Annotated in this window: 49 protein-coding genes and 1 pseudogene (2 of these 50 cut by a window edge); 26 read left to right on the forward strand and 24 right to left on the reverse strand. The window is 74.3% G+C overall.

Features of this window, described 5'->3' with window-relative positions:
* On the reverse strand, positions 1–617 hold the 5' portion of the coding sequence (locus tag ACH4N1_RS19770; protein ID WP_398098658.1) for a LysE family transporter. The gene continues 7 nt to the left of window position 1, outside the view; the window shows 617 of its 624 coding nt (coding positions 1–617); the start codon lies at positions 615–617; the stop codon falls past the left edge of the window.
* Positions 614–739, reverse strand: coding sequence for a hypothetical protein (locus ACH4N1_RS19775; RefSeq protein WP_398098784.1), 126 nt, complete (start codon positions 737–739; stop codon positions 614–616). Before ACH4N1_RS19775 ends, ACH4N1_RS19770 begins: the two co-directional genes overlap by 4 nt.
* Between ACH4N1_RS19775 and ACH4N1_RS19780 the strand changes: the two genes are divergently transcribed.
* From ACH4N1_RS19780 to ACH4N1_RS19795, 4 genes and pseudogenes are all read left to right on the forward strand, one after another.
* Entirely contained in the window at positions 738–1,358 is a 621-nt protein-coding gene (locus ACH4N1_RS19780) for a DUF1348 family protein (protein ID WP_398098779.1), read from the forward strand. The two genes, ACH4N1_RS19775 and ACH4N1_RS19780, sit on opposite strands and share 2 nt — an antisense overlap.
* Positions 1,355–1,870 carry a flavoprotein gene (locus ACH4N1_RS19785; RefSeq protein WP_398098659.1) on the forward strand — a complete coding sequence of 172 codons (516 nt, stop codon included), beginning with the start codon at positions 1,355–1,357 and terminating at the stop codon, positions 1,868–1,870. The genes ACH4N1_RS19780 and ACH4N1_RS19785 overlap by 4 nt, the downstream gene beginning before the upstream one ends.
* A gap of 22 nt (positions 1,871–1,892) precedes the next feature.
* Positions 1,893–2,074, forward strand: a pseudogene (locus tag ACH4N1_RS19790) (aldo/keto reductase); the annotation flags it as partial.
* 493 nt (positions 2,075–2,567) lie between these two features.
* On the forward strand, positions 2,568–4,577 hold the full coding sequence (locus ACH4N1_RS19795; protein ID WP_398098661.1) for a ricin-type beta-trefoil lectin domain protein: 2,010 nt from the start codon (positions 2,568–2,570) through the stop codon (positions 4,575–4,577).
* Positions 4,578–4,637: 60 nt separating this feature from the next.
* Here ACH4N1_RS19795 and ACH4N1_RS19800 read toward each other — a convergent pair whose 3' ends face one another.
* Positions 4,638–5,285: a DUF4232 domain-containing protein gene (locus ACH4N1_RS19800; RefSeq protein ID WP_398098780.1), complete on the reverse strand. Its 648-nt coding sequence runs from the start codon at positions 5,283–5,285 to the stop codon at positions 4,638–4,640.
* Positions 5,286–5,530: 245 nt separating this feature from the next.
* Positions 5,531–7,897 (reverse strand): SpoIIE family protein phosphatase, encoded by a 2,367-nt coding sequence (locus ACH4N1_RS19805; RefSeq protein ID WP_398098662.1) that lies wholly within the window; start codon positions 7,895–7,897, stop codon positions 5,531–5,533.
* A gap of 418 nt (positions 7,898–8,315) precedes the next feature.
* On the opposite strand from ACH4N1_RS19805, the gene ACH4N1_RS19810 reads away from it, so the two are divergent.
* From ACH4N1_RS19810 to ACH4N1_RS19825, 4 genes are all read left to right on the forward strand, one after another.
* On the forward strand, positions 8,316–10,556 hold the full coding sequence (locus tag ACH4N1_RS19810; RefSeq protein WP_398098664.1) for a glycoside hydrolase family 9 protein: 2,241 nt from the start codon (positions 8,316–8,318) through the stop codon (positions 10,554–10,556).
* Between the two features lie 194 nt (positions 10,557–10,750).
* Positions 10,751–10,996, forward strand: coding sequence for a hypothetical protein (locus ACH4N1_RS19815; RefSeq protein ID WP_363088026.1), 246 nt, complete (start codon positions 10,751–10,753; stop codon positions 10,994–10,996).
* Positions 10,997–10,999: 3 nt separating this feature from the next.
* A complete protein-coding gene (locus ACH4N1_RS19820) occupies positions 11,000–11,377 on the forward strand; it encodes a toxin Doc (RefSeq protein ID WP_398098666.1) in 378 nt (125 codons plus the stop codon).
* A 483-nt stretch (positions 11,378–11,860) separates the two neighbouring features.
* On the forward strand, positions 11,861–13,507 hold the full coding sequence (locus tag ACH4N1_RS19825; protein ID WP_398098668.1) for an RICIN domain-containing protein: 1,647 nt from the start codon (positions 11,861–11,863) through the stop codon (positions 13,505–13,507).
* 39 nt (positions 13,508–13,546) lie between these two features.
* On the opposite strand, the gene ACH4N1_RS19830 is transcribed toward ACH4N1_RS19825, so the two are convergent.
* Positions 13,547–14,716, reverse strand: a complete 1,170-nt coding sequence (locus ACH4N1_RS19830) for a lactate 2-monooxygenase (RefSeq protein WP_398098670.1) — start codon at positions 14,714–14,716, stop codon at positions 13,547–13,549.
* 404 nt (positions 14,717–15,120) lie between these two features.
* Between ACH4N1_RS19830 and ACH4N1_RS19835 the strand changes: the two genes are divergently transcribed.
* Positions 15,121–15,552, forward strand: coding sequence for a protease inhibitor (locus tag ACH4N1_RS19835; protein ID WP_398098672.1), 432 nt, complete (start codon positions 15,121–15,123; stop codon positions 15,550–15,552).
* A gap of 184 nt (positions 15,553–15,736) precedes the next feature.
* Here ACH4N1_RS19835 and ACH4N1_RS19840 read toward each other — a convergent pair whose 3' ends face one another.
* The 9 genes from ACH4N1_RS19840 to ACH4N1_RS19880 form a co-directional block, all read right to left on the reverse strand.
* Entirely contained in the window at positions 15,737–15,934 is a 198-nt protein-coding gene (locus tag ACH4N1_RS19840; RefSeq protein WP_363088029.1) for a CDGSH iron-sulfur domain-containing protein, read from the reverse strand.
* On the reverse strand, positions 15,915–16,544 hold the full coding sequence (locus tag ACH4N1_RS19845) for a HemK2/MTQ2 family protein methyltransferase (RefSeq protein ID WP_398098673.1): 630 nt from the start codon (positions 16,542–16,544) through the stop codon (positions 15,915–15,917). Before ACH4N1_RS19845 ends, ACH4N1_RS19840 begins: the two co-directional genes overlap by 20 nt.
* A 45-nt stretch (positions 16,545–16,589) precedes the next feature.
* On the reverse strand, positions 16,590–17,597 hold the full coding sequence (locus ACH4N1_RS19850; protein ID WP_398098675.1) for an iron-containing redox enzyme family protein: 1,008 nt from the start codon (positions 17,595–17,597) through the stop codon (positions 16,590–16,592).
* A 568-nt stretch (positions 17,598–18,165) separates the two neighbouring features.
* On the reverse strand, positions 18,166–18,393 hold the full coding sequence (locus tag ACH4N1_RS19855) for a hypothetical protein (RefSeq protein ID WP_398098677.1): 228 nt from the start codon (positions 18,391–18,393) through the stop codon (positions 18,166–18,168).
* Between the two features lie 63 nt (positions 18,394–18,456).
* Entirely contained in the window at positions 18,457–19,494 is a 1,038-nt protein-coding gene (locus tag ACH4N1_RS19860) for a Ppx/GppA family phosphatase (protein WP_398098679.1), read from the reverse strand.
* A 115-nt stretch (positions 19,495–19,609) separates the two neighbouring features.
* Positions 19,610–22,462, reverse strand: coding sequence for an NHLP bacteriocin export ABC transporter permease/ATPase subunit (locus tag ACH4N1_RS19865; protein WP_398098681.1), 2,853 nt, complete (start codon positions 22,460–22,462; stop codon positions 19,610–19,612).
* Position 22,463: 1 nt separating this feature from the next.
* Positions 22,464–24,683, reverse strand: a complete 2,220-nt coding sequence (locus tag ACH4N1_RS19870; protein ID WP_398098682.1) for an NHLP family bacteriocin export ABC transporter peptidase/permease/ATPase subunit — start codon at positions 24,681–24,683, stop codon at positions 22,464–22,466.
* On the reverse strand, positions 24,680–25,486 hold the full coding sequence (locus ACH4N1_RS19875; protein ID WP_398098683.1) for an HlyD family efflux transporter periplasmic adaptor subunit: 807 nt from the start codon (positions 25,484–25,486) through the stop codon (positions 24,680–24,682). The genes ACH4N1_RS19870 and ACH4N1_RS19875 overlap by 4 nt, the downstream gene beginning before the upstream one ends.
* A 384-nt stretch (positions 25,487–25,870) precedes the next feature.
* Positions 25,871–26,086, reverse strand: a complete 216-nt coding sequence (locus ACH4N1_RS19880) for a type A2 lantipeptide (RefSeq protein WP_398098685.1) — start codon at positions 26,084–26,086, stop codon at positions 25,871–25,873.
* Positions 26,087–26,766: 680 nt separating this feature from the next.
* On the opposite strand from ACH4N1_RS19880, the gene ACH4N1_RS19885 reads away from it, so the two are divergent.
* Positions 26,767–28,146: a S1 family peptidase gene (locus ACH4N1_RS19885; protein WP_398098686.1), complete on the forward strand. Its 1,380-nt coding sequence runs from the start codon at positions 26,767–26,769 to the stop codon at positions 28,144–28,146.
* A 181-nt stretch (positions 28,147–28,327) separates the two neighbouring features.
* On the opposite strand, the gene ACH4N1_RS19890 is transcribed toward ACH4N1_RS19885, so the two are convergent.
* A complete protein-coding gene (locus ACH4N1_RS19890) occupies positions 28,328–30,478 on the reverse strand; it encodes a SpoIIE family protein phosphatase (protein WP_398098782.1) in 2,151 nt (716 codons plus the stop codon).
* A gap of 290 nt (positions 30,479–30,768) precedes the next feature.
* On the opposite strand from ACH4N1_RS19890, the gene ACH4N1_RS19895 reads away from it, so the two are divergent.
* The 5 genes from ACH4N1_RS19895 to ACH4N1_RS19915 all read left to right on the forward strand — a co-directional run bounded on the left by ACH4N1_RS19895 (position 30,769) and on the right by ACH4N1_RS19915 (position 36,454).
* A complete protein-coding gene (locus tag ACH4N1_RS19895; RefSeq protein WP_398098688.1) occupies positions 30,769–33,216 on the forward strand; it encodes a SpoIIE family protein phosphatase in 2,448 nt (815 codons plus the stop codon).
* A 74-nt stretch (positions 33,217–33,290) separates the two neighbouring features.
* Complete coding sequence (locus tag ACH4N1_RS19900; RefSeq protein WP_398098690.1) at positions 33,291–33,662, forward strand: DUF6479 family protein; 372 nt, start codon at positions 33,291–33,293, stop codon at positions 33,660–33,662.
* 28 nt (positions 33,663–33,690) lie between these two features.
* Complete coding sequence (locus ACH4N1_RS19905; RefSeq protein ID WP_398098691.1) at positions 33,691–33,876, forward strand: hypothetical protein; 186 nt, start codon at positions 33,691–33,693, stop codon at positions 33,874–33,876.
* Between the two features lie 38 nt (positions 33,877–33,914).
* A complete protein-coding gene (locus ACH4N1_RS19910; protein WP_398098693.1) occupies positions 33,915–34,415 on the forward strand; it encodes a metallophosphoesterase family protein in 501 nt (166 codons plus the stop codon).
* Between the two features lie 167 nt (positions 34,416–34,582).
* Positions 34,583–36,454 carry a cellulase family glycosylhydrolase gene (locus ACH4N1_RS19915; protein WP_398098695.1) on the forward strand — a complete coding sequence of 624 codons (1,872 nt, stop codon included), beginning with the start codon at positions 34,583–34,585 and terminating at the stop codon, positions 36,452–36,454.
* Positions 36,455–36,511: 57 nt separating this feature from the next.
* Here ACH4N1_RS19915 and ACH4N1_RS19920 read toward each other — a convergent pair whose 3' ends face one another.
* Positions 36,512–37,768: a YncE family protein gene (locus ACH4N1_RS19920; protein ID WP_398098696.1), complete on the reverse strand. Its 1,257-nt coding sequence runs from the start codon at positions 37,766–37,768 to the stop codon at positions 36,512–36,514.
* Between the two features lie 171 nt (positions 37,769–37,939).
* Here ACH4N1_RS19920 and ACH4N1_RS19925 point away from each other — a divergent pair, with 171 nt between their 5' ends.
* Complete coding sequence (locus ACH4N1_RS19925) at positions 37,940–38,629, forward strand: TetR/AcrR family transcriptional regulator (RefSeq protein ID WP_398098697.1); 690 nt, start codon at positions 37,940–37,942, stop codon at positions 38,627–38,629.
* A gap of 105 nt (positions 38,630–38,734) precedes the next feature.
* Here the strand turns inward: ACH4N1_RS19925 and ACH4N1_RS19930 are convergent, their stop codons facing one another.
* The gene (locus ACH4N1_RS19930) at positions 38,735–39,100 is read right to left on the reverse strand and encodes a nuclear transport factor 2 family protein (RefSeq protein WP_398098698.1); all 366 of its coding nucleotides are present in this window, start codon (positions 39,098–39,100) and stop codon (positions 38,735–38,737) included.
* 171 nt (positions 39,101–39,271) lie between these two features.
* Here ACH4N1_RS19930 and ACH4N1_RS19935 point away from each other — a divergent pair, with 171 nt between their 5' ends.
* Positions 39,272–39,571: a hypothetical protein gene (locus tag ACH4N1_RS19935; protein ID WP_398098700.1), complete on the forward strand. Its 300-nt coding sequence runs from the start codon at positions 39,272–39,274 to the stop codon at positions 39,569–39,571.
* Positions 39,572–39,637: 66 nt separating this feature from the next.
* Here the strand turns inward: ACH4N1_RS19935 and ACH4N1_RS19940 are convergent, their stop codons facing one another.
* Positions 39,638–41,392: an ABC transporter ATP-binding protein gene (locus ACH4N1_RS19940; RefSeq protein ID WP_398098701.1), complete on the reverse strand. Its 1,755-nt coding sequence runs from the start codon at positions 41,390–41,392 to the stop codon at positions 39,638–39,640.
* 171 nt (positions 41,393–41,563) lie between these two features.
* Between ACH4N1_RS19940 and ACH4N1_RS19945 the strand changes: the two genes are divergently transcribed.
* The 5 genes from ACH4N1_RS19945 (at position 41,564) to ACH4N1_RS19965 (ending at position 45,771) form a co-directional block, all read left to right on the forward strand.
* A complete protein-coding gene (locus ACH4N1_RS19945; protein ID WP_398098702.1) occupies positions 41,564–42,652 on the forward strand; it encodes an S-(hydroxymethyl)mycothiol dehydrogenase in 1,089 nt (362 codons plus the stop codon).
* A complete protein-coding gene (locus tag ACH4N1_RS19950) occupies positions 42,652–43,281 on the forward strand; it encodes an MBL fold metallo-hydrolase (protein WP_398098705.1) in 630 nt (209 codons plus the stop codon). Before ACH4N1_RS19945 ends, ACH4N1_RS19950 begins: the two co-directional genes overlap by 1 nt.
* A gap of 134 nt (positions 43,282–43,415) precedes the next feature.
* A complete protein-coding gene (locus ACH4N1_RS19955) occupies positions 43,416–44,330 on the forward strand; it encodes an SDR family oxidoreductase (RefSeq protein ID WP_398098706.1) in 915 nt (304 codons plus the stop codon).
* Positions 44,331–44,763: 433 nt separating this feature from the next.
* Positions 44,764–45,459, forward strand: coding sequence for a L,D-transpeptidase family protein (locus ACH4N1_RS19960; RefSeq protein WP_382788449.1), 696 nt, complete (start codon positions 44,764–44,766; stop codon positions 45,457–45,459).
* 129 nt (positions 45,460–45,588) lie between these two features.
* The gene (locus ACH4N1_RS19965; RefSeq protein ID WP_366056482.1) at positions 45,589–45,771 is read left to right on the forward strand and encodes a hypothetical protein; all 183 of its coding nucleotides are present in this window, start codon (positions 45,589–45,591) and stop codon (positions 45,769–45,771) included.
* A gap of 136 nt (positions 45,772–45,907) precedes the next feature.
* On the opposite strand, the gene ACH4N1_RS19970 is transcribed toward ACH4N1_RS19965, so the two are convergent.
* Both ACH4N1_RS19970 and ACH4N1_RS19975 read right to left on the reverse strand, forming a co-directional pair.
* The gene (locus tag ACH4N1_RS19970) at positions 45,908–47,308 is read right to left on the reverse strand and encodes a S1 family peptidase (protein WP_398098708.1); all 1,401 of its coding nucleotides are present in this window, start codon (positions 47,306–47,308) and stop codon (positions 45,908–45,910) included.
* A 118-nt stretch (positions 47,309–47,426) separates the two neighbouring features.
* Positions 47,427–48,257 (reverse strand): SAM-dependent methyltransferase, encoded by an 831-nt coding sequence (locus tag ACH4N1_RS19975; RefSeq protein ID WP_398098709.1) that lies wholly within the window; start codon positions 48,255–48,257, stop codon positions 47,427–47,429.
* Between the two features lie 141 nt (positions 48,258–48,398).
* Here ACH4N1_RS19975 and ACH4N1_RS19980 point away from each other — a divergent pair, with 141 nt between their 5' ends.
* Entirely contained in the window at positions 48,399–49,577 is a 1,179-nt protein-coding gene (locus ACH4N1_RS19980; protein ID WP_398098710.1) for a MalY/PatB family protein, read from the forward strand.
* Positions 49,578–49,606: 29 nt separating this feature from the next.
* Positions 49,607–49,993: a PPOX class F420-dependent oxidoreductase gene (locus ACH4N1_RS19985; RefSeq protein ID WP_398098711.1), complete on the forward strand. Its 387-nt coding sequence runs from the start codon at positions 49,607–49,609 to the stop codon at positions 49,991–49,993.
* Between the two features lie 71 nt (positions 49,994–50,064).
* Here the strand turns inward: ACH4N1_RS19985 and ACH4N1_RS19990 are convergent, their stop codons facing one another.
* From ACH4N1_RS19990 to ACH4N1_RS20005, 4 genes are all read right to left on the reverse strand, one after another.
* Complete coding sequence (locus ACH4N1_RS19990; RefSeq protein WP_398098712.1) at positions 50,065–52,854, reverse strand: hypothetical protein; 2,790 nt, start codon at positions 52,852–52,854, stop codon at positions 50,065–50,067.
* Positions 52,855–53,094: 240 nt separating this feature from the next.
* Positions 53,095–53,511, reverse strand: coding sequence for a zinc ribbon domain-containing protein (locus ACH4N1_RS19995; RefSeq protein WP_363090060.1), 417 nt, complete (start codon positions 53,509–53,511; stop codon positions 53,095–53,097).
* 165 nt (positions 53,512–53,676) lie between these two features.
* The gene (locus ACH4N1_RS20000) at positions 53,677–54,435 is read right to left on the reverse strand and encodes a TetR family transcriptional regulator (RefSeq protein ID WP_398098713.1); all 759 of its coding nucleotides are present in this window, start codon (positions 54,433–54,435) and stop codon (positions 53,677–53,679) included.
* Between the two features lie 85 nt (positions 54,436–54,520).
* A complete protein-coding gene (locus ACH4N1_RS20005; protein WP_398098714.1) occupies positions 54,521–55,369 on the reverse strand; it encodes a bifunctional methylenetetrahydrofolate dehydrogenase/methenyltetrahydrofolate cyclohydrolase in 849 nt (282 codons plus the stop codon).
* Positions 55,370–55,595: 226 nt separating this feature from the next.
* Here ACH4N1_RS20005 and ACH4N1_RS20010 point away from each other — a divergent pair, with 226 nt between their 5' ends.
* Entirely contained in the window at positions 55,596–56,423 is an 828-nt protein-coding gene (locus tag ACH4N1_RS20010; RefSeq protein WP_398098715.1) for a hypothetical protein, read from the forward strand.
* 80 nt (positions 56,424–56,503) lie between these two features.
* On the forward strand, positions 56,504–56,865 hold the 5' portion of the coding sequence (locus ACH4N1_RS20015) for a peptidoglycan-binding protein (RefSeq protein WP_398098717.1). The gene runs 331 nt beyond the window's last position; only the first 362 of its 693 coding nucleotides appear in the window; its start codon is at positions 56,504–56,506; the stop codon falls past the right edge of the window.

Here is a 56,865-nt window from a genome sequence, read left to right on the forward strand (position 1 = left end):
ACCATACGCAGAGCCAGCACGGTCATGACCGCGCTCGACCCGAGCGCGGTCAGCAGCCGCCCCCGGTGGCCGGTCAGGGCCCGGCCCAGCAGGGCGCCGCTCCCGGCGAGCAGCAGCTGCCAGCTCGCGGACGCGGCGAAGGCCGCCAGCACGAACACGCCCTGCTCCGAGGCGCGTACGGCGTCCGCGGTGCCGGTGCCGAGGACGAGCGCCGCGAAGTAGACCACGGTGGTCGGGTTCAGGAGGGTGAGGCCGAGCAGGCTCAGCCAGGCCCGCGCCGGACCCGGTGGGGGAGGGACCGTCCGGGTGGTCGGCCGGCGGGCGCGAAAGCGGCGTACGGCCGTCGTCGCGCTCCGGGCCGCGAGGGCCAGCAGCACCAGGGCCGAGGCCCAGCGCAGCGGACCGAGCACGGGGCGCAGCGCGGCGGCCAGGGCCGAGCCGCCGAGGGTGGCGAGCAGGGCGTAGAGCCCGTCGGCGGTGGCGACGCCGAGCGCGGCGCTCACACCCGTGCGCGGGGAGGTACGGGCGGTGAGGGAGACGAGGTAGGCCCCGACCGCGCCGACGGGGACGGCGATGCCGTATCCCGCGACCAGGCCGGCGACCAGCGCGGCCGTCACGGGCGTGCGGGCTCGGACCTCCGGTGGCTGCGGTGCTGCTGTCGGCCCGGCGTCACGAGGACGGCGGTGGACAGCGGCGGCAGCGGTGCGACGAGCGCGGGCATGGGCATGGGCATGGGCATGGGCAGAGCTTGCGGGTGGCGGCCGCGGCACGGCAACGCGTTTTCCGGGCCGTCGGCGCGCAGGGCCGAACGGGTGAGCGGCCGCCCCCGCCTCACCGCCCCGCCTCACCGCCCCGCCTCACCGCCCCGCCTCACCGCCCCGCCTCACCGCCCCCGCCTCACCGCTCTCGTCCCACTGCGTCCGGCTCGGTGTATCCGGCCCCGCCCGGTCCTGTCCGGTTCGGTCCCGCCCGGTCCCGCCCGGTCCGGCCCCGCCCGGTCCGGTCCGGTGGCCGAGGGCGGCCGGCTGTCCGGCTGTCCGGCTGTCCGGCCGTACGGGTGCTCAGCAGGTGCCGGGCGGCCTCCCGCGCCTGGGCGGCCGGGCGGGTGGACGCACGACGGCCACCGCGTCGCGGTCCGCTTGCCGTACGAGTCGCGGGACGTCGGCGGCCGCCGGACGCGCGGCCACGGCGACGAACCGTGGCAGTTCGACGAGCGGGGGCTGACGACCCGTCGGGAGGCGAGCATCCACGACATCCCGGTCGAGGAGCACGAGCGCCGCGTCCACGGCCCGCTCCCCGAGGCCGAACGCGGGTCGCCCCTCTCCCTTCGGCAGGGCTTCAGTAGGGTGCGCGCGTGACCGCACAGGACGAGAAACCGCCCTTCCTCTACGTCGTCGTCTGCGCCGCCGGCATCGCCGCGGACGTCGGCAGGCTGATCACCGCCGCGCAGGAGAGGGGGTGGCAGGTGGGCGTGATCGCGACGCCCGTCGCCGCGAACGGCTTCTTCGACACGGCCGCCGCCGAGGCGCGCACCGGCCGGCCCGTGCGCTCGGCCTGGCGGCGGCCCGGCGAACCGCGGCCGTTCCCCGCACCCGACGCGGTCGTCGTCGCCCCGGCCACCTTCAACACGGTCAACAAGTGGGCGGCCGGCATCGCCGACACCCTCGCCCTGGCCACCCTGTCCGAGGCGGCCGGCCTCGGTGTTCCCGTCGGCGTCCTGCCCTGCGTGAACGACGCGCTGGCCGGCCACCCCGCCTACCAGGAGAGCCTGATCCGGCTGCGTGGGATGGGCGTCCGCTTCGGCCACCCCCACGACGGCACCGGGGGCGCGGAGTTCGACTGGGAGCGGGCGCTCGACCTGATCGACTGAGACGGCCGGCGGCCGGGCCGGCCGCCTCGGCACCGACCACGTCGACCTCCACCAGATCCCCGCTTCGACCCGTACACCCCGGTCGAGGAGACGACGGAGGCCCTGCACGACCTGGTCGAGGCGGGCAAGGTGCGCTGTCCCGGGGCGAGTTCGATGTACGCCTGGCAGTTCTCCAGGATGCGGTACACCGCGGAGCGGGACGGCTGAAGGAGGCGCGGGAGCCGGCGCAGCCGTACACCGCGCACGAGGTCCCGGGACACCGAGGTCACCGCGAGCGGCGGTGCGCCGGGTGCCGCGGCCCCGAGCCGCCCGGCACCCGCCGCGTCCGGGACGGAATGCGCCCCGCAATTACCTCCCGAAAGGGACACCATTACCGCGACCGTCCCGAATGGCGATCGCCATTGACGTTCTGTCAAAAGCATTGCCTCGACGGGCAATGTGCGAAACCGTGAGATCACTTGTTCTGTCTGGTCCGCCTGTGTCAAGGTGGGGCCTTGTCGGCGCACGGAGAGCCTTTTCCCCGACTGTGCGCACGAGGCATCCCCCGTCCTCACCCCCCACACGCCAAAAGAGCCGTACCCAGCGGACGTTCGGGATGTCGAACGCTGTGCGCAGAGAACCCCGCCGCGGCGAGGACGGGTTCGCGCACCCCCTTGGTACGGACTTTATGCCGCATGTCCCCGGGAGGAATGCAGCCGTGAAAGACGCAGGCCTGTCGAAATTCTCTTCGGCGCGCCGATTCGAGGTGACGGACGAACAACTGAGCGCCGACCTCAAGGACTGGACGGGCACCTCGCCCGCGTTGCGCCCCGTCGGTGAACTGCTGGACCGGCACTGGGAGGCGGCCTTCGCCTACGCGCGGCTGTGCGCCGACGGCGAGCGTGCGGCCGGCATGCTCACCACGGCGGCCTTCACCCGGCTCTTCGGCGAGACCCTGCGGCAGGACGGGCCGACCTCCGCCTGGCGCCCCCACCTCCTGGTCACCGTGCGCCGTATCGCCGCGGAGTGGGACTCCGACGGCCGCCGGGACCTGCTCCACCCCGACCTGCGCGCCGCCGAGGACGACGGTGAACGGCCCGCCGCCCGGCTGCTGCCGCCCGTGCACCGCCGTCTGCTGTCCCGGGCGTTCCGGCGGCTGCCCCCGTCCGCGCGCTGCCTGCTGTGGCACACCGAGATCGAGGCCGAACCCCTCGCCGTCCCGGCCGGACTGCTCGGCCTGGAGGAGGAGGGCGCCCGCGTCGAACTGCGCCGGGCCCACGAGCGCCTCCGCGAGGAGTGCCTCCAGGTCCACCACGAACTCGCCGTCGACGAGGACTGCCACCGTTACCACCGGCTTCTCGACGTCGCCTGCCGCCGCGGCGGCATCGACGTCGACCCCGACCTGCGCGCCCACCTCGCCCACTGCCGGCACTGCGCGCACACCGCCGACCAGCTGGGCCGGTTCGACGCGGGCCTCGGCATCGCCCTCGCCGAGGGCGTCCTCGGCTGGGGCGCCGCCGCCTACCTGCGAGCCAGGACGGAACCCTCCGTCGACGCGCCCGCGGCGGCACCGCCCCCGCTGCGGCCGGCCTCCGTCGGCGAGGCGTTCACCGACGACACGCCCGCCGCCGCGCCCCCCGCCGCGCCCCCCGGCGGGACGGCCGGCACCGGCGAGCGGGCCGGCACCGGCGAGCGGGCCGGCACCGGCGAGCGGGCCGGGGCCCCGGCGCCGGGGCCGGAACCGCACGCCCCTTCCCCTTCCGCCTCCCCTTCCCTCTCCGGCTCCGGCTCCGGCGGGAACTCCCGCCCCGTCTCGCGCCGTTCGGCCCACAAGGCGGCCCGCCGGGCCCGGCGCCGCAATCTCGCCGTCGCCGTGCTCACCGTCAGCGGGCTGGTCGTCCTCCCGCTCGTCCTGTGGTCGGCGCTGTCCGGTGACTCCGCCCCCTCCGGCGACGGCACGGCGGCCACCCCGGCACCCGGCACGGACGCCTCCACCCCCGGCCCTTCCTGGGCGGGCGCGGGCCAGGAGACCCAGGGCACCCTGCGCGGCCGCCTGCACAACGTCGCCTCGGGGCTGTGCATCGGCATCGTCGGCACGAAGGCCGTCAAGGACGCCGAGACCGAGCTGGCCACCTGCTCCTCGGACGCGGGCCAGCAGTGGTCGTACGAGGGCGACGGGCAGCTGCGCAACACCGGCGACCCGGATCTCTGCCTCGACTCCCGCCTCGGATACTCGGTGCGGCTGTCCCCTTGCGCGGGTGCCTCGCAGCCCGGCGCCAGAAGCGTCCGCTACGACTTCACCCTCCAGGGCACGCTCGTCCCGCGCTCCAACCAGAACCTCGCCCTGGCGCCCGCCGCCACCGACGGCTCCGGAGCCCTCGTCCTGAAGAACCGCACGGACAGCGGCGCCCAGCGCTGGGTGATCGACACCTCGCAGCCGGACCCCCAGATGCAGGTCGTCAACTGGGGTGCCGACAAGGCCCTCACCGACACCCGGACCTCGACCCCGCCGGCCGCCCCCGAGACGTCGCACCCCCCGGCCCCCACGCCCACCCCGAAGCCGACCCCGACCCCGAGCACCACCCCCGCCCCCGGAACCACCGCCTGCGCATACCCCTACGGGGCCTACTGCTCGGGCGGCGGCACCCCGGACCACGGCTACGGCTACGGCGGTTACGGCTACGGCGGTTACGGCTACGGGGGCTCCGGCTCGGACGGCCGCCGCTGACGGCACGGCAGGCCGGAGCACTTGCGGGCGGCCCGGTCGTGGGCCGGGCCGGACGCCGGGTCAGGGGCCGGTGCCGGGCGCGAGCACGGTGAGCCGCACCGAGGACGCGTTGCCCGCCACGGGGACCTTCCCGCCCGTCCACGGCACCCGCAGCGGGTCCCGCTCGTCGGGCGGGGTCACCACGAGCGTCGTGGGAGTCGCCGCCTCGGCCCCGCTGACCTCCGGACTGGAGAACGTCAGCCCCGCCCACGCGCTGCGGCCCGGCGCCAGCGTCACGGTGACCGGCCCGGACCCCGGTTCCCGCCGGGGATCGGGTCCCAGTCGCCTGCCGGAGGCGTCCAGGAAGGCGGCGCCGGGGTAGCCGCGCACGGTGCACGTCCGCTCGGAGGCGTTGGTGAGGACGACGGGGAAGTTCTCCTGCCCGGCCCCGGGGTCGTTGCGTCCGACGGAAGCGCGCAGCTCCGAGGTGTGGCAGCGACCGCCCGCGGCGGGCCGGGCGGGGGAGGGCGCGGTGGAGGCGGCGGCCGGCGCCGTGGACATCCGCGCGGACGCCGGCGTCGACGGGAACGGGGACGGCGGGGACGCCGCTGACGACACCGGTGCCACCGACGACGAGGAAGCGGGCGCGGACGCGGAGCCCGTACCGTCCGCGCCGCCTCCGCCGCAGGCGCTCAGCGACCCCAGCACCGCCAGGGCACCCGCCGCCAGAACGGCCGGACGCCGTCCCCGCCGCGACCGGCGCGCCGGGAACGGGCGTGCCCGGGACGACCGGGCCGGGGACGGGCCCGCCGGGGACGGGCCCGCCGGGTCCGTGGACGACCGGTCCGTGTGCGCCAGAGCCGCATCTGCCATCGCTCCACCCTCCGATGCCGCGTCACCCGCTCCGGGTACCTGGAGCGGGTGCCCGCCGGGGCACGGCCGACACGCCGCTCGTCCGCCGGCCCGTGACGCTCTCAGTCGTCCTCGAGCAGTCCCAGCTCCGCCCAGATCGTCTTGCCCTCCGCGTTGTGCCGGCTGCCCCAGCGCTGGGTGAGCTGGGCCACCAGCAGCAGCCCCCGGCCGCCCTCGTCGAACGTCTTCGCCCGGCGCAGGTGCGGCGCGGTGTGGCTGGTGTCGGAGACCTCGCAGATCAGGGTGGTCGCATCATGGATCAGCCGCAACCGGATGGGCTTGGCGCCGTACCGGATGGCGTTGGTGACCAGCTCGCTGACCACCAGCTCCGCCGTGAACGAGTGCTCGCTCAGTCCCCAGCGCCCGAGCTGCTCGACCACCTGCCTGCGGATCGGCGCGACGAGCGCGGGGTCCGCGGGGATGTCCCAGGTGGCGACCTGCGAGGAGGGCAGCCCGCGGGTGCGGGCGAGCAGCAGGGCCACGTCGTCGGAGGCACCGCCCTGCGGCAGCAGGGCGTGCAGCACCCGGTCGCAGGTCTCGTCGAGGGATTCCGAGTACGCGGCGAGGGCCTTGTTCAACATCCGCAGACCGGTGTCCGCGTCCCGCTCGCCGGACTCGATCAGGCCGTCCGTGTAGAAGGCCAGCACACTGCCCTCGGCCAGCTCCAGCTCGGCCGACTCGAAGGGCAGTCCGCCGACCCCCAGGACGGGACCGGCGGGCAGTTCGACCCGGCGCGGCTCCCCGTCCGGCCGCAGCAGCACCGGCGGGGGGTGCCCGGCCCGGGCGAGCGTGCAGCGCCGGGACACGGGGTCGTACACCGCGTAGAGGCAGCTCGCGCCCACTTCGCCGGGGTTGCCCTCGCCGCCGGCCTCCTCCGACAGCCGTACGACGAGGTCGTCGAGGTGGGTGAGCAGCTCGTCGGGGGCCAGGTCGATGTCGGCGAGTGTGCGCACGGCGGTCCGCAGCCGGCCCATCGTGGCGGAGGCCTGGATGCCCTGTCCGACCACGTCCCCGACGACCATGGCGACCCGCATCCCGGACAGCGGGATCACGTCGAACCAGTCGCCGCCCACCCCGGTGCGGGCGGCCGGCAGATAGCGGGACGCGGCGTCGACGGCGAGGGTGTCCGGCAAGCTGCGCGGGAGCAGGCTGCGCTGCAGGGCGAGGGCCGTGTCCCGTTCGCGGGAGTACCGGCGGGCGTTGTCGATGCAGACGGCGGCCCGGGCGGTGATCTCCTCGGCGAGCAGCACGTCGTCCGGGGTGAAGGGGTCCGGCCGCCGGTACCGGGTGAAGACCGCCACCCCGAGCGTCACGCCGCGCGCCTTCACCGGTACGGACATCGTGGCGTGGACGCCGAACTCGCGGACCCGTTCACCGCGCGGGGCGTCCCGGGTCAGCCAGGCGTCGAGCCCTTCCCCGGAGACGACGACGGTGCGCCCCGCCGTCAGGGAGTCGGCCTGCGGCGATCCCGCCGGGTACTCCTGGACCTCGCCGGGCTCGGCCACGGCTATCGAGCCGACGGGATCGACCGAGTGGTGAGCGGCACGGCGCAGGCCCAGCGGAGCGGCGAGCCGGGCCCGCGGATCCGCTTCCTCCCGCGGGTCCAGCAGGTCGACGCTGACGAAGTCGGCGAGCGCGGGCACACAGACCTGGGCCAGCTCCTGGGCCGTGCGGGTGACGTCGAGGGTGCTGCCGATCCGCACACTCGCCTCGTTGACCAGTTGCAGCCGCTCGCGGGCGAGGTGGTTCTCGGTGAAGTCGTGCGCGGCCAGGCACACCCCGCGCACGCGGCCCGAGGCGTCGGTGACCGGCGCGAACCTGGCCAGCCAGGCGTGCGCGCGCTCCTCGCCGCCGGTGCGCGTGTGGATCTCGACGTCCCGCGCCCGCCCGTCGGCGAGCACCCGGAGCATGTGCTCCTCCAGTTCCGCGCTCTGCGGCCGGCCGCCGATCTCGGAGGCCCTCAGACCCCTGACACGCTCCTCGGGCAGTCCGATGACCTCGGCCATGGCGTCGTTGATCCGGACCAGCCGCAGCCGCTCGTCGTAGACGGCGACCGCGCACGGCGACTGCGTCAGCGCTGCCGTGGCCAGGGTGTCGTCGGGGGAGCGCGCGCCGGCACGGGGGAGCGGGGCCACGACGAGCCAGGTGGCCGGGGCGCCGTCGCGGGGCGGGCGGTGGTGGGCGAGCAGCCAGACCCGTACGGACCGGCCGTCCCGGTGGCGCAGGGCGAGCGTGCCGTCCCAGCGGGGGGCGGCGGCCGCGGGGAGGGCCCCCTCGGCCAGCAGCTCACCGGCGGGCCGTCCCACGACCTCGGCCGGGGCCCAGCCCAGCAGGGCCCGCGCACCCTCGTTCCACCCGACGACCGTGCTGGTGTCGTCGATGACCACCCGGGCCGTCGCGGCCTCGTCGAACGGGTACTCCGGGCTCATCGTCGCCACTCCATCGCGGGAACTCACAGTGAACGGGCGCGCCACGTCCGCTCCAGCCTAGGCCCTGTCGCCGCCTTCCCGCCTGCCCCGCGACGCCGCGCCCGCCCTCTTCGGACGGGCGGCGGGAAGGCGGGCGGCGGGAAGGTGACGGCGGGGCCGGGGCCTCTCCTTCGGACCGGGCCGGGCGCGCGGGGGCCGGCCCGGTCCGAACGGAAGACCCCGGGGGTCCGTCACCGCCGGCACGCCGAAAGGAACCGGCCGGATCCGGGCGGGGCGGGCGGCCGTGCCGGGCAAGCCGTCCCGTCCGAACCGTTGACGGGGTGTCATGACTGCAACAAACATGTCCTCCGACCGTCATTGGGAGCGCTCCCATCGCACTGTTGCGGAGCGTTGCCGCCCTTCCCGGAGGAGCCCGGACGTGAAACGACGCAGAACCACCCTGCTGTCCCTGGCGGCCCTGCTGGGCGCGGCCCTCACCGCGCTGCCCGTGCCGCAGGCCGGGGCCGAGGAGGTCGAGCAGATCAAGAACGGCGCCTTCGACGCAGGCGCCGACGCGTGGTGGTCCAGCAACGTCACCGCCGCCCCGTCGGAGGGCCGGCTGTGCGCGGACGTGCCGGGCGGCACCGTCAACCGCTGGGACTCCGCCGTCGGGCAGGGCGGCATCACCCTGGTCGCGGGGGAGACCTACCGGTTCTCCTTCAAGGCGTCCGGCGTGCCCGAGGGGCACGTGGTGCGGGCGATCGTCGGCCAGGCCGTCGCGCCGTACGACACCTGGCAGGAGGCGAGCCCGGTGCTGGGCGAGTCGGCCGGGTCGTACTCCTACACCTTCACCTCGCAGGTCGACTCCGCCGAGGGCCAGGTGGCCTTCCAGGTCGGCGGCAGCGCCGATCCGTGGCGGTTCTGCCTCGACGACGTGTCCCTGCTGGGCGGAGTGCCGCCGGAGGTGTACGAGCCGGACACCGGGCCGCGGGTGCGCGTCAACCAGGTCGCCTATCTGCCCGCCGGCCCGAAGAACGCCACCCTCGTCACCGACGCCACCGGGAAGCTGCCCTGGCAGCTGAGGAACGCCGCCGGGGCGACCGTCGCACGCGGCTGGACCGTGCCGCGCGGCCTCGACGCCTCCTCCGGGCAGAACGTCCACTCCGTCGACTTCGGCGCCTACCGCACCCGCGGCACCGGCTTCACGCTGGTCGTCGACGGCGAGACCAGCCACCCCTTCGACATCGGCACGGCCGCCTACGAACGGCTCCGCCTGGACGCCGTCAAGTACTACTACCCGCAGCGCAGCGGCATCGCGATCCGCGACGACCTGCGGCCCGGCTACGGCAGGGCCGCCGGTCACCTCGGCGTCGCCCCCAACCAGGGCGACACCGTGGTGCCGTGCCAGCCGGGCGTGTGCGACTACACGCTGGACGTCTCCGGCGGCTGGTACGACGCCGGCGACCACGGCAAGTACGTCGTGAACGGCGGCATCGCCACCTGGGAGCTGCTCAGCACCCACGAACGCGCCCTGACGGCCCGCACCGGCGACCCGGCGAAGCTCGGCGACGGCACCCTCGCGCTCCCCGAGAGCGGCAACAAGGTGCCGGACGTCCTCGACGAGGCCCGCTGGGAACTGGAGTTCCTGCTGAGGATGCAGGTGCCGGACGGCCGGCCGCTGGCCGGCATGGCACACCACAAGGTCCACGACGAGCAGTGGACCGGCCTGCCGCTGCTGCCGGCCGACGACCCGCAGAAGCGCGAACTGCACCCGCCCACCACCGCCGCGACCCTGAACCTGGCCGCGACCGCCGCCCAGGCGGCCCGCCTGTACAAGCCCTACGACAAGGCCTTCGCCGCCCGCGCGCTGACCGCCGCCCGCAAGGCCTATGCGGCCGCCCTCGCCCACCCCGCCGTGTACGCGGACCCGGCCGACGGCACCGGCGGCGGCGCCTACAACGACGACGACGTCACCGACGAGTTCTACTGGGCGGCCGCGGAGCTGTACCTCACCACCGGTGAGCGGCAGTTCGCCGACCACGTCCTGAACTCCCCGGTGCACACGGCCGACATCTTCGTCCCCCGGGGCTTCGACTGGTCGAGGACCGCCGCCGCGGCCCGCCTCGACCTCGCGACCGTCCCCAGCCGCCTGCCCGGCCGCGACGCGGTGCGCCGCTCGGTCGTCAAGGGCGCGGACGCCTACCTGGCGACGCTGCGCGGCCAGGCGTACGGGATGCCGTACGCGCCGGAGGACAACCGCTACGACTGGGGCTCCGCCCACCAGGTCCTCAACAACGCCGTGGTCGTCGCCACCGCCTACGACATCACCGGCGCCTCGAAGTACCGCGACGGAGCCGTCCAGGCGATGGACAACATCCTCGGCCGCAACGCGCTGAACATCTCCTACGTCACCGGCTACGGCGATGTCGCCGCCCACCAGCAGCACAGCCGCTGGTACGCCCACCAGCTCGACCCCAAGCTGCCGAGCCCCCCGGACGGCACGCTCGCGGGCGGTCCGAACTCCAGCATCCAGGACCCTCTCGCCCAGGCGAAACTGGGGGGCTGCGTCGGGCAGTTCTGCTACATCGACGACATCCAGTCCTGGTCGACGAACGAGACGGCGATCAACTGGAACGCGGCCCTGGCCCGGATGGCCTCCTTCGTGGCCGACCAGGGATAGCGGGCGGCGAGAGCCGACCAGGGATAGCGGCCGGCGAGAGAGGCCGCGGACCGACCGCGTGCGACCGAACGGTGTCCGAGCCTGCCCGGAAAAGACCGGTGACAGGATCGCTCGGACACCGTTCGGTACCGCCTTCCCATTGGTTCGACCAGGGGATATTTACGCGTCAGTACCCGAGCGGTACCGTGAAGGACATGCCAGCCCTCAATGTGGAATTCAGCGATCGCGAGCTGGAGGACCTGCGGCAGATCGCCAAGGAACGCGGTACGTCGATGAAGGCGCTCGTCCGGGAGGCCGCCGCCGCCGACATAGCCAGGCACCGGGCGCTCCAGGAGGGGGCGGAGGCCTTCCGCAGGTTCTTCGCCACCCACGCCGACGAGTTCGCCGCGGCGTTCCCCGACGACGAGGCGCCCGTCAGGGGCGAGGGGCGGGTCGCCTGACCGATGACCCCAGTCATCCACATCGACGTGCCCTGGCTGCTCCAGCGCCACGAAGAGGTCCTCCCGGACCAGCCGACCATCAACGACTTCTCCGCCCTCGTCGCCGCCGTCGCCCGCCACCGGGTCGACCCGCCGCGGCTCGGCGTGGACTCCGACCCGGCCTGGCGGGCCGCCGCGCTGCTGCACACCCTCGCGCTGCTCAAGCCCCTGCCCTCGGCCAACGCCCGCTTCGCCAGCGCGACGGCGGTGGCCTACATGTTCGTCAGCGGCGTCGGCATCGACCCGCCCTACGGCGCCCTCGTCGACCTGACCCGCGACCTGATCGACGGCAGGACCGACGTCTACGGCGCGGCCGACCGGCTGCGGTCCTGGCAGATCTGAGGGAGGGGCCTTCCCGGACCCGCCGGCCGAGGGCGGGAGGAACAGGGCCGGCGGCCGTTTCGCGCGAGGAGAGCCGCCGTCCCGCGCGTGGCCTCCGAGGAAGGGCCGCTCCCGGTCCACCACGCGCCGCGCACGCCGGGGACGTGTCCGCCGCACCGCCGCGTGCGCGCGCTTCGCACGGGGCGCGCGGTGGCACGGGACCCGGGAGGACGCGCCGGCCGGGGGAGGGGAGAGCCGCGACCGGTGAAAGCGGGCGGCGCACCGGGACAGCCGGAACCGGCGAAAGCGGGATGCAACGGGCGCCTCCTGTCGACATCTTTTCAACAGTGGCCGGGAACCTCCGGCGGCTTGTTGCGCGCGACTCGGTTGTGCGAAGGTGAGCCACTCGTGCGGGGGCCGGGACCGGGTGTCCCGTGTTCGCCGGCGGAGGCGAACACGTGCTCCCGCCGCGCCGGACAGGTACGTACCGAAGGAAGCCGCACCGTGCTCACCCCCCAGCCCCCTCGCCCGCCCTACCCCCCGCCCGGCCCGGGACCCGGGGAATCCGACGAGTCCCTCGCCGCGGGGACCCGCGGGGGGACGGACGACGAGGTGGCCCGGTCCGTCGCGATGCTCATCGCGCGGCACTGGCAGCCGGTGCACGACTACGCGGTGATCTGCCTCGCCTCGTCCACCGGCGTCGCCTCCATGGTCACCACCGCCGCCTTCCACCAGGTCCTCGACCGGCTGAAGCTGGGCGAGCCCGGCACCGCGCTGCGCCCCCGCCTCCTGCTCACCGTGCGCGACACCGTCCGCCGGTGGGCCGCCGACGAGGCGCTCTCCGGAGCCCTGCCCGACCTCGGCAAGCCGGCCGGCGCCCGGGGGATGAAGGCCGCCGGCTCCCTGACCCCCGAGAACCGGCTGCTCACGCAACGCGCCTTCGAGGGCCTGCCCCCGGTCGCCCGCTGCGTGCTCTGGCACACCGAGGTCGAGGCCGAACGCGTCACCGTCGCCGCCGGCCTGCTCGGCATGGACACCGACACCGTGACCGCCGTCCACGAACAGGCCCGGGACAAACTGCGCGAAGGCTGCGTCCGCGCCCACCGGGACCTCGCGCCCGGCAAGGAATGCCGGTTCTACAACCGTCTCCTCGACGTCCCCATAGGCCGCGGCGGCGACCTCCTGCCGGACGTCCGCCGGCACCTGGACGCCTGCCGCTACTGCCGCGCCGCGGCGGAACAACTCGGTCACTTCGAGGGCGACCTGGGGATCCTGCTCGCCGAGGCGGTCCTGGGCTGGGGAGCCCGCCGCTACGTCGAGTCCCGGCCCGGCCGCGCCGACCGGCAGCCCGTGCGCCTGCGCGGCTCCGCCCGGCACCGCGGCGGCCGCCCCCGCGGCACGCGCCGCGCCGCAGCACTGTTCACCCGCACCCCCGGGTCCGGCCGCCGCGAACCCGGCGCCGGCCCGCGTTCCCCACGAGCCCTGGTCACGGGCGTCGGCCTCGCCGGGGCCGGTCTGCTCACCACCCTGCTCGCCGCCGGCCTGTGGACCGACGACGGCACCGCCGACCCGGCCGCCTCCCCGGTCGGCGGCACCGCCTCCTCCGACGCCGGGTCCCGGGCCGCCCCCACGGTCCCCTCGGGCCCCGACGCCGCCCAACTCCCCGGCGCCCCGCGGCAGACCCGGCTGCGCGACCTCGCCGCCGACCTGTGCCTGGACGTCCGGGGCGAGGCGAGGGCGGGCGCCGCCCTGGAGCTGGCGGACTGCTCGGGCGACCGGTCCCAGCAGTGGTCGTACGAGGAGGACGGACAACTGCGCAGCCTGGCCGAGCCGCAGCTGTGCGTGGACTCCCACGCGGACGCCGGCGTCGTCATCCTGGAGGCGTGCACGGGCGCCGACGCCCCGCGCGCCGACGACGTCCGCTACGACCTCACGCCGCGGGGGGAGTTGCTGCCCCGCTGGAGCGACTCCCTCGCCCTCGCCCCGGCCGGCACGGACCCCGGTGCGGACGTCGTCGTCAAGGTCCGCGACCGCTCCGACGGGCAGCGCTGGCAGACCGACGCGGTCCCCGCCGCCACCGGCTCGCTGTCGATCACCGGCACCGGGCAGCCCGCGGCACGGCCCGTCGAACTGCCGGACGGCACCGCCTGAGCGACGTGCCCGCCGGACCTCGGCCCGGACCCCCGGCCGTCACCCGGCGCTCTCCTCCAGGTCCGCCGGGCCGACGGTCGCCGGGCCGGCGTGACCGGACAGGGCCAGCGTGAGGTCCAGTTCGGCGAGCAGGCACCGGATCACGTGCTCCACGCCGGACTGTCCGTCCAGACCGAGGCCGTAGACGTACGGCCGGCCCAGGAGCACCGCCCGGGCGCCGAGCGCGAGCGCCTTGAACACGTCGGCGCCGCCGCGCACCCCGCTGTCGAACAGCACGTCCAACCGGTCGCCGACCGCCGCCGCGACCCGCGGCAGCGCGTCGGCGGCGGCGACCGCACCCGCCACCTGCCGACCGCCGTGGTTGGAGACCACCACGCCGTCCATGCCGGCGTCGGCGGCCAGCCGGGCGTCGTCCGGGTGCAGCACGCCCTTCAGCACGATGGGCCCGTCCCAGTGCTCCCGCAGGAACGCCAGGTCCGGCCAGGTCCTGCCGGGGTCCGCGAACAGGTTCACGAAGTGTGTCACCGCCGCGTTCGGGTCCTCCCGCACCGGCTTGGCCAGACCCGCCCGGAAGGCCGGATCGGTGAAGTAGTTGGCGGTGCCCACCCCGTGCAGGAACGGCAGGTACGCCCGGTCGAGGTCCCGCGGCCGCCAGGCGAGCAGCGGAGTGTCCAGGGTGACGACCAGCACCGAGAAACCCGCCGCCCGCGCCCGGCCCAGGAAACTCCGCACCACCTCACGGTCCTTGGACCAGTACAGCTGGAACCAGCGCTCGGCGTCCCCCATCGCGGCCGCGACCTCCTCCATCGGCGTGCTCGACGCCGAGGACAGGACGAACGGCACGCCCTGCGCGGCGGCGGCCCGCGCCGCCGCCGGCTCGGCCTCCGGATGCACGATCGACAGCACGCCCACCGGCGCCAGCGCCACCGGCGCGGGCAGCGAGCGCCCGAACACCTCCACCGACAGATCGCGCTCGGCCACGTCCCGCAGCATCCGCGGCACGATCCGACGGCGCTCCAGGGCCGCCCGGTTGGCACGGGCGGTGCTGCCGTCACCCGCGCTGCCCGCCACGTAGCCCACCGGTCCGGGACCGAGCCGCCGTTCGGTCAGCTCCTCCAGCCGGCCCAGGTCGGTGGGCAGCCGGGGCACCGCGCCCGTCATGCCGTTCAGATAGATCTCGTACTGGAAGTCCGCCCAGTGCCTGGCCATCCGTACGCCCCGCCTCTCGTCGTCGAGCCGCGCTCCACGGCGACCATACCGGCCGGTACGAGAGGGGCGGACGACGGCTCGGAGGGCGCCGGACAGGGCCCGGGGGCCGGCGGCCGCCGCCTCGCGGAGGAGGCGCGCCGGTCCGCGGGGAACGTTTCCGGACGATTGACGAGCCTACGGAAACCGGACACCCCGGCCGGTGAAGGGATCATGAAGCGCTTACCCGGACGGTTGGAACGTTCGAATTCCGTTACTTCGCGCCACTGATTCAACACGCAAGGTTACTGAAACCCGTGGGGTCGATGTGAGTTCCGGCCGCGGAGTCGGCAGACTCGCGCTCGTCGCGTTCGGCACCGACCGAGCCGGACCGGCACACCCTCGAAACGAGCGGAAGGATGCACACAATGCGGAACACCGCGCGCTGGGCAGCGACCCTCGGCCTCACGGCCACCGCAGTCTGCGGACCCCTCACCGGGTCCGCGCTCGCCGCCCCGGCCGCCCCGGCCTCGCTCTACGCCCCGTCGGCCCTGGTGCTGACCCTCGGCCACGGAGAGAGCGCCGCCGCCGTCAACCCGGCCCGTGCCGTCACCCTCACCTGTGCGCCGGGACCCTCCGGCAGCCACCCCGCCCCCGCCCCGGCCTGCGCCGAACTGCGGGCGACGGCCGGCGACCTCGAGGTGCTGGCCGACCCGGGTGACGCCTGGTGCACCAGGGAGTACGACCCGGTGGTCGTCACCGTCGACGGCGTGTGGCAGGGCAAGCGCGTCTCCTACGAGCGCACCTTCTCCAACGAATGCGTGAAGAACTCCTCCGGGAGCGTCCTCTTCGCGTTCTGAGACCGGGGTCGCGTGGCTCCGTGGGCAATGCGAACGGCTCGTGACGTGGGGAGTGCGAGCCACTGACACGGACAACCACGGCGATCCCGCGACCAGGGGCCGGCCGGGCGGAGTGGGGCCGCCCGCCGGCCCCTGGCACATGGGTGCGAAGCACCGCGGAGCGGACCGGGGTCCTTCGTCCCGATCAGGCCCGGTCGCGGTGACTCGTGTCGCACCACGGGTAACGGCGGCTGCGCCGGCAGGTGCACAGGGCGACCCGGAAACGGTCGGAGACGACCGTGGAACCGTCCTCCAGTTCCACCTCGACGGGCCCCTCGACGAGCAGGGGCCCCTTGCGCTGCACACGGAGCCGACACGGCCGGTCAGCGGGGGAGTTCGGCACGGACCACCACCAGTTCCTCGTTGTCCTCGTCACCGGACAGCAGGCCCCGCCGCCGCAGCCACTCCTCCCGCGAGCGCAGGACCGGCCCGAACGGAATGCGGCGCCTGCGCGTCACGGACGCCTTCAGGTCCGCCGCGCGCAGATGCCGGACGGTCCGGTCCGGATCGCTCAGCGCGGAGTGCACCAGCAGCAGCACCCCGCCCGGCCGCAGCAGCCCCGGCACCTCGCGGCAGATCCGGTCCAGCACCAGCCGGCCGTCGCCGCCCGCGTCCCAGGCGCGGGCCGGTCCGCGCGGCGCGCGGCCGCCGGCCGGAGCGGGCACGTACGGCGGGTTGGCCAGGACCAGGTCGAAGGTCCGGTCGCGCACCGGTTCGAAGAGGTTCCCGCGCAGTACGCGCACCGGCAGCCCGGCCCGCCGCGCGTTCCAGCGGGCGGCGTACACCGCTCGCCGGGACACGTCGACGGCGGTCACGCGGGTCCCGAGCCGCGCGGCCTCCAGGGCCAGTGCGCCGGAGCCGGTGCCGACGTCGAGGACGTCGGCACCCGGCGACAGAGGTTCTTCGGACAACGCCCCGGCCAGCAGGTCGGTGTCCTCCTGAGGGGCGTACACGCCCGGAAGCACCAGCGGATTCACGGCCGCCGAGTACCCCGGCAATCAAGAAATATGAGCTATTTCGGAATGCAGGGGCGTGCGCAGCGAGGAACGGCCGGCGCGCCAGGAGGCGAGCAGCCGTGCCGCCAGCCGGTCCTCCAGCAAGGTGGTGACGCCGACGCCGAACGCCACGTCGGCGGCGAGATGCGGCTCCTCCTCCAGCAGACCGCCGATCACGTCGTGCCGTACGACCTGCTCGTGCACCGCGTCGGCCTCGACGTGCTCGTCGTAGAAGTGCACGGCGGCCGGACCGGCGTCCGCGCGGCGCATCGCCTCCGCGAGCCGCCGGGAACCCGGAGAGGAGGTGATCTCCACCGTCGCGAAGTGACCGACCAGCGCGCCGCGCAGACCGCGGTGCAGGCCGAGCAGCGACATGACGTTGACCGTGGCCAGCGTCTCGGCGCACGCCGCGTCCAGGTAGCGGCCGTACGTGGTGTCCAGGCCGAGGTCCGCCATCAGGTCCGCGAACAACCGCGCGTGCACCCGGTCGGGGTGGCCGCCGCCGTACTCGTCGAACTCCACCGCCGCCATCCCCGCCTTGGCGCGCCCCCACAGCCTCGGCAGCACCCAGGCGTGCGGGTCGGCCTCCTTGAGGTGGTAGAGGGAACGCTGGGCCGCGTACTCGCGCAGCTGCCACAACTCGCCCTCGTCGCGCAGGAAGTGGGAGACACCGCTGCCGTCCACCGGCTCGACCAGCAGTTCCGCGAGCGCGTCCTCGACGGTGTCGTGAACCGGAGTGTCGGCGCGCAGGGCGGTCAGGAAGCGGTGTTCGAGCGCGGCGCGCAGCCGCAGCAGGTCGGGGTCCCACTCCAGGTCGGCGCTCACCCCGGCGAAGCCGCGGTAGTGCAGCTCGTAGCAGAGGTAGAGGGCCAGCTGGAGGTCGTCACCGTACGCGGGCGTGCCCGTCGGCGCCCCGGCGGGCGGCAGGGGGCCCGCGCCCAGCAGGTACTCCCGGACAGCCGCGGAGAGGGGGCCGCGGGCGGCGGGCAGCCGTGGTCCTTCGTGTGCCATGGGCGCCGGGTACCCCCCTGGCCGCCGGTCACCCGCCGGAGTCGAGCGAGCCCGGAGGGGTGTTCGGCACCGCGGGAGCCCGGGCCCCGGAGCCGGCCCCGACCACCTCGACGACCGGCGGGGCCGGGACCGGTCGCACTGCACGGGGCGGGCGACGGGCGCCCACCTGGCCGGGTCACGCGGGCGCTCGCCGGGCGGCCCCGGGGGCACCGCCCGGCTGAGCCGCCACCGGGCCTGCCACCGGGCCTGCCACCGGGCCTGCCGACCGGGCCTGCCACCGGGCCTGCCGACCTGGCCTGCCGACCGGGCCCGCCGACCTGGCCTGCCACCGGGCCCGCCGACCGGGCCCGCCACCGGGCCCGCCGGTCGAGTCGGTCGGGTGGGCCCCCGTCGGGCGTCCGTCCGGTCGAGGTGCCGCGCCGACCCCGTCGGGTCGCCCCTGGTCGAGCCCGTCGGCCGAAGCCGCCGGTCGAGCCGCCAGGCCGGCCTTGCGGCCTTGCGGCCTTCCGGGGCCGGGTCCCGGACCCGCGCCGGGGCGTCGTCCGGCGGCTTCGGCCCCACGGTGTCGTCAGTCCCCGCGGGAATCCTCCTGGGCGCGGGGGTTCGGGGTGATGGCCTCGCCGGCCTCACCCCGGCCGCGGCGGTTCTCCCGCTCCTCGTCGGCGCGGCGCTCGGCCTCCTCTATCTCCCGCAGCACCTCTTCGAGCGCGGTCCGGGGCGGGTCCCGCCGGTCCTTGCCGCTGTCCCGCTCCTCGGGCCCGGGCCGGTCCCCGGGGTGCTCGGCGTCCTTCGACATGGACGGCTCCCTTCCTCTCGATGCCGGGCACCGCGCTTCCGCACGGTGCCCGGCCGGTTTCGTTCAGTTCGCGGCGGCGGCCGCGACCCGCAAGGGCACCGGCTCCACGGGCACGGGCACGGGCACCGGCTCCGAGGGCGCCGGCTCCTCCGAGAGCCGGATCACCTTTGCCCACCAGGACGGGCCGTCCTCGATGTGCCGCAGCAGGACGCCCTCGCGGATCGCCCACGGGCAGACGGTGACCGTTTTGAGGCCGGTCAGCTTCATCGCCGTGTGCCCGACGACCGCCCCGGCCAGGCTCTGCGCGGCGCGCGGCGCGGAGATGCCGGGCAGCTCGGCACGGGCCGCGACCGGCAGCCGCGCCAGCCGGACCACCGCCTCGCCCAGATCGGCGGAGTTCAGCGTGCGGGCGACGAACGGGCCGTGGCGGCCGGGCGGCGCCCCGCACAACCGGGCCAGCTGCTGGAACGTACGGGAGGTGACCACCGCGGTGCGCGGCCCCTCCCAGCGGATCCGGGCGGCCACGTCCCGCAGCTGGTGGCGGACCTTGCGGCGCAGCTCGCGCACCCGGTGCGGGGGCGGCGGGTCCTCGTCCGCGAAGAACTCGTGGGTCAGCCGTCCGGCCCCCAGCGGCAGCGACGCCACGAAGTCCGGCAGCCGGCCCCGCCCGAACGCCACCTCGAAGGAGCCGCCGCCGATGTCCATCAGCGCGAGCGGCCCCACCCGCCAGCCCATCCAGCGCCGCGCCCCGAGGAACGTCAGCTCGGCCTCCACCTCGCCCGGCAGGGTGCACAGCGGGACACCGCCGCGCGCGGTGACCGCGTGCAGCACCTCCCGCCGGTTCGGTGCGTTGCGCACCATGGCCGTCGCGAAGGCCAGCGGGCTCGTCGCGCCCCAGTGGGCCGCCGTACGGTTCGCGGCGGCGACCGCGTCGCCCAGGCGCTCGATCGCCTCGTCGGGTATGGGTTCGCCCGGCTCGACCCGTTCGGACAGCCGCAGCCGCCACTTCGCCGTGTGCACCGGCAGCGGCACGCCGTCCTGCGCGTCCGCCACCACCAGCCGCACGGTGTGGGACCCCACGTCCAGCACGCTGATTCTCATGGCCGGGCGAGTACCCGGCACAGCCGCCCCCTACGTCACGCCGCGGCTGCCGACTTCCTCACACGGACGCCGCGGGCGCCGGGGACCGGGCGGCCCGACGGCGGGTGCCGCCGCCTCAGGCCAGCTGCCGCCGCACCAGTTCGCGCAGCCGGCCGCCGGTGTCGGCGAGCAGCCGGGACGGCGGCCCCTCCTCGACGACCTTGCCGTCCTCCATGACCACGACCCGGTCGGCGTCCAGCACCGTCGACAGACGGTGGGCGATGACGACACGGGTGGCGTCGAGCCCCCGGGTGCTGTCGATGACCGTGCGCTGGGTCTCGTTGTCCAGGGCGCTGGTCGCCTCGTCGAGGAAGAGGATCCGCGGCCGCCGGATCAGCGCCTGGGCGATCATCAGCCGCTGGCGCTGACCGCCCGAGACCGAGCCGCTGCCCGAGACGATCGTGTGCAGCCCCATCGGCATCCGCTCGATGTCCTGCGCGAGCCCCGCCATCGCGGCCGCCGCCATCGCCTCCTCGGGCGTGTACGAACCGGTGCCGCAGATGACGTCCAGGATCGAGCCGGTGAACGGCTGGGCGTGCTGGAGCACCACCCCGCACTGCCGGCGCACGGCCGACTGGTCGAGGGCCGCCAGGTCCTGCCCGTCGTACAGCACGCTGCCCGAGACCGGGCGGTCGAAGCCGATCAGCAGGCGCAGCAGGGTGGACTTGCCGCAGCCGCTGGGGCCGACGATCGCCACGAACTCGCCCGGCCGCACCTCGAAGGAGACGTCGTCCAGGACCAGGGGGCCGTCGTCGGAGTAGCGGAACGACAGCCGGCGGGCCTCCACCGCGCCGGACAGCGGACCCGGCCGGGCGCCGGTCGCCCGCACCTCCGGGGTGGCCTCCAGCACCGGCCGGATCTCCTCGAACAGCGGCAGCGCGGCCACCGCCGACACGAACGCGCCGGTCAGCGAGGTCACCGAGGTGAGGAGCATCGTCATCGACGTGTGGAAGGTGAGGAAGTCCGCCGCCGACAGCGCGCCGCGCGCCGGACCGGCCAGCAGCACGAACATCAGCAGCGAGCACAGCGGCAGGTGGACCGCGCCGAGCACGGTGCTGAGGTTCTTGATCCGGCCGAGCCGCTGCTGGAGTTCGCGGCTGCGGGCGAACCGGCCGGCCCAGGCGGCGTAGGCGTAGTTCTCGGCGGCCGCGATCCGCAGCTTCGGCAGGCCCCGCAGGGTCTGGAACGCCTGGTTGTTCAGCTTGTTGGAGAGCGTGACCAGCCTGCGCTGCCAGCGCACCTGCCACAGCCCGAGCCCCAGGAACACGGCGGCGACGACGGTGAGCATGCCGATCGCGGCCAGTGCCAGCGGGACGCTGTACCAGAGCAGCAGGCCCAGGTTCACGGCGCCGACGGTGACGGACTGGACGACCGACGGGCCGAGGCCCGCCAGCAGCCGGCGGATCGCGCTGACGCCCATGGCCGCGCTCGCCAGCTCACCCGTGGAGCGTTCGGCGAAGAACCTCGTCGGCAGCCGCAGCAGCCGGTCCCACACGGCCGGCTGGAGCGTGGCCTCGATGCGGCCCTCCAGCCGCAGGATCGTCATGTTCTGCAGCAGCATGAACACCGCCGCGACCACGCCGCCGACCAGCACGGCGAGGCACGCCTGGCCGATCGGCCCCTGCTGGGCCCTCGGCACGTACTCGCCGAGCACCTTGCCGGTGGCGATGGGCACCAGCGCGCCGACCGCCACCGTGACGAGCCCGCTGAGCAGCAGGTTCGTCAGGTCGCGGCCGGTGCCCCGGATGCTGAACCGCAGCAGTCCCAGCGGACCGAGCCGCCCCTCGGGCAGCGGGCGGTAGAACATGACGGCCCGCGGTGCGAACTCGGCCGCGTTGGCCTTCTCCACCGGTGTCTCGCGGCCGGTCGCGGGATGGACGGCGACGTAGCCGCCGCGCCGCCACAGCAGGGCGACCGGCGCCCCCGACAGCATCCGGTGGCCGACCAGCGGGCCGACGTCGTCGCGCCACCAGCGGCGGTCCAGCCGCACGGCGCGGGTGCGTACGCGGGAGGCCAGCGCGATCCGCTCGACCGGGTCGAGACGGTCGTCGCCGGCGCCCGTCCGGGCGGGCTCCACCAGGGCGATGCCGGCCGCCCGCGCGACCAGCCGGCAGGCGGCGAACGTGGCGTCCGCGTCGGCGGCCGTCGCGCGCGGCCCCGCCTTCTGGCCGATCGACGCCAGCAGGGTCCGGTCGGCCTGCGCGCGCACCGCCTCACCGGCCTTGATGCCGGCGGCCGTGCGGGTCTCGTGGGTGTCCTCCAACTGCTCGATCCAGCGGTCCAGGGCGGTCAGCAGGCGGTACTGCTGGTCGACCACGGACTGCCACAGGGCCGGGTCCATCAGCAGGTCGGCGGCGGCCTCCGCCCCGTACAGCGAGCCGTACCGGACACTGCCGGGCGGCACCTGCATCCAGAACACGTCGTCGTCGTCCCGCGCGCCCGCCCGCGCCCGCGCCGCGGCGGCCCCGTCCTCCGCGGGCCGCCCGTCGGCCGTCGGCGCCTGGAAGAGGACGGCCAGTCCGCGGCCGACGCCGAGGGCGAGGGCGTACTCCAGCGGGCTCGACGCGGGCGGTACGTGCGAGGGGTTGCCGTACTCGTCACAGGACCAGGCCCGGGTGTCCGCCGGCTGGTACAGCTCCCGCAGGGCGATCCGGTGGACCACGCAGTCGCGCAGCGGGCGGGCCACCAGGGTGTGCCGGGGGCCGGCGACCGGGCCGAGCAGCAGTGCGCCCGCCTCCAGCCGGCCCAGGTGGTGCCAGTGGCCCTGCTGCCCGGCGTCCACCGCGAACAGGTCCAGCGCGCCGGCGGCGACCAGCCACAGCACCTGCGGGCCCTCCAGGTCGAGCCGGCCGGTCCCGGCGCGGTCCACCCGCGTGCCCGTCCGCCCCAGCGCCGACAGGACGACATCGCCTTCGGGTACGGCCGTCATCTCATCGCTCCCTGACCAGTGCCGAGTACGCCCCGCCGCGCGCGAGGAGCTCCTCGTGGCGTCCGCGCTCCACGACCGTGCCGTGTGCGAGGACGACGATCTCGTCGCTGTCGCGGACCGTGCTGAGCCGGTGGGCGATCACCACGCAGGCGCAGCCGCGCCGGCGCAGGTTGTCCATGACGATCTGCTCGGTCTCCGCGTCCAGCGCGCTGGTCACCTCGTCCAGCACCAGGACGCTGGGCCGGCGCACCAACGCCCTCGCGATCTCCAGGCGTTGGCGCTGCCCGCCGGAGAAGTTGCGGCCGTCCTGCTCCACCCGGCCGTGGATGCCGCCGGGCCGCCGCACGACGACGTCGTACAGGGCGGCGTCCCGCAGCGCCTCCACCACCGCGTCGTCGGGGATCGAGGGGTCCCACAGCGCCACGTTGTCGCGGACCGTGCCCTCGAAGAGGAACACCTCCTGGTCGACGAAGGAGACCGAGGCGGCGAGCGCCCCGCGCGGGATGTCCTCCAGTCGCTGTCCGTCGATGCGGATCACGCCCTCCCACGGCGCGTACAGCCCCGAGATCAGCCGGGACACCGTCGACTTGCCGCTGCCCGAGCCGCCCACCAGCGCCACCTGCTGCCCCGGCCCGACACTCAGGTCGAAGCCGGTCAGCAGCGGCTCGTCCAGCGGGCTGTAGCCGAAGCCGACGTTCTCCAGCTCGACGTGGCCGCGCAGCCGGCGGGTGCAGTCGCCGCCGGAGCGGCGGTCGTAGAGCGGGTCGGCCCGGAAGTTCTCCACGTCCTTCAGCCGGGCCACGTCCGCCGCGAAGTCCTGGATGCGTCCCGCGACGCCGTTGAGCCGGGTCAGGGGAGCGGTGAAGCGGGCGACCAGCGACTGGAAGGCGACCAGCAGGCCCACCGAGACGGCGCCCTCGATCGCCCGCATCCCGCCGATCCACAGGATCAGCGCGCTGTTGACGGTCGCGAGGGTCGGCGCGACCACGCCCAGCCAGGCGCTCGGCACACCGAGCCGCTGCTGCTCCTCCAGCGTGGTGGCGTGCTGCCCCGCCCACTTGCGGAAGTAGCCGTCCTCACCGCCGGTCGCCTTCATGGTCTCGATCAACTGGAGTCCGGTGTAAGCCGTGTTGGTCAGTCGCGCGTTGTCCGCGCGCAGCTTCGCCGTACGGGTCGCGCGGAGCCGGATCACCACCCGCATGGCGACCAGGTTCAGCAGGGCCACGCCGACGCCGACGAACGTCAGCTGCGGGTCGTAGGTGTAGAGGAGGACCGCGTACAGGACGACGACCACCGCGTCCACGCCCGCCGACGCGAGGTCGCGGGCCAGGGTCTCGGCCACCGCGTCGTTCGACTGGAGGCGCTGCACCAGGTCGGCCGGGCTGCGCTGGGAGAAGAAGGTGACCGGCAGCCGCAGCAGATGGCGCAGGAAGCGGGCGCTGGACAGGGTCGAGGAGACGATCCGGCCGTGGTGCAGGTTGGCCTGCTGGAGCCAGGTCAGCGCGAGGGTGAGCAGCACGCACGCGCCCATGGACGCGAACAGCACGTCCAGCAGCGAGGTCTGACCGTCTATCAGGAACATGTCGATCCAGGTCCGGCTCAACGCCGGGACGGCCGCGCCCACGGCGACCAGCAGCAGGCTCGCCAGCACGGCGGCCGGCAGGGTGCCCGCGGTGCCGCGCAGCCGGGCCGGCATCGCGCCCAGCACGCCCGGTCTGCGCCCGCCGCGCTCGAAGTCACCGCCCGGCTCCAGCACCAGGACCACACCGGTGAAGCTGCCGTCGAAGTCCTCCATCGGCACGAACCGGCGGCCCTTGCCGGGGTCGTTGACGAAGACGCCCCGGCGGCCGAAGCGGCGGCCCAGGCCCTCGTAGACGACGTAGTGGTTGAACTCCCAGAAGAGGATCGCGGGCGCCCGCACCTCGGCGAGAGCCGCCAGGTCCATCTGCATGCCCTTGGCGGTGAGGCCGTAACTCCGGGCCGCCTTCAGCAGGTTGCTCGCGCGTGAGCCGTCCCGCGACACCCCGCACGCGATGCGCAGCTCCTCCAGCGGGACGTGCCGGCCGTAGTGGCCGAGGACCATGGCGAGGGAGGCGGCACCGCACTCCACGGCCTCCATCTGGAGCACGGTGGGCGTGCGGACGGTCTTCGTCCGGCCCGTGGGGAGCGAACGCCGGGGCGGCGCGGCCCGCCGTCTGCCGCGGGTGCCGGTCGCGGTCACGGGAGCAGCCAATCGAGGGGGCGCCGGTCGGCCAGCCGGATCGACGCCGTGGCCAGGGTCATGGAGGTGAGCGCGTACGGCGGCCCGTCCGCGGACGACCACCGGTAGCCGCTCGTCGTCGCGGAGGACGTGTCGAGACGGACCAGGACCGCCACCGGGCGGCCCTCCTTCGTGAACTGCTCGCCCAGTTGGCCGTCACCGAGGAAGGCGGCGATCCGCCGTGCCGACTGCGCCGCCCGGTCCACCGACTTCACGTGGCCGCGCAGCACGCCGTACCGCTGGGACGGCACGGTCTGCACGGTCAGGTCGACGGCCGCGTCCGCGGGGACGGAGCCCGCGTTCTCCGCCGGGACGTACACCGTGGCGTACAGCGGGGCGCCTGCGTCCGCGACCTTCTCCACGGCGGCGACGTCCGCGCCGGTCGCGACGATCTGCCCGAGGGCGGTGGCCAGCGCGGTGATCCGGCCCGCGGCGACCGTGCGCACCACGGTCTCGCCGTCGGCCGTCCGCACCCTCAGGACGGGGGAGCCGGCGGGAAGCCGCTCGCCCTCCTCCGCGAGGACCGCGGTGACCTGGCCGGCCGCGGGGCTCTGAAGGATGTAGCTGCCCTCGCCGTGGGTGAGGACGGCGGGCGCGCTCACGGTGGAGGCGACCGAACCGGTCACCGCCCACACCGACGCGGCGGCCATGACGGCCACGGTCACGGACAGCACCAGCCACCCCTGGGGGCGGGCGAACCGCACCGGCAGGTCGAGTTCCTCCGGCGACCGGAGCTTGGTGAGGGCCTGTTGGCGGAACTGCACGGGTCCTCCCTCGGGGTTTCACGGCACCGACTCGGCGGGTATGGCACCGATTCGGGTCGGTAGGGCACCGATTCGGCGGGTACGGCACCGACTCGGCGGGCACGGCACCGACCGGCGGGTATGGCACCGATTCAGCGGGTACGGCACCGACTCGGCGGGCACGGCACCGACCGGCGGGTATGGCACCGATTCGGCGGGCACGGCACCGATTCGGCGGGTACGGCACCGATTCGGCGGGTATGGCACCGATTCGGGTCGGTAGGGCACCGACTCGGCGGGTACGGCACCGACTTGGCGGGCACTGCCCCGACTGGGGCGGTACGGCGCCGAAGAGTCCCGGAACCGGGTGCCGGCTCCGGGACTCAAGGGGTCACGCGGCTGCGATCAGAGACCGGCGACCAGGTTGGTGACCGGGGCGGTGCTCAGGCCGGTCGTGCCCTCCACGGTGCCGACGACGGTGTCGACCAGGCCCGAGACGGGGGCGATGCCGTCCACCAGGCCGGTGACGGTGCCGACGGCGTTCACGGACAGGCCGCCGGAGACGTTGTCGAGGTCGGCGTCGGTGATCTCGGCGGTCTGGACCTGGGGGGTGGAGTTCATGGGGGAACTTCCCTTCGTATGGATGTCTCACAAGGGGGGAGCGGCCCCCTCCGGTGACAGATGACGGCCGCGACCGCGGGCGCCGAAGGCCCGTTTCCACGGACCCCGGCGGACCCGGCGGTGCGATGGATCAAAGCAGGTCCGCCGTCGGCGCATCCAATCAATCACCGCTCTCACCAGGGCACTCGCGTCACAACGGCGTCACAGCGTGCAGGTGCGGCCACGCCTTGTCGGCGACTTCTTCACAGCCCCGGCCGGGATCGCTCCGACGAGTGACGCGCACCTTCGCGGCGAATCCGGCACACCCGCCCCAATGCCGCGGCGGGGCCTGCCGGGTTGTGCAGAAGCTCCGCGTCCCGTGACCCGCTTGGGCAATCGGTGTGCAGATTCCCTGAAGCGCGGATTCCGCTCCCGGACCGGCACGTTCCGTCAGCGGCCGGTCACCTCGGGTGCCGCCCCGGGCCGCCGGGGCGGCGATCACCGTCGAGGTGCGGGCGGTGGTTCCCCGGCCGCCGGTCCCGGGCTGCCGGTCATGGCCGATTCACGTGTTCGCAAAGGAAGTTGGCAAACAGCGTTGAACGCACCACGCGCCCCCTGCGTACCCATCGGCAAGCAGGCGCCGCTGTACGGAGCTGCCACCCCCGGCAGCCGGACCCCGTCCCCCCAGGAGGTCGAGTTTCTTGAGTCACAAGCGAATTCCGAAGCGCAAGGCCGCGATAGCGCTGGGCGGTGTCGCGGCGCTCGGAGCGGCGGCACTCCTGCTTCCGCACGCCAACGCCTCCCAGGACGGCGGCGGCACGGCCGCCGCGGCGCCGAAGACCCTGAAGGCGGCGGACGCCTCGGACCTCGCCTCCCAGCTGCGGACCCTGCTCGGCGAAGCCTTCGCGGGCTCGTACTACGACACCGGCCGCAAGCAGCTCGTCGTGAACGTCGCCGACGTCTCCGGCGACCGGAACGACGCCATCGCCCAGGCCGAGAAGGCCGGCGCGGAGATACGCGAGGTCGAGAACAGCACCGCCGAACTCGAGGCCGCCGCCAAGACCCTCAGGGCCGACGCGACCATCCCGGGCACCGCCTGGGCGGTCGACCCCCGCACCAACAAGATCCTCGTCACCGCCGACTCCACGGTCACCGGCGGCAAGTGGGACCGGCTGGAGTCGACCGTCCGCGGCCTCGGCGACAAAACGGCCACCATCAAGAAGTCGGCCGGCACCTTCAAGACCTTCGCCTCGGGCGGCGACGCCATCTTCGCCGGCGGAGCGCGCTGCTCGCTCGGCTTCAACGTCACCGCGGGAGACGGCTCCCCGGCCTTCCTGACGGCCGGTCACTGCGGGGTCGCGGCCGAGGCCTGGTCCGACTCCGCGGCCGGTGAGCCCATCGCCACCGTCGACCAGGCCGTCTTCCCCGGCGACGGCGACTTCGCACTCGTGAAGTACGACGACCCGGCCACGGTCGCCCCGAGCGAGGTCGACCTCGGCGACCGGACCGTCCAGATCTCGGGGGCCGCCGACGCGACCGTCGGCACCCAGGTCTTCCGGATGGGCAGCACCACCGGTCTCGCCGACGGACAGGTCCTCGGCCTCGACGCCACCGTCAACTACCCCGAGGGCACCGTCACGGGCCTCATCCAGACCGACGTGTGCGCCGAGCCCGGTGACAGCGGCGGCTCGCTGTTCACCCAGGACGGCCTCGCGATCGGCCTGACCTCCGGCGGCAGCGGCGACTGCACGGCCGGCGGCGAGACCTTCTTCCAGCCGGTGACCACCGCCCTGGAAGCGGTCGGCGCGACCTTCGGCGACGGCGGGGCCGGCGCGGGGATCGGTGCCGAGGACGGCGTCGGCGGCGAGGAGGCCGGCGCGGGCGCCGGCGCTGGTGACGCTGCTGGTGACGGGGCCGACGCGGGCGCGGGTGCCGGTGCCGGCGAGCAGGCCGGTCAGGAAGCGGGTGGCCAGGAGGCCGGCGGTGACGCCGGTGCCGGTGCCGGTGCCGGTGCTGATGCCGGGGCCGAGGGCCACGACGGCGGCGTCCAGGACGACTCCGGGCTGACCGGGACCCACTGACGCACCGCTCGACCCGCGCGCCCGGCACCACCCGCCGGACGCTCCCACCGGTCCGGCCGGTGCCACGGTCCGACCCTCCCCCCCCCGGAGGGTCGGGCCGTGGCGTCCCCCCGCCACGAAACCCCCTCGACGGCCCGTCGGCCACCGCCCGGACCGCCGCGAGAACCCTCCTGGCGAACCGTCAGTCCCCGTCATGGGCCGTCGCGCGCAGCAACAGCAGCGCCACGTCGTCGATCCGCTCCTCCGCCGCCGTGTCGTGCCCCACCAGCTCGTCGGCCAGCTCCTCCAGCGGCAGGTCGCCCGCCTCGCCCAGCCGCCGCCCCAGGCCGGCCACCGCGTCCTCGATGTCCACCCCCGGCGACTCGATCAGCCCGTCGGTGTAGAGGGCGAGCACACAGCCGGGTGACAGCTCGATCTCCGTGGTCGGGTACGTCGCCTCCGGGTCGATGCCCAGCAGCGGCCCGCCCGCCAGGTCGAGGACCCGCACCCGCCCGTCCGGCCGCCGCAGCAGGGGCGGCGGATGCCCGGCCCGCGCCATCACCGCCCGGCCGCGCGCCGGGTCGAGCCGCAGGTACAGGCAGCTCGCGAACAGGTCCGTGCCCAGGTCGATCATCAGCCGGTTGGTGCTGCTCATCACCTCGGCCGGCTCCTGGCCCACGGTCGTGTACGCCCGTACGGCCGTGCGGAGCTGCCCCATCAGGCCCGCCGCCGTCACGTTGTGCCCCTGCACGTCCCCGATCACGGCCGCCGGCAGCGGTTGCGAGGGCACCAGGTCGTAGAAGTCGCCGCCGATCTCCATCCCGTGGGAGGCCGGCAGGTAGCGGGCGCTCGCCTCGATGCCGGGCAGGGACGGCAGCGAGTGCGGGAGCAGGGCCGCCTGGAGGCCGTGCGCGAGCCGGTGCTTGGCGTCGTACAGCAGGGCCCGGTCCAGGGCCTGCGCGACCAGCCCGGCCAGGCTGGTCAGGACCGCGCGTTCGTGCGTGGAGAAGTCGTGCGGTTCGGCGTAGGCCAGGACGCACACCCCCACCGGGCGGCCCGAGGCGATCAGCGGCAGATAGGCCCAGGCGGCGAAGCCGTCGGAGGCGAACTGCCGCGCGGGGTAGAGGTGCTCCACCTGGCTGCGGGAGGCGAAGAACGCGGGCACTCCGTGGGTGACCGCGTGCGTGCCGGGGGTGGGGGAGGCCAGCGGCATCCCGTCGAACCGCTCCACCACGTGCGGGTCCCGGTAGCCGTGGTGCCCGAGCACGTGCAGCCGGCCCGCCCGCGCGCCGAGCAGTGCCAGGGCCCCGCTGCCCACGGCCGGCGCGATCTCCTCGGCCACCAGCCGCACCACGTCCTGCACGCTCACCGTCTCGGTCAGCGCCCCGGCCAGGCTCAGCGCCTGCGACATCGACACCAGCGGGGGCGGGGTGTCGTCGCCGCGCACGGCCGCGGGCGGGGTCGTCACCGACACCGCCCGCGCCCGGACCACCCGCACGGTGGTCCCCGTGGCGGTGGGGTACAGCCGGAAGGACAGCCAGTCCGAGGGCGGGCGCAGTGCCACGAAGGACGTGACGTGCCGGCTGATCAACGCGGCCCGGTAGCGCTCCTCGTACATCGGATCGGCCAGCCACGGCACCGACGCCCACAGCGGGGCGCCCAGCAGCTCGTCCACCGGGACGCCGAGCAGGTCGGCCGCGGCCGGGTTGGCGAACACCACCCGCCCGGTCAGATCCAGCGAGCAGAGCCCGTACGGCAGCCGGGCCACCAGCCGCGCCGCCTCCACCGTGCCCAGCGTGTCCGCGACCCCGGCGTGCCCCGCGACCGACGGATCGGCCTCGGCGCGCACCGGACGGTTCTCGGCGGCGGCCCGCTCCAGCCGCAGCGCCAGCCGCTCGCAGCCCGTCCGCAGCTCGCGCCGCTCCCGGTCGGACAGCTCCGGCGGGTGCGAACCGGGCCAGGTCACGAAGACCCCGCCGTACACCTTCGAACCGGTCGCCAGCGGCAGCGCGGCCATCGCGAACGGGTACGGCAGGACCATGGCGACCCGCGGATAGGAGCGGGCCATCTCCTCCTCGCCGCCCACCCACACCAGCCGCCGCTCCCGCACCGCGCGGGCCACCGGGATCTGCGCACCGAGTCCCATCCGCTGCCAGGGCGCCGCGAACGACCGGGGCAGCCCCGCCATCACCGCCATCTCCAGCACCGGCTCGTCGTCCGGCAGCAGGTAGACCGCACCGGAGTGCGCCCCGACGGCGTCCATCATCGCCGTCAGCGCCGGCGACAGGACCGCCCGTCCGACCGGATCCCCGGGCGCCCGGCCGGACCGCTGTCCCTCGGACACGGCGCCCACCTCCTCGCCCGGCCGTACGATCCCGGGCAATCAAATCTGCCCCCTGGCGACCGCGAGCGCACGGCGAGAGCGGTGCCGACGGTCGAGCGGCCGTACGCCGTCGACCGGTACGAGACCCGGGAGTCCGGCCCGCTCCGGATCGCTCCGGACCGGCAGGGCGGGGGAGGAAGGGGCCGGAGCAGGGCGGGCGGCCGGGCCGCGCACGCGTCCGCGGGCCTCCCGTCCCCGGCGACCTCTCGGTGTCGTCGCAAGGGCTGCGGGAACGTCCCATAAGCGCTGTAATTACGGTCGTGGTCAGTCAGGGTGCTGCGGAGCGCAAGGCGAGAGCCCTGCGTGTCGAAGTTGCCCTGAGGACGGTCCTGGGCGGCCCCGCCTCACCGGAACGGATGCGGCGCGTCCTCGAACAGGCCCTGGTCTTCTCGAGCGCGAGCCTGGCCGCCGTCTACACGCCCGGCGAGGACGGCGACCTGCTCTGTCTGATCGAGTCGGCCGGCGCCCCCAGGACCCTGTACGGGCTGCGGGAGAGCTACCCCCTCGACGGACGGTCCCCGGCCGCCGACGTCCACCGCACCGGGGTTCCCCTGTGGCTGGACCCCGAGCAGCTCGCCGACTGCCCGGACTCGCGCCGGATGCCCGCCGGGGACGTCCACCTCGCCGCCCTGCCCGTGGGCGACGGCGACGGCGGCTGCCTGATCGCCGTCAGCGAGCACCCCCGCGGCTTCGACACCGGCGACCGGGCCTGTCTGGAACTCGTCGCCGAGGCCGTCTCCCTGCCCGTCCCCGGCGAGCCCGACGAGGTCGAGGAGCTGCGCGCCAACTCCTTCAGCCTCGCCATGGACACCGGCCGGGTCGAGGTCGGCGACGAGATCCTGGACCTGTTCGGCCTGCGCCGGCACGACTTCGACGGCCGGGTCGAGACCCTGCTCGGCCACACCGTCCCGGACGACCTGCCCGCGCTGATGTCCGTGGTCGAGGCCGACCACATGTCCATCGGCGAACGCGAGCTGGAGTTCCGGGTGCTGCGGGCCGACGGCGGCCCGCCCCGCTGGCTGCGGCTGCGCGGCCGTCTCCTGCCCGGCGCCGAGGGGCACCCGGCCCGGCTCGCCGGGACCGTCGCCGACGTCTCCACCGTGCGCTCCGGCGTCACCGACGTGGCCCGCGTGCAACGCCTGGCCGCCGCCCTCGCCACCGCGGGCACGGTCCGTGACGTCAGCCAGGCCGTCGTGTCCGCGCTGCGGCTCCCGCTGCGGGCCGACCGGATCGCGCTGGCCGAACTGGAGAACGACCGCCTCGTCGTGACCGTCCTCGACCCTCCCGAACCCGAGTCCTGGCCCGAACTGTGGCGGCTGGAGTGGCGCACCGAGTGGCCGGACGCGCCCGTGCGCACCATGCCCACCCTCGCCGCCGCCCTCCGCGAGGGGCGGGCCCGGATCTGGCCCGCCGGCACCCCCCTGGAGCCGGCCCTCGCCGACGTCGGCCCCGGCGGCCTCGCCGTCCTGCCGCTGTCCGCCGGGGGCCGCATGGCCGGCGCCTGCCTGATCGGCTGGGACACCCCGCACGACTTCGGGCCCGACGAACGCGCCCTGCTCACCGCCTCCGCCGGACTCGTCGGCCAGGCCCTGATGCGCGCCCACGCCTTCGACGCCGAGCACGAACTCGTCGGCATGCTCCAGCGCCAGCTGCTGCCCCGCCGGCTGCCGAAACTCCCCGGCGCGGTCGCCGTCGCCCGCTATCTGCCGGCCACCGCCGGCCTGGAGGTCGGCGGCGACTGGTACGACGTGATCCCGCTGCCCGACAACCATGTGGCCCTCGTGATCGGCGACGTCCAGGGGCACAGCACCGGTGCCGCCACGCTCATGGGCCAGATGCGCACCGCCCTGCGCGCCTACGCGGCCGAGGGGCATCCGCCGGACGTGGTGGTCTCGCACGCCAACCGGCTCCTGATGGAGCTGGAGACGGACCTCTTCGCCACCTGCTGCTACGTCGAGGTCGACCTGGAGGCCGGCACCGCCTGGTGCGTCCGCGCCGGGCACCCGCCGCCCGTGCTGCGCCACCCGGACGGCGCAACGGAGATCGCCGAGTCCGACGGCGGCCCCCCGCTCGGCGTCGTCACCCAGGCCGACTTCCCGATGACCCCGCTGCGGCTGGTGCCCGGCACCGTGATCGCCCTGACCACGGACGGGCTCGTGGAGTCCGCCGCCATGGACATCGACACCGGCATGGACCGCCTCGCGCACGAACTGTCCGTGTCCGACCCCGCCCACCTGGGCCTCGTCGCCGACGCCCTGCTCGGCAACGCCCACCGCGACGACGACGTCGCCCTGCTCCTGATGCGCTACGACGGCATGGCCGTACTGCCGCTGCGCGAGGGCTGGACGGTGTGGCGGGTCCCCGAGGCCGCCCGGCACGCCCGCCGCTTCACCCGGCGCAGCCTGCGGGCCTGGGGCGTGCCGGCGGACGCCACGGACGCGGCCCTGCTGGTCGTCTCCGAACTCGTCACCAACGCCCTCGTGCACACCGACGGCCCGGTCCGCCTCGACCTCGTGCTCGTCGGCCACCGGCTGCGCATCTCCGTCACCGACACCTCGGCGCGCACGCCCGTCAAACCGACCGGCCTGGGCTGGGAGGCCACCGGAGGCCGCGGCATCCTCCTCGTGGAAGCCGTGTCCGACACCTGGGGAACGCTGCCGGTCAGCGGCGGCAAGCAGGTGTGGAGCGAGCTGCTGACGGAGGGATGAGCGGGAGGGACGGGCCAAAGGAGCCCCGGCGGCACTCCGGGTGTTCCCGGGCGCGCGCAGGGTACCCGGCGTCCATGAACACCCTTGCCACCGCCGTACTGGCGGCCTCCGGAAAGTCGGCTCTGGCCACCGTCGCCTTCGTCGTCGTGGGCGTCGCGCTCGTCGGCGGTCTGATCTGGGCCTTCCGGCTCGGCGCCAGGATCCGCAGCCGCGAGCCCGCCCCGCCGCGTCCCGAGGAGCAGCCCCGGATGCCCGCGTCGGGCCCGGTGCGGGAGAGCCACGGGACGCGCGAGCCCAACGAGATGCCGCGGTCGCAGAACGGCGAGCGCCTCACCCCGCACGAGCTGCGGACCACCGGCAGCCGCGAGAGCGACGACCAGAGCCGCCCCCGCTGGGACTCGGGCTCCGGCGGCTCCTTCGGCAGCGGTGGCCCCGGTGCCCGCTGACCGTGACGCAGAAAGGCGATGAACGACCGTGACGACCTCACCCCTGGCCGACCGACCCGCCGCCCACGGACCCGAGACGGGCTGGGCCACGGCCCGCCGCCTGCGCGGCGCCAGGGCCGGGCTCCGCACCTGGGTACCGGCCGTGGAACCCCCCGCCGCCGCGCCCGCGGCGCGCGGCGGCCCGGAGGGCAACATCGTCAGGGGTGAGGACTGAGAGGACCCCGCGGGAACCCGCCGCCCCACGCCGCGGCCGTGCGCCTGCTCCTGATGTCCGACACCCACCTCCCCCGGCGGGCCAAGGCGCTTCCCGCGCCGCTGCTGGACGCGCTCGGGGAGGCTGACGTCGTCGTGCACGCCGGGGACTGGGCCGACACGGCCACCCTGGACCTGCTGGAGCGCCGCAGCCGCCGGCTGATCGGCGTGTACGGCAACAACGACGGTCCCGAACTGCGCGCCCGCCTCCCCGGGACCGCGTACGCCGACCTCGGCGGACTGCGCCTGGCGGTGGTCCACGAGACCGGCCCCGCGCGGGGCCGGGAGGCCCGCTGCGCCGCCCGCTTCCCCGACGTCGACGTCCTGGTCTTCGGCCACAGCCACATCCCGTGGGACACCACCGCCCCCGGCGGGCTGCGGCTGCTCAACCCGGGCTCCCCGACCGACCGGCGGCGTCAGCCGCACCACACCTACCTGACGGCCGCCGTGGACGGGGGGCGGCTGACGGACGTCGTCCTGCACCGGCTGCCGCCCCGCTGACGCGGGCGGCTACCGCGCGGCGCGTGGCGGGTGGACCGCCCCCGTCGTCGCACCGGAACGCCCGCGCGGCATCACCGCCGGGGCGCGGGCAACGCTGGAGCGCGGGCACCTTACTCCTGGGTCAGAAGCTATTGACGGTGTCCGGGAAAGATCGGACTGTAGTGGACATGCCGAATATTCGGGCACGTCTGCTCGCTGTTCTGGTCGTCCTCTGCGGACTCTGCGGGTTCCTGACGGTGGCGGGCACCCCGGCCGCCACCGCCGCCCCCCTCCCCGACTCCCTCCCGTTCGACGGCACCGCGCTCACCGTGTCCGGCGGCCGCTTCGTGGACGGCACCGGCCGCGAGGTCGTGCTGCGCGGCTACAACGTCTCCGGCGAGACCAAGCTCGCCGAGAACGGCGGCCTGCCCTTCGCCTCCGTCGCCGACGCGAAGAAGTCGGCGACGGCCCTGCGCGCCCTCGGCGGCGGCAACTCCGTGCGCTTCCTGCTCTCCTGGGCCTACGCCGAACCGGTGCGCGGCCAGGTCGACACCGCCTACCTGGCCGCCGCCACCGACCAGCTGCGCGCCTTCCTCGACGCCGGCATCCGCGTCTACCCCGACTTCCACCAGGACCTCTACTCCCGCCATCTCTTCGACCCCGACAGCTGGTATACGGGCGACGGCGCCCCCCGGTGGGCGGTGGAACTCGGCGACTACCCCGACGAGTCCTGCGGGATCTGCCTGTTCTGGGGCCAGAACATCACCCAGAACGGCGCGGTGAAGGCCGCCCAGCACGACTTCTGGCACAACGCCCACGGCCTTCAGGACGCCTTCCTCGCCACCGCCCAGCAGACCATGACGTACGTCCGACAGCACCTGAGCGCCGAGGAGTTCGCCGGCGTCATCGGCTTCGACCCCTACAACGAGCCCTACGCCGGCACCTACGACTCCGGCCAGGGCAGCCGCACCTGGGAACGCGATCTGCTGTGGCCCTTCTACGTGAGGTTCCGGGCCCGGATGGACGCGGCCGGCTGGCAGGACAAGCCCGCCCTCGTCGAGCCGAACATGTTCTGGAACGCCAACATCGCCTCCCAGAAACAGGAGGGCGGCCTCCTCGACGCGGGCACCCTCGGCTCCCGCTACGTCTTCAACACCCACTTCTACGACCAGAAGGCCATCTCCGCGATCCTGATGTGGGGCAAGGCGGCCGACGGCCAGTACGCCACCGACTTCGCCGCCGTCCGCGACCGGGCGGCGGCGGCCGGGACGACCGCCGTGGTCAGCGAGTTCGGCCATCCCCTCGCCGGCACGGTCTCCGACAAGGCGCCGACCGTCCTCAAGGCCATGTACCAGGCCCTCGACTCGCGGGTGAAGGGCGCGGCCTGGTGGACGGACCCGGCCGGCTCCGGACCGGTCCTGTCCGGCAGCCAGTGGCAGTGGGACATCCACCACGGCCGCCACCACGAGCTGATGAACGGCAACCCCGACAAGGTGCTCACCACCGGCGACGCCTGGAACGACGAGGACCTCTCCGCCGTACGCCTCGACGACGGCGGCAAGGTGACGCTCCGTCAGGACGCGCGGCTGCTCGACCGGATCTACCCGAGCGCCACCTCCGGCACCACCCTGGCCTTCACCTACGAGGACCGCTCCCGCGACGGCTCGACCACCCTCACCTGGAACCCGGTGCCGAGTTCGCTGCCCGGCGTGGCGCAGCTCGTGGGTTCCGGACAGTACGGACTGCTCGTGTGGCGCTCCGGCAGCGGCTCGGCACCGACCGAGCTGCACCTGCCCGCCTCGTTCCCGGCCGCGTCGACGACCGTGGTCTCCGACCTCGGCACCGTCCACGCCCCGCCGGCGTACACCGCCACCGGCCCGGTCGGTGTCGCCGCCGAGCCGGGCGGCACCGGAAGCCGGCGACTGCTGCTCACCGACACCGACTCGGGCACCGTGCACTACGCCCTGGTGACCAACGGCGCCACCGCCCCGGCCCCGGCCCTGCTGGCCGCGGCCCGCGGTGAACTGGCCGCGTGGGCGGCGCGGCGGATCGGCGGGTGACGGGCCCGCCCGTGCGCCGGGCCCGTCCGGCCCCCGCGCACGGGCGGGTGTCCCGGCTCAGCCCGCCGGAGACGTCCAGTCGGCCGCGACACGGCCGAGCCGCACCCGCTGCGGGTGGTCGCCCACCGGCACCGAGACGACCTTGCGGCCGGTGGCGAAGTCGATCGCCGTGACCTGGTCGGCCCCGCTCTCGGAGACGACGCAGTCCTTGCCGTCGCCGCCGACCGTCGCCCAGTACGGCTTGGAGACGGGGACCAGCGGGCCCTCCTGGAGGGTGGCGCGGTCGACGACGGTCGCGTAGTCGTCCATCGTGCCCGCCACGCACAGCTTGCTGCCGTCCGGCCGCATCGTCAGCCCGTGGTGCCGGGAGTCGTTGACGAACGTGGTGCGGTCGTCGTTCGTGGCGGGGTTCTTCGGCAGCGTCTTGGTCCGGGTGATCCGGTCCGTGGCGACGTCGTACTCGAAGAAGCCGTTGAAGAACGAGACCTGGAAGTACAGCTTGGACTCGTCGGGGGAGAAGGCGGCCGGGCGCACGGCGTCGGAGTAGTCCGACAGGCCGATCGCGTCCAGCCGCTGCCGCATGTCGATCGTCTTCACCGGCCGGTACGTCGTCGCGTCGACGACGGTGATGCGCCGGTCGCCCTTGGTCCAGTCCAGCCACGGCGCGTCGAGGGCGGTGGTCACGTCGCCGATCGACATGGTCCAGATGTACTTGCCGTCCTGGGTGAAGACGTTCTCGTGCGGCTTGTCGCCCGTGGCGTACGAACCGAGCTGCTTCCCGGTGTCGATGTCGAGCACGTGGACGGTGTTCGACGTCGACGCGGAGACCGCGACCCGCTTGCCGTCGGGGGAGACGGCCATGTGATCGGCCCGGTAACCCGACACCGGGAAGCGCCACTCGACGGCTCCCGTCGCCACGTCGATCGAGACGACGTCGGCGAAGCTGGGCCGGGAGACCACCACGGAGGCGCCGTCGGGCGTGGAGTACATGTCGTCGACGAACTGGTCGTGGCCCTCGCCGACGCTGTTGCGGATCGTCATGAAGGCGATCCACCGGATCGGGTCGGCGTTGATCTCCGCCATCCGCTGGTCCTTGTCGGGAACGACGTTGATCCGGCCGATCTTCGCGTAGTCCCCGGTGGACTTGATGACGTCCGCGGTGCCGTCCCAGTTGTTGGCGACCAGCAGCACCTGGCGCAGCGCGGCGGCGTCGGTGGCGGGGGGCGCGGCGGTGGCGGCGGCGGTGGGGGCGGTGACGGTCAGGACGAGGGCGGCGGCTACGGAGCAAAGGTGCCTGGTTCTGAAGGCAGCCATGACTGCTCTCTCCTCTGGGGTGGGGGCACGTGCGGGCAGCTGTGCAGGGAGGTCCCGAATCTGAACACGCAAGCGTTCAGAGTTGACTTACTGGAAAGTAAGGAAGGGGTGCCCTTCGCCACAAGGCGCGTGCACGACAAAATCGGGAGACCGGGCGACGAGGGAGGAACCGTGGCGGGCAGGCTGAGGGCGCCGACCGGCCGCTACGCCGGCAAGTCCGCCGCGGAGCGGCAGGCCGAGCGGCGGCGCAGGTTCCTGGACGCGGCGCTGCGGCTGTTCGGCGGCACCCCCGGTTACCGGAACACCACGGTCGCGGCGCTCAGCGAGGCGGCCGGCCTGTCGACACGGCAGTTCTACGAGGAGTTCCGCACCCTCGAGGACGTCCTGGCCGCACTGCACCTCCAGGTCAACGACCGGTCCGAGGAAGCGGTCGTGGCCGCCTTCGCCGCCGCCCGGCACCTGCCGCTCGCGGAGCGGGTCGCCGCGTTCTTCCGCGCCTACGCCGGCAGTCTCACCGCCGACCCGCGCCGCATCCGCATCACCTTCGTCGAGATCGTCGGCGTCAGTGCCCGCATGGAGGAGCAGCGCCTCGCGCGGCGCGCCCGCTGGGTCGAGCTCATCTGCGCCGAGGCCGACGCCGCCGCCGGCCGGGGCGAGGCCGCCCCGCGCGACTACCGTCTCGCCGCGACGGCCTTCATCGGCAGCGTCAACGGCCTCCTGCACGACTGGAGCGCGGGCTGGGTGGACGCCACCCTCGACGAGGTGGTGGACGAACTGGTGCGGCAGCTGCTGGGCATCCTGCGGCCCGCGGAATGGAACCCGCGAAGCAGCCCGCGAGGAGGCCCGGAAGGGACCTGTTGACGGCCGGTCCGCACGGGCGCACCGGCCGTCGTGCCGACCTCCTCACCCCGCCCCCTCCTCACCCCGCCCCTCGTCCCGTCCGCCGCCGGCCGCCCTCCTGCTCGTCTACTCGTCCCACGCCTGGATCATCGTCTGCCCGACGATCTTGCCGTCGCGCAGGGTGATCATCGACTCGGACAGGACGCGGACGCCGTCCGCGTACTCGCAGGACTCGCTGAAGGCGGCGTGGTCGCCCTGCACCACGCAGTCCTCCAGCCGGTGGGACATGTCCCGGCTGTACACGTCCTCGAGCATCGCGGCGATCTCGTCGCGGCCGTGCAGGACCGCCGGGTGGCTGGGCTGGGTGTTGCGGTCCACGACGCGGATCTCCGCGTCGTCCGCGTAGAGCGACAGCAGCGTCGCCGGTGTCTGGCCTTCTATGCCCCTGCGCAGGGTCTCGGAGTCGAAGGCGGAACCCGTCGCGGTGCCCATGGTGACCTCCTTCGAGGACCACGGACCGCGGGGGACGGCCCGGCGGGCCCTCACCCTTCGAGACTCCTCCGCCGCACCGCGCTCGGCAAGCGCAGGCCCCCCGTTGCGTCCGTCGGGTGAGCGCCGCCCGGCACCCGTGTCCGCGGGGCCGCCCCGCGCGTTGCTGCAGGCATGATCTCCACTCGTCGCATCGTCGCCGTCGCCGCTCTCGCCGCCGGGATCACCGGCCTCGCCGCACCCCTGGCGAGCGCCGCCGAAGCCCCCGCCGCGGGCAAGCTGAACCCGCTCAGCGCCCTGGACTCGCTCGCCGAGGCGCAGGTCCCCGCCGAGCAGCGGGGCGAACTGCCCTCGGTCTCGGGCCGGCTGGGCGAGCTGAACAAGGTGAAGGGGCTCCGGCAGCTCAACGAACTCCAGCAGATCACCGGCCTCGTCGCCCCCGTCACCGGCCTGGTGCCGGCCGTCCGGACCTGACGCACGGCCGCGGGATCCCGCAGGCCCGGTGGGGCCGCCCGGAGCACGGGCGGCCCCACCGGCGTGTCAGCCCGCCGTCGCCAGGAACTGCGTCGCCGCCAGCTCGGCGTAGAGCGGGTCGGCGGCCACCAGTTCACGGTGGGTGCCCACCGCCCGCACCCGCCCGGCCTCCATGACGACGATCCGGTCGGCCGACGTCACCGTCGACAGCCGGTGGGCCACCACGAGGACGGTGGTCGTGCGGGCCACGTCCGCGACGGTGTCGCGCAGGGCCGCCTCGTTCACCGCGTCCAGCTGGGAGGTCGCCTCGTCCAGCAGCAGCAGCCGCGGGTTGCGCAGCAGGGCACGGGCGATCGCCACCCGCTGGCGCTCACCGCCGGACAACTTGGTCCCGCGGTGCCCGACCAGCGTGTCGAGCCCGTCCGGCAGACCGCCGACCAGCGTGTCCAGACGGGTCGTCTTCAGCACCTGCCGCACGGTGTCGTCGTCGGCCTCCGCGTTCCCCAGCAGCAGGTTGTCGCGCAGCGTCCCCGACAGCACCGGGGCGTCCTGCTCGACGTAGCCGATGGCGGCGCGCAGCCGGCTCAGCTCCCAGTCCGGCAGCGGACGGCCGTCGAAGGTGATCGTCCCGGAGCCGGGGTCGTAGAACCGCTCGATCAGCGAGAACACCGTCGTCTTGCCGGCGCCGGACGGGCCGACGAACGCGGTCATGCCGCGCGCCGGCACGTCGAACGTCACCCCGTGATGGACGTACGGCAGATCGTCGGCGTACCGGAAACGGACGTCGGTGAAGGCCAGCGAGGCCGGTTCGGCCGCCGGCGAGGGCAGGGCGGCGGGGCGGGACGCCGGTTCGGCGGGCAGCAGCAGCGTCTCCTGGATGCGGCCGAGCGCCGCCGAGCCCGCCTGGTACTGCACGACGGCGCCGATGACCTGCTGGATCGGCGACATCAGGTAGAAGACGTACAGCAGGAACGCCACCAGCGTCGCGATGTCGATCGCGCCCGTGGCGACCCGCGCCCCGCCGACGGCCAGCACCGTGATGAACGCGCTCTGCATCGCCAGACCGGCCGTGTTGCCCGCGGCCGCCGACCACTTGGCGGCCGACACGCTCTGCCGCCACGAGTCCTCCGCCGCCGCGTGCAGCGCCTCCTCCTCGCGGTCCTCGGCACCCGCCGCCTTCACCGTGCGCAGCGCGCCCAGCACCCGCTCCAGCGAGGCGCCCATCATCCCCACCGCGTCCTGCGCCCGGCGGCTGGCCCGGTTGATGCGCGGCACGATCACCCCGATGACCGTCCCGGCGACCAGGATCACCGCGAGGGTGACCCCGAGCAGCACCGGGTCCACCACCCCCATCAGCACCACCGTCCCGACGAGCGTGAGCCCGCCGGTGCCGAGGCCGACCAGCGAGTCGGTGGTGACCTCCCGCAGCAGGGTCGTGTCCGAGGTGATGCGGGCCATCAGGTCACCGGGCTCGCTGCGGTCCACCGCCGCGATCCGCAGCCGCAGCAGGTACGACGACAGCGCCCGCCGCGCGCTCAGCACCACCGACTCGGCCGTGCGCCGCAGCACGTACGAACCCAGCGCGCCCACCGCCGCGTTGGCGATCACCAGGACCGACAGCAGCACCAACGCGCCGGTGATCGCCCGGTCGTGGGACAGGTCGTCGATCAACCCCTTGGCCACCAGCGGCAGCAGCAGCCCGGTCGCACCGGTGACCAGCGAGAGCAGCGCCCCCGCCAGCAGCGTCCAGCGGTGCGGTCTGACGTAGTGGAGCAGCAGCCGCCACGGGGGCTGGACGGCGGCCGTCTCTGCGATGCTCACGAGGCTCCTCGATGCCGGTCGGGTTGCGGCGTTCAGGCTACGTCGCCGCCCGCCGGGACCGGCCGCGGGACGGCCTTCCCTCCCGTGACCTGGCTCGTCGTGCGTGCGTACCGATCACTCACGCGTAGGGTCGGAGGCGGACGGTCGGCCGCCGACGAAAGGAACAGCACCATGGCGCAGGAAGTGCGCGCAGTGATCGCACCGGGCAAGGACGAAGCGGTGCGGGTGGAGACGATTCTCGTCCCCGACCCCGGTCCGGGGGAGGCGGTGGTGCAGATCCAGGCGTGCGGGGTGTGTCACACCGATCTGCACTACAAGCAGGGCGGTATCAGCGACGACTTCCCCTTCCTGCTGGGCCATGAGGCGGCCGGTGTGGTGGAGTCGGTCGGTGAGGGCGTCACCGACGTGGCCCCCGGCGACTTCGTGATCCTGAACTGGCGGGCGGTGTGCGGCCGGTGCCGGGCCTGCCGGCGGGGCCGCCCGTGGTACTGCTTCGACACCCACAACGCGACGCAGAGGATGACTCTCGCCTCGACGGGGCAGGAGCTGTCCCCGGCGCTGGGTATCGGCGCGTTCGCGGAGAAGACGCTGGTCGCCGCGGGGCAGTGCACCAAGGTCGATCCGTCCGTGTCGCCGGCGGTGGCCGGGCTGCTGGGCTGTGGCGTGATGGCCGGGATCGGTGCCGCGATCAACACCGGCAACGTCGGCCGTGGCGACACCGTCGCGGTCATCGGCTGTGGCGGGGTCGGTGACGCGGCGATCGCCGGGGCGAACCTGGCGGGCGCGGCGAGGATCATCGCCGTCGACATCGACGACCGCAAGCTGGCCACCGCCCGCACGATGGGCGCCACCCACACCGTCAACGCAAAGGAGACGGATCCGGTCGAGGCGGTCCGCGAGCTGACCGGCGGTTTCGGCGCGGACGTGGTGATCGAGGCGGTCGGCCGCCCGGAGACCTACCGGCAGGCCTTCTACGCCCGCGATCTGGCCGGCACCGTGGTGCTGGTGGGGGTGCCCACTCCGGAGATGAAGCTGGAACTGCCGCTGCTGGACGTCTTCGGACGCGGCGGCGCGCTGAAGTCGTCCTGGTACGGCGACTGCCTGCCCTCCCGCGACTTCCCCCTGCTGATCGACCTGCACCTCCAGGGCCGCCTGGACCTCGGCGCGTTCGTGACCGAGACCATCGGACTCGATCAGGTGGAGCAGGCCTTCGAGCGGATGCACCACGGCGACGTGCTGCGCTCGGTGGTGGTGCTGTGATGGCCACCCGCATCGAACGCGTCGTCACCTCCGGCCGGTTCCGCCTCGACGGCGGCACCTGGGACGTCGACAACAACGTCTGGATCGTCGGCGACGACCACGAGGCCGTCGTCATCGACGCCGCCCACGATGCCGACGCCGTCCTCGCCGCCCTCGGCGACCGCCGGCTGACCGCCATCGTGTGCACCCACGCCCACAACGACCACATCGACGCCGCGCCCGCCCTCGCCGACGCGACCGGCGCCACGATCTGGCTGCACCCCGACGACCTCCCGCTGTGGCGGATGACCCACCCCGACCGCGAGCCCGACGCCCACCTGGTGGACGGCCAGGTCATCGAGGTCGCCGGCGCCGACCTCACCGTGCTGCACACGCCCGGCCACGCGCCCGGCGCGGTCTGCCTGTACGAGCCGGGGCTCGGCGTCCTCTTCACCGGCGACACCCTCTTCCAGGGCGGCCCCGGCGCCACCGGCCGCTCCTACTCCCACTTCCCGACCATCATCGACTCCATCCGCGACCGTCTCCTGACCCTCCCGCCCGAGACGAAGGTCCTCACCGGCCATGGCGACCCGACCACCATCGGCGCGGAGGTCCCCCACCTCCAGGAGTGGATCGCACGGGGCCACTGACCGGCCCGCCCGGCACCGCCCTCGGCCGACCGGGCGACCCCGCCGCAAAAGGCGACAGAAGATGTCCGGCTTCCACGTGATCCTCGATCGACGGCGATGACGTCGTCGACGAAGACACCCACAGGAGGTCGCACATGTCCGGTCCGCTGGAAGGCAGGGTCGCCCTGGTCGCCGGGGCGACCCGCGGAGCGGGGCGGGGCATCGCCGTGGAACTGGGGGCGGCCGGCGCCACCGTCTACGTCACCGGCCGCTCCACCCGCGCCCGCCGCTCCGAGTACGACCGCCCCGAGACGATCGAGGACACCGCCGACCTGGTCACCGAGGCGGGCGGCCACGGCATCGCCGTACCCACCGACCACCTCGAACCCGCCCAGGTCCGCGCGCTCGTCGACCGGATCGCCGCCGAGCAGGACCGCCTCGACCTCCTCGTCAACGACATCTGGGGCGGCGAGAACCTCTTCGCCTGGGACACCCCCGTCTGGGAGCACGACCTCGACGACGGCCTGCGGCTGCTGCGGCTCGCCGTCGAGACCCACGCGATCACCAGCCACCACGCCCTGCCGCTCCTGCTGCGCCGGCCCGGCGGCCTGGTCGTCGAGGTCACCGACGGCACCGCCGAGTACAACCGCGACACCTACCGCGTGAACTTCTTCTACGACCTCGCCAAGGCCTCCGTCCTGCGGATGGCCTTCGCCCTCGCCCACGAACTCGGCCCGCGCGGCGCCACCGCCCTCGCGCTCACCCCCGGCTGGATGCGCTCCGAGATCATGCTCGACCAGTTCGGGGTGCGCGAGGACAACTGGCGCGACGCCCTCAAGGCGGTCCCGCACTTCGCCATCTCCGAGACGCCCCGCTACGTCGGCCGCGCCGTCGCCGCCCTCGCCGCCGACCCCGACGTCGCCCGCCGCAACGGGCAGTCGCTGTCCAGCGGATCGCTCGCCCCCGAGTACGGCTTCACCGACCTCGACGGCAGCCGCCCCGACGCCTGGCGCTACCTCGTCGAGGTCCAGGACGCGGGCAGGCCGGCGGACACGACGGGCTACCGGTGAGCCGCTCCCGCGGCCGGCCCCGATCCCGGCCGGGACGCCGGCCCGTGCCGCGCTTCCCGGCCGCGGCCGAAATCAGCCGGCCGGTGCGGCGGCGAGCGCCGCGAGCACCCGCTCGCCGTCCTCCTCCGTCGTACGCCAGTTGCCGAACGCCGCCCGCAGCCCCGGTACCCCGCCGTACACCGTCGGCGTCAGGAGGGTCCCCCTGGACTCGGTGACCGCCCGCGTCAGGGCGGCCCCCGCGTCTGCGGCACGATCCGCCGGACAGCCCCTGGGCAAGCGGCGGGCCGTCGCACCCGGTCCACCCGGGAGGAAGCGGACCGCGGGGAAGTTCACCGTTTCGTCACAGAACGGGCGGCACTACAACCGAAGCGCCGGTGAACGGGTCTAGTGGGTGGAGTCGCCGGAATCGGGCCAGGGAGAGGCAGTGGCAGTCATGGGGGACATACGCAGACGAGGTGCCGTCGTGCTCGGGGTCACGGGGCTGATCGCGCCGCTGACGCTCGCGCTGGGCGCGGCGCCCGCACAGGCCGCGAGCTGCACCACGCAGGCCGGGCCGTACCAGAAGCAGGTCGAGAAGTTCCTCGGCCGGCCGGTCGACGGGAAGCAGTCGTCGGCCGACTGCAAGGCCGTCCAGGCCTTCCAGAACAAGCACGGCATCACGCCGAACATCGGCTACGCGGGACCCGTCACCTGGGGTGTGATGGATCTCATGAACAAGCAGAAGGCGGTGGGCACCAAGCCCAACAAGGCGGGCAAGTGCCCGACCAACAAGGGCCGCATCGCCTGCGTGAACCTCACCCTCCAGATCAGCTGGATCCAGGACGGCAGCCGCCTCGTCTACGGGCCGGTCCCGGTCCGCACCGGACGCGACGGCTACGAGACCCGTACCGGCCTGAAGAAGGTCTACTGGCGCAACATCGACCACGTGTCGAGCATCTACAACGTGCCGATGCCGTACAGCCAGTTCTTCGACGGGGGCCAGGCCTTCCACTCGGTCGGCGTCAGCATGTGGAACCCGCCCGGTTCGCACGGCTGCGTCAACATGACGAAGACGACCGCGAAGAAGTACTGGTCCCTGCTCAAGACCGGCGACGACGTCTTCGTGTACGGCCGCAAGCCGGGCACCTGACCGACACTCGACCGGCGGCGCGCGAGCGGACACGGCGGAACGGACGTGATCAGTGACACGTCCGTTTTGTCCGTTTAGCTCGTGTATTGCTCACGTCGCCTTCACCCCGGGCGCCGTAAGATTCACACCATGTCCACCACTGTTGAACACCTGACCGAGCGCTCGGCGCGATCGGCCGCGGAGGTCAACGAGGAGATCAGAGCCCTGTGGCTCCGGTCGGGCGGGACACTGACGGGCGAGCAGCGCGAGGAGTACCGGCGGCTCGTCCTGGAGTGGGCCGCCGTGGCCCCGCAATCGGTCGAGGCGGCCTGACAGCCGTCCGGCCGCGGGGCCTTCCGCCTCGCAGCTCCGCCTCCGCACCTCCGTCCGGGCACCCCTCGCGGGTGCCCTTCTCGTTGACCGGCGTCACCGAAGGCGCCCCGCGTCACCGAAGGCGCCCGACGCCACCTCACCCCCAGCTCGCCGAGTACTGCCGCTGGTACGCCTTGCGGTCCTGCTCCGCCCGGATGTACCGGGTCGCCACCAGCGCGACCAGACTGCCCGCGATCACCAGCAGGCCGGGCCCGATGTTGCGCGGATCGGTGAGCCGCGCCGCCAGCGACACCGCGTCCGTGCCGCCCGTCACCGGCGTCGTCGAGCCCGGCGTGACCGACCCCGGGGCCACCGCCGCCTGCGTCGGTGACGACGACGGCTCGGGAGCGCCCTCGGACGGCGCGGGCGAGGCGCCGTTTCCCGCGGCGTCGGACGGTGCCGCCACGATCAGCTGCACCCCGAGCTGTGCCAGCGCCTTCGTCACCGGCTGGAAGAAGGTCGTACCGCCCGTCGTGCAGTCACCGCTGCCGCCCGAGGTGACGCCGAGCGCGATGCCCTCGGAGAACATCGGCCCGCCGCTGTCGCCGGACTCGGCGCACACGTTCGTCTCGATCAGCCCGGAGACGGTGCCCTCCGGATAGTTGACCGTCGCGTCGAGGCCGGTCACCTCGCCGTCGCGCAGGCCCGTCGTGCTGCCGCTGCGGAACACCCGCTGTCCCACGGCCGCGTCGCCGACGCCCGTGATCCGCACGCCGTTGCCGTCGCCGATGGCCACGATGTCCGCCCCCGGGCCGGCCTCCCCGCCGGCGTACTGCACGAGCGAGAAGTCGGAGCCGGGGAACGTCGAGTTGACCGTCCGGCCCACCTGCCGGGTGCCCTGGTTGTCCGCGAACCAGCTCGCCCCGGCGGGGCCGCAGTGTCCGGCGGTCAGGATGAAGTCGTCCGACCCGTTGGTCACGTTGAAGCCCGCCGAACAGCGCCCGCCGGTCGACAGGATGGGCTGGGCGCCGTTGAGCCGGGTGGTGAAGGCGCCTTCGGTGCGCTCCATGCGGACGAAGCCGCCGAGGCCCGACGCCACGTCCGTCATCCGCCCCCAGTCGGAGGCCGACACGGTACTGTCGCCGCGCACCACCACCTGGTTGGACCGGTAGTCCATCACCCACGCGGTGCCGGCCACCCGGGGCGCCGAACGCAGCGCAGCGGCAGCCGACTTCAGCTCGTTCATGCTGTGCCCGACCACCTTCGCCTCGGCGCCCGCCGCGCGGACCGCCGCGGCCGTGGCCTCGTCGGTGACCGCGACGACCGGACGCCCCGCCGAGTCGACCCAGGTGCCCGCCGTCCGCGAGGTGCCGAGCCGCTTCACCAGATCCGCGCCGGTGCTCGCGACGGACCGCGCCGCGCCGCCCGGCACGGTCGTGGTGGCGGGCGTCTCGCTCGCCATGGCGGCCTGCGTGACCATGGCGCCCCCCAGGAGGAGCCCGCCGACGGCCGCCAGCCGTGTCGCTCGCCTGACGATCCGTCGTCGTACGTGCCTCATGCCTGGCTCCCGGGAACAGCGAACGCGCGGTACGACACCGCGGGGTCCTCCGGTCGTCGAGGACCCTCACTTCCTTACGTGCCGGGACCCGGCCGCGTTCAGCCCGGAAACGATCACCTCACGGCTTGCGGGCCACCCCGCCGAACATGGCGACCTCCGCCGGCTCCGCCCCGCCGCTCTCCTCCGGCCGCCAGCGCGAGCAGGACACCACGCCCGGCTCCAGCAGCTCCAGACCGTCGAAGAAGCGGGTCACGTCCTTCGGCGTGCGCTGGGTCAGCTTCGGCGTGCCGTGCTCGTTCCAGAACCTGACGGCCTCGTCGACGTCCGGCATCGACGGGCTGGTGACGGTGTGCGAGAGCACCAGGTGACTGCCCGCCGGCAGCCTGTCCACGAGCCGGCGCACCAGGGCGTACGGGTCCTCCTCGTCGCCGACGAAGATGACGACACCGAGCAGTATCAGCGCCACGGGCTCGCTGAAGTCCAGTGTCCTCGCGGCGTGTTCGAGGATCGCGTCGACGTTGCGCAGGTCCTCGTCGAGGTAGTCGGTACGGCCCTCGGGCGTGCTGGTGAGCAGGGCGCGGGCGTGCGCCAGGACCAGCGGGTCGTTGTCGACGTAGACGATCCGCGCGTCCGGGGCGGCGGCCTGCGCCACCTCGTGGGTGTTGTCCGCGGTGGGCAGGCCGGTGCCGATGTCGAGGAACTGGCGGATCCCGACGTCGTGGACCAGGTGGCGCACGGCACGGCCCAGGAAGAGGCGGTCGGCGCGGGCGTACTCGCCGATGCCGGGGTGCAGCCGGCGGATCTGGTCGCCGGCCGCGCGGTCGACCTCGTAGTTGTCCTTGCCGCCCAGCCAGTAGTTCCAGATGCGGGCGGTGTGCGGCTGGTCGGTGTTGATGCGGTCGCGCAGCGACTGCGCCGCCTTGTCCACGGCCGGCGGGTTCTCGGTCACGGAGCTGCTCCTGGGATGCCTGGTGTCTGCGGTTGTTCCGGGTCAAGGAGCAATCTAGACCGGTCAGTTGGCCTCCGGGCCCGGTCCGCCGCTTTGCGCCGCGGCAGCCGGCCGCCGGTGACGGCCCTCTATCTTGGGCCCATGACCAGGATCCCGCACGCGTCGTCCGGTGAACCGAATCCGCTGCGCGCCCTCACCCTCGACCGCCTCCGACGCCGGACGAGCATGAAGTGGCGCACCTACCCCGACGACGTCCTGCCGCTGTGGGTCGCCGAGATGGACGTCCCGCTCGCCGAGCCGGTCGTCCGGGCGGTCGGCGACGCGATGACCCTGGGCGACACCGGCTATCCGGCGGGCAGCGGCTACGCCGAGGCGCTGGCCGCGTTCGCCGCGAAACGGTGGGGCTGGCACGGTCTCGCGGTCGGGCGGACGGCGATCGTGCCCGACGTGATGCTGGGCGTCGTCGAGATGCTCCGGCTCGTGACCGGGCCCGGCGACCCGGTCGTCGTCAACCCGCCGGTGTATCCGCCGTTCTTCGCGTTCGTCGAGCACATGGACCGCCGGATCGCCGAGGCGCCGCTCGGCGCGGACGGGCGGCTCGACCTCGATGTCCTGGAAGCGGCCTACCGGCGGGCCACCGCGGGCGGCGGGCGCGCCGCGCACCTGCTGTGCAGCCCGCACAACCCGACCGGCACGGTCCACACCGCCGGCGAACTCGCCGCCGTGGCCGCCCTCGCCGACCGGTACGGCGTCCGGGTGGTCGCCGACGAGATCCACGCCCCGCTCACGGCCGCCGGCGTCGACTTCGTGCCGTACCTGAGCGTGCCCGGCGCGGACGGCGGCCTGTCGCTGATGTCGGCGTCGAAGGCGTGGAACCTGGCCGGGCTCAAGGCGGCCCTCGCCGTCGCGGGCCCCGCGGCCGGAGCCGACCTGGCGCGGCTGCCGGAGGAGGTCGGTCACGGTCCGAGACACGTCGGCGTCCTCGCCCACACCGCCGCCCTGCGCGACGGCACGGCCTGGCTGGACGCCCTGCTCACCGGCCTCGACGACAACCGCCGCCTGCTCGCCGGCCTCCTCGCCGACCAGCTGCCCGGCGTCGGATACCGGCCCGGCGAGGGGACGTACCTGGCCTGGCTGGACTGCCGGGCGCTCGGTCTCGGCGACGACCCGGCGCGGGTCTTCCTGGAGCGGGGCCGGGTCGCGCTCAGTCCCGGCCCGGACTTCGGCACCGGCGGCGCCGGGCACGTACGGCTGAACCTCGCGACCTCGCCCGACATCCTCACCGAGGGGGTGCGCAGGATGGCCGCCGCACTGCGCTGACCCCCGGCGCGCGTGCCTACACTGCGGGCATGGACGACAAGGCGCTCGACCGGCTCGGAGCAGGGAAATACCTGCTGATCACCAGCTACCGCAAGAACGGGACCGGGGTCGCCACCCCGGTGTGGGTGGTGCGCGACGGGGACGCCCTCGGGGTCTGGACGGTCGCCGACTCCTGGAAGGTGAAGCGGATCAGGGCCCGCGGCGACGTCATGGTCGGTCCCTGCGACGTGCGCGGCAACCCCACCGGGGAGCAGGTCCCGGCCCGTGCCGAGATCTGCGACGCCCGGACCACCGCCCGCTACCGCACCCTGCTCGCCCGCAAGTACGGCGTCCTCGGCCGCCTCACGCTGCTCGGCAGCAGGCTTCGGCGGGGCTCGGACGGCACGGTCGGGATCCGCGTGACCCTCGACGGCTGAGGGGGCGGGGACCGTCCGGCCCCCGCCCCCTCCCGCCCGCGCGGGCCACGTAGCCCCCGCGGCCGCGGGGGCTACGGCGCGTCCGTCACCGTTCCGGTCCGGACGGGACGGCCGGGCAGGGGCTCGCCCTCGTCGTCGGTGAGCGCCAGGCGCACCGACTCGGCCGGCTCGGCCACCTCGTCCGCCGCCGTCACCACGGTGAGGTCGGCGGTGGTGGTCCCGGCCGGGACGTTCACCCAGAACCACAGACCCGCCTGTGACAACGGGCGCTCCGGGTCGGGCAGTTCACCGGTCTGGTCCATCAGCCACCGCGGGTCGACGTCCTTGGTGGACAGCTCGGCGCCCTCGGTGACCGCGAGCACCCGCACCGGCTGCCAGAACTCCGCCTCCGCGGGTTCGGACAGGGAGAGCCGCCAGGCCAGCGTTCCGCCCTCGGTGACCCGGTCCGTGACCGGGGTCAAGGTGACCTCGGGCTCGGGGTCGTCGTTCTGCGCGGTGACGCCACCCCGGTAGGAGCCGACGACAGCGCCGCGCACGGCCTTCGCGAGGAGGTCGTGCTGCTCGTCGTAGCCGAAGCGGGTGTCGCCCCGCACCTCGACCGGCACGTCGACCGGGGTGGCGCCGGGCCGTACCGTGACGAGCCGGTCGACGGACCGGCCGGTGCCGGGGTCGAGGACGGAGAAGCGGACCGTGCCGCTGCCGTGCCCGGAGACCCGTACCGGGATGTGGTAGGTCCGGGTCCCGGAGTCGCCCTCCTTGACGGTGAGGCGCCCGATGTCGACGCGCGGCAGGGCCGCCGCCCGCACCGCGGGACTACCGGGCGCCCAGCCCCAGGCGTCCATCAGCCAGGCCTTCCCCGACGCCGAACGCGGGGTCAGCTCCAGCGACCTGACGTGGCCGAGGTCGAGTCCGGCGCGGGTGGCCGCGGTCAGCGGGACGCGCACTTCGCGCGCCCAGTAGGAGGCGGTGCGCTCGCTGCCGGGCAGCCCGTCGACCGTGATCCGGCCGAGCCGGGCCCGACGGCCCGCGGAGTCGGTGACCGACACGTCCAGCTCGGTGCCGGTCGTGTTCGGCGGCACGAACACGCGCAGCGCCAGGCTCCCGGCGCCGGTGAGGGAGAGCGGTGCGGCCGGCCGTACGCGTGTCGCCGTGCCCGGTGCCGTCCAGTCCAGTGCCACCGCGCCGCGGCCGGCCTCCTCGTCGGTCTGCCACCACGCGAAGTGGGGCGAGGACCCCTTGGTGCCCTCGGGCAGACAGGCCTCGGCGGGGTCGGGGTCGACCGCCGCGCACAGCCTGCCGCCGGTCACCCGCACCCCGCCGTCGGGCAGGAACCCGGCCGTGCGGCGGGCGCCGACGGCGTGGGTCAGCACCCTGGCCGGGTCCGCGGACGGGGCGCGCCGCCCCGAGCCGTCGAGCAGCGGGCGCACCCGGTCGTCACCGGCGACGAACAGCCGGGCCGCGGCGGCGATGTAGGTGGCGCCTGCCTGGTGCTGCTGGTCGGCGGTCAGCCGGGTACGGGTGCCCGCGGAACACACCGGGTCGGGCTGCTCCGGGTCGTCCCAGAAGTCGTCGGAGGAGGGCGCCTCGGACCGGCCCGGCGTCCACTCGGTGTTGAAGAAGTTGTGGTTCGCGCCGATCACGTACACGGCGCTGTGCAGGGCGGTGCCACGGCTGACGCCGCGTGTGCCGTCGACGTACACCTCGCCCTGGAGGTCGGAGACGTCGCCGTCGCAGCCCGGCAGGATCGTCGCGGACGGCACGTCGGCGACCGGATTCTGGCCGAAGACCGTCGGTCCGACGAGGACGGTGCCGCGGATCTTCCAGCGCACCGGACCGCGGTAGCCGTCCTGGGCGGCCGGCGGCGGGTACAGGCTGTCCATCGCCGCCCGGTTGACGCCTTCGCCGCCGCGGGAGTGCCCGACGAGCAGGACGCGCGAGAGGTCGGCCGTCGGGACGCCGCGCACGGCCGCCGGGGCGGTGCCGGGGCGGGCGGCCCAGCCGGCCCATTTCGCCAGATGCTGCCGCACCAGCGAGGACCGGGCCTGTGCGCCGCCGTCCTCGGCCTCCCAGTCCTGGCCGTTGATGCCGTTGGCGGAGATCGACACCGTCACATAGCCCTGGGAGGCGAGGAGTTGCTGGTCCTTCAGGTACCCCCGGTGGCTCGGGACCGCCTTCGTCCCGGCCGGGCAGGGCCAGTCGCCGGTCACGTCGTCGGTGCCCGGCTTGTAGCAGGTGCCGTGACGGCCGTGCAGGAAGAGGGCGAGGGGCCGCTTGCCGGTGGCGCCCCGGGGCGCCACGACCACGGCCCGCATCTCGACCGGCGCGGCGAAGCCGGGCAGCTTCACCGGGTCGAGGCCGTACTCGCCGGTGAGCGTGCGGTACGCGCCCGGCCTGCCGGGGTCCACCGGGTTCGCCGGGAGCGCCGCCGGGGGCCTCGCGGCGGACAGCGCGTCGCGGTGTCGCCTCGCGACCTGCCCGGCCGGCGCGTCCAGCCGGCGTCCGCCCGACAGGACCTGGAGGTCCCTCAGCCGCGCGTCGCCGACGGCGTCGAGGGGCAGCCGGAACGTGCGGCCGTCGTCCTCCCGCTCCGGGGCGCCGAGCACCCGCTCGCCGGCGCGGAACTCCACGCGGGCGTCGCCCATGGGCACGGGGACGGGGGAACGCCACACCAGCTCGCGCGCGGCTTTCCCGCCGCCGATCCGCCAGCCGGGCGGCAGAGCGCTGTCGGAGGACGTGGTCGACGTTCCCGTCTCGGTCGTTCTTGTCTCGGACGGTTGCTGGGCTTGTGCCAGTCCCGGTGTTCCCGCCAGGGCCGCGAGCGCGGCCACGGCGGTGACACCTATTCGCCGGGCACGGATCAAGGGTCCACTCCTCAACGTTCGGAGCGCGGGAGCCCCGTCCGTATCCGGAGCCCCTCACGCCACGAAGGAAGGGAAAGGGGACCTGTGGGTTGCCTGTGCCGACCGTTGGGTGTCGCGTTCCGCCCGCGCGGGACAGGAATTCGGTCACCCGCAACTGCCCGTGCCGTCAACGTACGTGACCGATTCGTCCGCGAGTGACGGAGCGAAGGGTCATTCGTCCGCGAGTGGCGGAGCGAAGGGTCAGTGCCAGGCCCGGTACGGCTCGTCGAGCAGCTGGAAGACCGGCTCGCCCCGCACCGGGTCCTTGGCCGTGGACAGCCGGACCCGGTCGCCGCTGTGGATGCCGATGAGCGGGCCCGTCACCCGGCCGCGCACCACGAAGCCCTCGGCCATCTCGACCAGGGACACATTGCGCGCGGACGGGGTGTTGCGGTGCACCACCGTCGCGTGGCGGACCGTCCCCGTGCCCTCGCTGCGCTCCGTGCGCAGGTCGCTGCCCTGGCACACCGGGCACAGCAGCCGGTGGTACATGGCGGTGCCGCACCAGGTGCAGCGCTGGAAGAGGATCGCGTCCGTGTCCGTTGCGGCCCTGCGGTCGAGAAGGCTCGCCGAGGTGCCCGCCGCCTGCTGAACGGCGCTTCCTGAGTGGTGGTACACGCTGGTCAACTCCCTGCACTTCGGCCGGAATGCGCCGTGCGCGGCTCACCCGGGCACGGGCGTGCGCGGTTCGCCGTGCCACCGTGCACGCCCACAGGGTATGGCACTCAGTGCCACCCGTAAAGGCACTGCGTACCCCCAATCTGGCGGGGTCCCGCTGCCGTCCTACCCGCGCCCGAGGGTCGTCTCGATCTCCTGCACCACCCGCCACAGGGGCGCTCCGCGCCGCGACACGACGACGACCACGTCCTCCGGGCGTTCGGGGTCCCCGCCGCCCCCGGAGCGTTCGGTGCGCCCCGGACGCTCCGGGGGCGGCGAGGTGTCCGGAGCGCCGAACGCGGACTGCACGTACCCGAGGGCGTGGTCCACCGTCGTGCTCGCGTCGCCCGTGCCGTCCGAACGCAGCCAGGAGCGCAGCGCGTTGTTGTGGGCGGCTACCACGGCGGCCGCGGTCACCTCGGCCCGCAGGTTCCCGTCGGGCCGGCCGGTGAAGCGGCCCCGCAGGTACTCGGCGAGGGCGCGCTCGTAGCGCCACACCACCGACAACTCGTACGCGCGCAGTCCCGGCACCTGTTTGGTGAGCCGGTAGCGCTGCACGGAGAAAGAGGGGTTCTCCGCGTACATCCGCAGCACGAGCCGGGCGGCGTCGCACACCCGGCGCACCGGCTCGTGTCCCTCGTCGCTCGCGGCGAGGAAGGCGGTCATGTCGGCCAGGCAGCGCTCGTGGTCGGGGAAGACCACGTCCTCCTTGGAGGGGAAGTAGCGGAAGAACGACCGCCGTCCCACTCCCGCGAGGGCCACGATGTCGTCCACGGTGGTCTGTTCGTAGCCCCGTTCCAGGAAAAGCCGGAAGGCCGCCGCGACCAGGGCGTCCCGCATGGGAGGCTTGGGGCCGGCCGCCTCGGCGCCGTCACGGGAGCTCATGGCAGGGAACGTAACACCCGGCCGACAACGATGGCACTCAGTTCCCTCTTCCGGGGAACCGAGTGCAGTCGCCGGGGTGACGCCGTCAGAACCGTTCGGCCGCCTCGACCACGTTGGTCAGCAGCATCGCCCGCGTCATCGGGCCGACCCCGCCGACCGGCGGCGCGAACGACCCCGCGACGCCGCTCACGTCCGGGTGGACGTCACCGAGGATGCCCTCGACGGTGCGGGTGAGACCGACGGACAGCACGGTCGCGCCCGGCTTGATCCAGTCCGGCGTCACCATGTGCGCGACACCGGCCGCCGCGACGACCACGTCCGCCACGCGCGCGTGCGCGGCGACGTCCTGGGTGGCCTCGTGGCACAGGGTCACGGTGGCGTGCTCGGAACTGCGGGTCAGCATCAGGCCCAGCGGCCGGCCCACCGTCACCCCGCAGCCGATGACGCAGAACTGCTGGCCGGTGATGGCCACGTGGTTGCGGCGCAGCAGGTCGATGATGCCGCGCGGGGTGCAGGGCAGCGGCGCCGGTATGCCGAGCACCAGCCGGCCCAGGTTGGCCGGGTGCAGACCGTCGGCGTCCTTCACCGGGTCGATCAGCTCCAGCACGGCGTGCGTGTCGATGTGCGCGGGCAGCGGGAGCTGCACGATGAACCCGGTGCACGCCGGGTCGGCGTTCAGCCGCAGCACCGCCGCCTCCACGTCGGCCTGCGAGGCGGTGGCGGGCAGCTCGACGCGGATCGACGCGATGCCGACCTGGGCGCAGTCGCGGTGCTTGCCGCCGACGTAGGAGCGGCTGCCCGGATCGTCGCCGACGAGGATCGTGCCGAGCCCCGGGGTGATGCCGCGCTCCTTCAACGCCTCGACGCGCAGGGCGAGTTCGTTCTTGATGTCGGCCGCGGCGGCCTTGCCGTCCAGGAGTGTTGCGGTGGTCACGAAAGTCGCGAGCCCTTCAGGAGTACCGAAGACGTACAGCGGAGACGACGGGGAAGACGACGCTGTCCCGGACCGGTCGGACGATCCGATACCCGACCCTTTCATCGTACGTCCCGCCCGCCCCGGGGCCGTCCCGGCGAGGACTCCGCCGCCGGGCCCCGCGCGCACCCCCTCCCGGCCTCCGACGTACGCTGCCCGCACCGCCCGCACCGCCGAGGAGTCCCGCATGTCCGCCGTCCGCCGCCGTCTCCTCTACGTCACCGACCTCGCCTACGAGGCCCGCGGGCGCCGCTACGGCGACGAGGACGTCTTCCTCACCTCCCGGCTGCGCGCCCACTTCGACCTCGCCCTGTGCCACCCCCGGGAGGCGGCCGCGCTGATGGACGCCTTCGACGCCGTCGTCGTCCGCAACAGCGGCCCCGTCCTCGGCTACCGGGAGGAGTACGAGGCCTTCCGCGAGCGGGCGCTGGGCGCCGGCACCCGCGTCTACAACCCGCTCACGGGCCGCGCCGACATGGCGGGCAAGCAGTACCTCCTCGACCTGAGCGCCGCCGGTCTCCCGGTGATCCCCACCGTCGACCGCCCCGAGGACCTGCATCGGCTGCCCGCGTCCGACCGCTATGTGGTCAAGCCCAAGCTGGGCGCCGACTCCCTGGGCCTGCGGATCGTCGCCCCCGACGCCCTGCCGGACCTCGCCGACGGCACCACCCTCGTCCAGCCGTGCGTCGACTTCGCCCACGAGATCTCCTTCTACTTCGTCGACGACGACTTCCAGTACGCCCTGTACGCCCCGCACCCCGACCGGCGCTGGCAGCTGGAGCCGTACGACGCCACCGCGCGGGACCTGGAGTTCGCCCGCCGCTTCGTCGACTGGAACGGCCTTCCGCACGGCATCCAGCGCGTCGACGCCTGCCGCGCCCCGGACGGCGAACTGCTGCTGGTCGAGCTGGAGGACCTCAACCCGTACCTCTCCCTGGACGTCCTGGACGACAGGACGCGGGACGCCTTCGTCGCCGCCGTGACCCGTTCCCTGCACCACTTCCTCGCCGGCTGAACCCCGCCGCCCCCGCGCCCGTATCTCTCCCCGGGAACGCGGGGAGACCGGTACCGGACCCGGTACGGAGGGAGAGCAGCGTGCCGACAGCGGACGAGCCCGGAAAGCCGCACGAACGCCCGGTCCTGGAACCCGTCCGGGTCCTCAGACCGCGCAACACCGACGCCCTCGCGGAGCTGTTCCGCGAGCTCACCGAGCTCACCGAGCTCACCGAGCTCACCGAGCTCACCGAGCTCACCGAGCTCACCGAGCTCACCGGGGACACCGAGGACACCGAGGATTACGACAGCGTCCCCCTGCCGGCCGGGGAACGGACCCAGGAACTCCCGCCGGTGCCGGCCGCGGAGCCGCCCGCCGTCCGCGGCCCCGGACCGCGCCGGGCCGCCGTCGCCGCGGCCGCCGTGCTCGTGGCGGCGCTCGTCGGGTTCGGCTGCGCCCTCCT

The sequence above is a fragment of the Streptomyces sp. NPDC017202 genome, from assembly GCF_044331705.1.
Taxonomy (GTDB): Bacteria; Actinomycetota; Actinomycetes; order Streptomycetales; family Streptomycetaceae; genus Streptomyces.

What these genes read in the sequence shown, in the direction of transcription:
- ACH4N1_RS19780 (WP_398098779.1), top strand. Translation starts at nt 738, where the DNA reads ATGGGCAGAGCTTGCGGGTGGCGGCCGCGGCACGGCAACGCGTTTTCC.
- ACH4N1_RS19775 (WP_398098784.1), bottom strand. Translation starts at nt 739, where the DNA reads ATGCCCATGCCCATGCCCATGCCCGCGCTCGTCGCACCGCTGCCGCCG.
- ACH4N1_RS19805 (WP_398098662.1), bottom strand. Translation starts at nt 7,897, where the DNA reads ATGAGCCCGGAGTACCCGTTCGACGAGGCCGCGACGGCCCGGGTGGTC.
- ACH4N1_RS19815 (WP_363088026.1), top strand. Translation starts at nt 10,751, where the DNA reads ATGCCAGCCCTCAATGTGGAATTCAGCGATCGCGAGCTGGAGGACCTG.
- ACH4N1_RS19820 (WP_398098666.1), top strand. Translation starts at nt 11,000, where the DNA reads ATGACCCCAGTCATCCACATCGACGTGCCCTGGCTGCTCCAGCGCCAC.
- ACH4N1_RS19830 (WP_398098670.1), bottom strand. Translation starts at nt 14,716, where the DNA reads ATGGCCAGGCACTGGGCGGACTTCCAGTACGAGATCTATCTGAACGGC.
- ACH4N1_RS19835 (WP_398098672.1), top strand. Translation starts at nt 15,121, where the DNA reads ATGCGGAACACCGCGCGCTGGGCAGCGACCCTCGGCCTCACGGCCACC.
- ACH4N1_RS19850 (WP_398098675.1), bottom strand. Translation starts at nt 17,597, where the DNA reads ATGGCACACGAAGGACCACGGCTGCCCGCCGCCCGCGGCCCCCTCTCC.
- ACH4N1_RS19855 (WP_398098677.1), bottom strand. Translation starts at nt 18,393, where the DNA reads ATGTCGAAGGACGCCGAGCACCCCGGGGACCGGCCCGGGCCCGAGGAG.
- ACH4N1_RS19860 (WP_398098679.1), bottom strand. Translation starts at nt 19,494, where the DNA reads ATGAGAATCAGCGTGCTGGACGTGGGGTCCCACACCGTGCGGCTGGTG.
- ACH4N1_RS19865 (WP_398098681.1), bottom strand. Translation starts at nt 22,462, where the DNA reads ATGACGGCCGTACCCGAAGGCGATGTCGTCCTGTCGGCGCTGGGGCGG.
- ACH4N1_RS19880 (WP_398098685.1), bottom strand. Translation starts at nt 26,086, where the DNA reads ATGAACTCCACCCCCCAGGTCCAGACCGCCGAGATCACCGACGCCGAC.
- ACH4N1_RS19900 (WP_398098690.1), top strand. Translation starts at nt 33,291, where the DNA reads ATGAACACCCTTGCCACCGCCGTACTGGCGGCCTCCGGAAAGTCGGCT.
- ACH4N1_RS19915 (WP_398098695.1), top strand. Translation starts at nt 34,583, where the DNA reads ATGCCGAATATTCGGGCACGTCTGCTCGCTGTTCTGGTCGTCCTCTGC.
- ACH4N1_RS19920 (WP_398098696.1), bottom strand. Translation starts at nt 37,768, where the DNA reads ATGGCTGCCTTCAGAACCAGGCACCTTTGCTCCGTAGCCGCCGCCCTC.
- ACH4N1_RS19930 (WP_398098698.1), bottom strand. Translation starts at nt 39,100, where the DNA reads ATGGGCACCGCGACGGGTTCCGCCTTCGACTCCGAGACCCTGCGCAGG.
- ACH4N1_RS19935 (WP_398098700.1), top strand. Translation starts at nt 39,272, where the DNA reads ATGATCTCCACTCGTCGCATCGTCGCCGTCGCCGCTCTCGCCGCCGGG.
- ACH4N1_RS19945 (WP_398098702.1), top strand. Translation starts at nt 41,564, where the DNA reads ATGGCGCAGGAAGTGCGCGCAGTGATCGCACCGGGCAAGGACGAAGCG.
- ACH4N1_RS19950 (WP_398098705.1), top strand. Translation starts at nt 42,652, where the DNA reads ATGGCCACCCGCATCGAACGCGTCGTCACCTCCGGCCGGTTCCGCCTC.
- ACH4N1_RS19955 (WP_398098706.1), top strand. Translation starts at nt 43,416, where the DNA reads ATGTCCGGTCCGCTGGAAGGCAGGGTCGCCCTGGTCGCCGGGGCGACC.
- ACH4N1_RS19960 (WP_382788449.1), top strand. Translation starts at nt 44,764, where the DNA reads ATGGGGGACATACGCAGACGAGGTGCCGTCGTGCTCGGGGTCACGGGG.
- ACH4N1_RS19965 (WP_366056482.1), top strand. Translation starts at nt 45,589, where the DNA reads ATGTCCACCACTGTTGAACACCTGACCGAGCGCTCGGCGCGATCGGCC.
- ACH4N1_RS19970 (WP_398098708.1), bottom strand. Translation starts at nt 47,308, where the DNA reads ATGAGGCACGTACGACGACGGATCGTCAGGCGAGCGACACGGCTGGCG.
- ACH4N1_RS19980 (WP_398098710.1), top strand. Translation starts at nt 48,399, where the DNA reads ATGACCAGGATCCCGCACGCGTCGTCCGGTGAACCGAATCCGCTGCGC.
- ACH4N1_RS19985 (WP_398098711.1), top strand. Translation starts at nt 49,607, where the DNA reads ATGGACGACAAGGCGCTCGACCGGCTCGGAGCAGGGAAATACCTGCTG.
- ACH4N1_RS20000 (WP_398098713.1), bottom strand. Translation starts at nt 54,435, where the DNA reads ATGAGCTCCCGTGACGGCGCCGAGGCGGCCGGCCCCAAGCCTCCCATG.
- ACH4N1_RS20010 (WP_398098715.1), top strand. Translation starts at nt 55,596, where the DNA reads ATGTCCGCCGTCCGCCGCCGTCTCCTCTACGTCACCGACCTCGCCTAC.